We start from the raw sequence: 57,671 nt of genomic DNA on the forward strand, positions 1-57,671 counted from the left end.
TCGGCGAAACCGGCGAAGACGGCCGCGCCGTGGAAGCCGAAATGCGCGAGATCGTGGCCAGCACCGGCATGCGCATCTATGGCCCGAACTGTCCCGGCCTGAACAACATGAATGCGCGCCTGGGCCTGACCTTCTCGCCGGCGTGGCGCATCGACCGCCGTCCCGGCCCGATCGGCGTCGCCACCCAGGGCGGGGGGCTGGGCCGCTCGTTCATCCAGGCGATGGACCGCGGCGTGGGCGTGGGCCTGTGGTGCTCGGGCGGCAACGAGGTGGACCTTGAGGTCAGCGACTACATCCACTACATGGCCGACGCGCCCGACATCGAGGTGATCGTCACCACGCTGGAAGGCGTGCGCAATGGCCCGCGCTTCATGGCGGCAGCCCTGCACGCGGCCCGCCGCGGCAAACCCATCGTGGCAATCAAGGTCGGCAAGTCGGAGTACGGCGCCAAGGCGGCGCAATCGCATACCGCCGCCATCGCCGGCTCGGCCGAGATCAACAGCACGGTGTTCAGCCAGCTCGGCATCATCGAGGTGGACGACATCGACGAGCTGATCGACGTGGCCTCGCTGCTGTCGCGGCGCAAGCCCACCGGCAAGGAACAGCTGGCCGTGTACAGCTTCTCGGGCGGCACTGCGGCGCTGGCCTCCGACATGGTCGGCCTGGCGGGACTGAAACTGTCCGAGTTCGCCCCCGCGACCATCGAGGCCCTGCGCAACGCCCTGCCCGGCTTCGCCGCCTTCAACAACCCGGTGGACGTCACCGCCGAGGTGCTGGTGAACACCGAGGTCAGCTACGCCACGCTCAAGGCCACCGCCGCCGACCCCCACACCGACCTGGTGCTGGTGCCGATCCCGGTGGAATACGGCACGACCACCGCCATGCTGGCCGACAGCATGGTGCGGGTGCAGGCGGAAGAGACCAACACGCCGATCGTGCCGGTCTGGATGAGCGACCGCACCGGCGAAGGCCAGCGCAAGATGATCGATGGCGGGCTGATGCCGATGCGCGCGGTGGGCAACGCCGTGCTCGCCGTCCAGCGCTTCATCGAGTACGGCAAGTGGAAAGCCAGGTTCGAATGCGAATGGCGCCCGCTGGCCGAAGTGAGCAGCGCTGACGCGACCGCCAACCTCTCCGAAGCGCGGACCAAGGCGCTGCTGGAGAAGGCCGGCGTTCCGACGCCGGGAGGCATCGTGGCCCGCTCCCCCGCGGAGGCCGCGCTGGCCTTCCGCAACGTCGGCAACGGCAAGGCGGTCATGAAGATCGTCAGCGCGGCCATCACCCACAAGACGGACATCGGCGGCGTGCGCCTGGGCATTACCTCCGGCGGCGATGCCATGGCCGCGTACGAGGAAATCCATGCCAACGGCGCCAAGGCCTGCGATCCCTCGCAGATCGAAGGCGTGCTGGTCGAGCCGATGCTGCCCTCGCCGTTTGTCGAGGCCGTGGTGGGCATCCACCGCGACCCGGTGTTCGGCCACGTCTGCACCTTCGGCCTGGGCGGCGTCAGCATCGAGCTGTTCAAGGACGTGAGCCGTCGCCTGCTGCCGCTCACCCCGGCCTCGGCGCGCGAGATGATTGCCGAGACGCGCTGCTACGAACTGCTCAAGGGATACCGCGGTCAGCCGGCATTCGACATCGACGCGCTGGTCGACACGCTGGTGAAGCTCTCCGGCTTTGTCGCGAAACACGCGGGCAGCATCGAGGAACTTGAAATCAACCCCCTTGCGGTCCGGCCGCAAGGCCAGGGAGTGGCCGCGCTGGACGCCGTCCTCTCGTACCAGGGCACGGAGCCTTCCACATGGTAAAGACTGAAATCGGCTACACCACCACCGACACCATCATGGTGCGTGGCCTGAACCTCTCCACCGAGATCATCGGCAAGTTCGACTTTGTCGACATGATCTTCCACACCACGCTGTCGCGGCTGCCCACGCCGCGCGAGAAGGTCATGGTCAATGCCTTGCTGGTGACCACGGCCGACCATGGCATCACGCCCAGCTCACTGTCGGCCCGTCTCACCTACATCGGCGCGCCGGAAGCCCTGCAGGGGGCGGTGGCTACCGGCCTGCTCGGCGCGGGCAGCGTGTTCCTCGGCCCCATGCAGAACGCCGCCGAGATGCTTAACGAAGGCGCCAGCGAACTGGCGGACGACGCCACGGACGAACAGGTCCTGGAAGCTGCGCGCGCGCTCGTGCGCCGCTACAAGGAGCGCCGCCAGCAAGTATTCGGCGTGGGCCACCCGATCCACGTCGACGGCGACCCGCGCGTGCCCGCGCTGCGCGACCTGTCGCGCGAGCACGGCTACTACGGCCTGCACTGGCGCCTGATGGAAGCCATCGTTGCGGTGCTCAAGGAGCAGAACCGCAAGTTGCCGATGAACGTGGTGGGCGCGATCGGCGCGATCGTCGCGGCCATGGGCCTCGATCCGCTGATCGCTCGCGGCCTGGCCCTCGTGGGCCGGTCGGCCGGCCTGCTGGCCCATGTGCTCGAAGAGAAGACGCAACCGATGGCGCGCGAGGCATGGCAACTCGTCCTGAAGGACGATCCGCGCAACGAACTGCCGTAAAGACCGGCTCCAGGGCCGTCGAATACCCGAGGAAGAGACGATGCAGAGACTGACCGAAGAGCGGCGCATGATCCAGGAGGCCGCCCGCCAGTTCACGATGGAGCGCGTGCTGCCCATCGCCAACAAGCTGGACCCGGAGAAGGGCCAGATCCCGCGCGAGCTGATCGACGAGATGGCCGAACTCGGCTACTTCGGCATCCTGATTCCCGAGGAATACGGCGGCCTGGGCCTGGGCGCCTACGAGTACTGCCTGGTGGCCGAACAGCTTTCCCGCGGCTGGATGAGCGTAGGCAGCCTGATCGCCCGCGGCAACGGCCTGATCGGCGCGCTGAAGGCGCTGACCCCGGAGAAGAAGGCCGAGTACCTGCCGCGCATGGCGCGTGGCGAGTTCCTGGGCGCGTTCTCGCTGTCGGAGCCCAATGCGGGCTCCGATGTCGCCAATATTTCCTGCCGCGCCGTGCGTGACGGCGACGACTGGGTCATTACCGGCAGCAAGTACTGGTGCACGTTTGCCGACGAGTCGGACTTCATCCTCGTCATTTGCCGCACCGATCCGGTGGTCGACCCCAAGGCACGCCACAAGGGCCTGTCCGCCTTCATGATCGAGAAGCCCCGCGGCGAACTGCCGGAAGGCGTCAAGGGCAGCATTATTCCCAAGATCGGCTACCACGGCTGGACCACGTGGGAGCTGGCCTTCGACGGCTGCCGCGTGCCGCACTCGAAGATGGTCGGCGAGGAAGGCAAGGCGTTCTATCTCGCTACCGCCGGGCTCGAAACCGCCCGCGCCCATACCGCCGCACGTTCGATCGGCCTGGCACAGGGCGCGCTGGAAGACGCGATGCAGTACGCGAAGGACCGCGCCCAGTTCGGCAACCCGATCGGCAATTTCCAGGCCATCCGCTTCAAGATCGCCGACATGGCCACGCAGATCGAGGCGTCGCGCGCCCTGCTCTACACCGTGTGCGAGAAGATCGACGAAGGCGTGCGCGCCGACACCGAAGCGTCGATGGTCAAGCTGTTCGCCAGCGAGATGTGCGAGCGCGTGACCAGCGAAGGCCTGCAGATCCACGGCGGCGCCGGCTACACCACGCACTTCGCGGCCGAACGCTACTGGCGCGACGCACGCCTGACCAAGATCTTCGAAGGCACCTCCGAAATCCAGATGCGGATCATCTCGGACGCCCTCATGGGCAAGGTGACGGCATGACCGCCCGACCGCAGTGCGCGGGCGCGCTGGCCGGCCTGCGCGTGATCGACCTCACGCAGATGCTCGCCGGCCCGTTCTGCACGCAGATCCTGGCCGACCACGGCGCCGACGTCATCAAGGTCGAAACCATGACCGGCGACGGCACGCGCCTCACCGGCCCGTTCTGCGAAGACGACACGCTGCGCGACTACGGCGGCTATTTCCAGAGCGTCAACCGCAACAAGCGTTCGATTGCCGTGGACCTGAAGACGGCCGAGGGCATCAGCATCGTGCGCAAGCTGATCGATGGCGCCGACATCGTCGTCGAGAACTTCCGCGCCGGGGTGATGGAGCGGCTCGGACTGGCTTACGAAACGTTGCGCGAATCGAATCCGCGCCTGGTCTACGGCACCGTGCGCGGCTTCGGCGACCCGCGCTCGGGTGCCAGCCCCTATGCCGGGTGGCCCGCCTATGACGTGGTCTCGCAGGCCATGGGCGGCATGATGGGCATCACCGGGCCGGACCGCAGCACGCCGATGAAGATCGGCCCCGGCGTCGGCGACACGATCCCGGCACTGATGCTCTGCATCGGCATCCTGTCTGCCGTTCACCGCATGAAGGAGACCGGCCAGGGACAGTTCGTCGACGTGGCGATGACGGATGCCGTGCTGGCCATGTGCGAGCGCATCGTCTACCAGGCCTCGTACACGGGCGCGGTGCCCGGTCCGGAAGGCAACCGCCATCCGCTCTTGTGCCCGTTCGGCTTGTTCCGGGCACGCGACGGCTACGTGTCGATTGCCTGCGCGACCGACGCGCTGTGGGAAAAGCTCGCCGATGCCATCGACCGCCCCGAACTCGGCGCCGACCCGGCCTGGGCGACCAATGCGGCGCGTGTCGCCAACATGCAGCAGGTGATCGACGTGCTGGAGGGATTTACGTCGGTCCGCACCAAGGACGAGATCGCTGCCGTGCTTGGCGGCAAGGTGCCGTTTGGCCCGGTTTACACGTCGGCGGATGTGTTTGCCGATCCACACTACGCGGTGCGGGAGATGCTCGTCGAGGTCGAACAGCCCGGCTCCGCCCAGCCAGTGAAGATTGCCGGCGTGCCGGTCAAGCTTAGCGAAACACCCGGCGCGGTGCGCCGGCGCGCGCCGATGCTCGGCGAGCACACGGACGAGGTCCTGAGCGCGGCTGGCTATGCCACGGAAGACATCCATCGTCTGCGCAAGGGCTGCGTCGTGCGATAAAACCACCGGCGGGCTATCGGCAACCTACGAAATTTCGTATAGTTCCGCAGGTAACCGAATAGCTGCCCGCCTACCCATGCCCACCCTGATCCCTGCCGCCGGCCGCGCCATGGCGGTGTTCGAAGTCTTTGCCCGCGAACAGCGCGAACTGTCCAATTCGGACATGGCGCGCCTGCTGTCCCTGCCGGAGAGCAGCACCTCGGACCTGCTGCATACCTTGCAGACGCTCGGCTACCTGATGCGCACCACGCGCAGCCGGCGCTTCTACCCGACCGGGCGGCTGTTCGAGGTCGCCCGCCAGATCGCCGAGAACGATCCGCTCAGCTCCGTCGCGCAGGAAGCCGTGGAACAGGTGGGGGAGAGGACCAACGAAAGCGTCTTCTTCGGCGTACTGGACGCGGCCGCCGTCAAGGTGGTGGCGGTCCAGCCCAGCCGCCAGCCGCTGCGTTACATCATTGAAGTCGGCTCGCGGGCGGCCCTGCATGCCTCCGCGCTTGGCAAGGGCCTGCTGAGCCTGCTGCCGCCCGATGAGGCACGCGCCGCGCTGACGCGGAGCAACCTGCGCGCGCTCACCCCGCACACCATCGTCGACATCGACACGCTGATGGCCCAGATTGCCCGTGGCCACAAGCGCGGCTGGCATGAAGCCCGCGAAGAAGGCAGCGAAGGCGTGTACGGCCTGGCGGTCGTGGGGCTGCTGGGGACGCAACCAGCCGGCATCTCCCTGGCCGGCCCGGCGGAACGCATGAAGAAGAACCACGATGCCTATCTGGCCGCGCTGACCGAGGTGCGTGACGCGCTGATGGAGCCCGCATAAGCGCAGCCCTGCTGCGCCAGGGCACCATGAGGCGATACAGGCGATGTATTGCGCGACATACCGAAAGTATTTTTCACATCGCCCCGCCGTCCGTAGCATCGAATGGAACCCTGCCGGAGTCAGCGCCCCGGCAGGACTGCTTCCGGCCATTCCATTCGAACCCTCATGAACAGCTTCCTGGACCTCAAGCGCGAAGGCGCCGTTGCCCTGATCACCATGAACCGCCCGGAAACGCGCAATGCGATTTCCGACGACGACGCGGTCCAGGCGGTGGTCGAGATGTGCGAAACGCTCAACCACGACACATCGATCCGCGCCGCGATCCTGACCGGCTCGGGCTCGTCGTTCTCCTCTGGCGGCAACCTCAAGACCCTGCGCGACAAGATGGGCGGCGGACTGGGCGAACCCATCCGGTCCCGCCAGGCCTATCGCGACGGCATCCAGCGCGTGCCGCTCGCACTGGGCAGCCTGGAGGTACCGATCATCGCGGCGGTCAATGGCCCCGCCCTTGGCGCCGGCAATGACCTGGCCTGCCTGTGCGACATCCGCATTGCCTCCGAGCGGGCCGTGTTTGCCGCCACCTTCGTCAAGCTGGGCCTGATTCCCGGAGACGGCGGCGCATGGCTGCTGCCACGCGTGGTCGGCATGTCGCGCGCGTGCGAACTGGCGTTCACCGGCGACACCATCGATGCGCGCCAGGCGCTGCAGTGGGGCCTGGTATCGCAAGTAGTGCCGGCGGACGACCTGCTGGCCACGGCGACGGAGCTGGCGCAGCGCATCGCGCGCAACTCCGGCCACGCACTGCGCATGACCAAGCGCCTGCTGCGCGAATCGACCCACTCGCGGATGGACACCATCCTGGAAATGTCAGCCGGCTTCCAGGCACTGGCCCACCACACGGCGGAGCACGAAGCCGCGCTGGACGCATTCCTCGAGCGGCGCAGCTGACGGACGGCACGCCGGCCGCGGCCGGACAAGACAAGCAAAACAGGAGACGACATGGCAATTCCCCCCTTGAAGCGGTACCTGATCGCGACATCACTGGCGCTGGCCTCGATCACGGCCACGGCCCAGTCCGACTATCCGAATCGCGCGGTGAAGGTGATTGTCTCCCTGCCGCCCGGCAGCGGCGCCGATACGACCGCGCGCTTCATCTCCCAGCACCTGGCCGAGAAGTTCCGGCAGCCGTTCGTGGTCGAGAACCGCCCCGGCGCCAACAGCTTCATTGGCGCACGCGCGGTCACCGAAGCCGCGCCTGACGGCTACACGCTGTTCGTCGGCAGCAATTCGTCGATGGTGACCAATGTCGCGGTGTTCAAGAGCCTGCCGTACGACCCGGTCAGGGATTTCGTGCCGGTAGAACGGATCGCGCGCTTTGCCATGGTCGTCGTAGTGCCGGCAAGCTCGCCGTACAAGACCCTCGACAATCTCGTGGATGCCGCGCGCAAGGCGCCCGGCAAGCTCAATTACGCCAGCGGCAGCGCGGGCTACCAGGTGGCGGTGGAACTGCTCCATGAACGCTTCCGCATCAAGGGCAACCCGATCACCTACAAGGGGACGGCACCGGCCATGACCGACGTCGCCGCCGGCAATGTCGATTACTCGATCGGCGAAATCAGCTCGGTCCTGCCGCTGATTCGCGCCGGCCGCCTGCGTGCGCTGGCCGTCACCGACACGCAGCGCCTGAAGGAACTGCCGCAGGTACCCACGGTTGCCGAAAGCGGCGCGCCCGGTTTCGAAGTCTTCGCCTGGACCGGCGTCTTCGCGCCGGCGAAGGTGCCCGAAAAGATCGTCAAGGCACTCTCCGACGCCGTACGCGAAGCCATGCAGCAAAGTGACAGCGTGAAGTTCATCGAGAACCTTGGCGGCAGCGTGTTCACGGGCGGGCCGCAGCAACTCAGGCAGTTCCAGCTCGCGGAAATCCAGCGCACCCGCGAGATCGTCAAGACCGCCGGCATTCCCGTGGAATAACCCCACGCCGACACTACACAACCACCGCAAGAGGAGAACGATGGGCCCCCTCGCAGGCATGAAGATCATCGAACTGGCCGGCATCGGCCCCGGCCCCATGGCGGGCATGCTGCTCGCCGACATGGGTGCCGAGGTGCTGCGCATCGAGCGCCCCGGCGAAGCCGACCTGGGGGTCAGGCGCGAGCGCCGTTTCGACCTGATGCTGCGCAACCGCAAGTCGATCGCGCTCGACCTGAAAGACCCGCAGGCCGTGGCCATCGTGCTGGACCTCGTGGAACAGGCCGACACCCTGATCGAAGGCTTCCGCCCCGGCGTCACGGAACGCATGGGGCTGGGCCCGCAGCACTGCATGGCGCGCAACCCCAAGCTGGTCTACGGCCGCGTCACCGGCTGGGGCCAGACCGGGCCGCTGGCCCATACCGCCGGGCATGATGTGAACTACATCTCGCTCACCGGTGCGCTCAACGCCATCGGCGGACGCGGCCAGCCGCCCGCGATTCCGCCCGCCTACCTCGGCGATTTCGCTGGCGGCGCCATGTTCCTCGTCACAGGTGTCCTCGCGGCCCTGATCGAAGCCGGCAAGTCGGGACAAGGACAGGTCGTCGATGCCGCCATCGTCGACGGCGCCGCGGCGCTGGGCACCGTGTTCTATGGCATGACGGCGGCTGGCCAGTGGCGGCAGGAGCGGGGCACCAATGTGCTCGACTCCGGCGCCCACTACTACAACGTCTACCAGTGCCAGGACGGGCTCTGGATCTCGGTAGGACCAATCGAGGCACGCTTCTACCGCGACCTGCTGGCGCGGATCGGCATCGACGCCGCCAGCCTGGGCGAGCAGCTTGACGCCGGCAACTGGGAAGCCGCGCGCGAACGCCTGGCCGAAGTCTTCCGCACGCGTACCCGCGACGCGTGGTGCCAGTTGCTCGAAGGCACCGACGCCTGCTTCGCGCCCGTCCTGAACTACGAGGAGGCGCCCCGGCACTTCCACTTGAAGGCACGCGAGACCTTCATTGAAGTGGACGGCATTCCCCAGCCCGCCCCTGCCCCGCGCTTCAGCCGCACACCCAGCAGCCTGCCGGCCGCGCCAAGCGCGCCCGATGCGCGCCGCTATGGCGAGGTGCTGTCCGGCTGGCTGCCGCAAGCAAAGATCGACGCGTTGCTGACGCTCGCCGGCACCGGCGCATGAATGGCGCACGGGGCAATGCCGGATTGCGCATTGCCCCGGCTTCGCGCATAGTCGGCCGCGCGGCGATGATGCCGCGACCGACCCGTCTCATCCGCATGGACCTCCGTCAGATCAAGCAGGCGCTGGTGCTGAGCGAAACGCTCAATTTCCACCGCGCCGCCGAGCGGCTGCACATGGCGCAGCCGCCCCTGTCCACCGCCATCCGCAAGCTCGAGGAAGAACTGGGCGTCACGCTGTTCGAGCGGCTGCCTTCCGGCCTGCGCCTGACCCCCGTGGGCGAGACCGTGCTGCGCCAGATGCGCAACACCCTCTTCTTTGCCGACGAGATTCGCCGCGCCGCCAGCGAAGGCGAGCGTGGCGAACAGGGCAAGCTGCGCGTGGGCTTCGTCGGCTCGGCGGTGTACTCGCTGATGCCACGGATGATCCGCGCCTTCCGCCTGCGGTATCCGCGCGTCGACCTGGTGATCGAGGAATCCACCACGGTCGAGTTGCTGCGCCGGCTGGAGGAACACTCGCTCGACGTGGCGCTGGTGCGCTACCCGATCCTGGAGCGCTCCAGCGCCAGCGTCGTGCTGCTGCAGCCCGACCCGATGGTGCTTGCCGTCAGCACCGACTCCGCGCTGGCCGCGCGCGACGCGGTGGACGTGACGGAGCTCGGCGCCACGCCGTTCATCGTGTATTCGCGGACCTTCGTGCCGGCCATGTATTCGATGACGATGATGGCTTTTCATGAAGCCGGCATCCAGCCCCCCATCGCGCAGGAAGCGGTGCAGGTGCCATCCATCCTCGCGCTGGTGGAAAGCGGCCTCGGCGTGGCGCTGGTGCCCGCCACGGCGGCCAGGCAGGCCGGCGACGGGGTGAAGCTCGTTCCCCTGACCGGCATGCCGCAGAGGCTGGACCTTGGTATTGCGCTGGTGACGCTGCCCGAGACCGTCAACGCCACCACGCGCAACTTCGTTGCGCTTGCGCGGGAGATCATGCCCGGGCCGCCCGGCGCGCCTGCGCCGACGGCGTGCTGACGCGATGCATCGCGCGACGCGAGCCGCATTGGAAGGGATTCGGGGCAGCTGGCGGGGCCGTATGTGTGTCGGGGTCAGCATCCCTTGAAAACCGGCGCGCGCTTCTCGGCGAAGGCACGCAATCCCTCTTGCATGTCGTAGGAGCGCTGGTGGTCGCGGAACGCCAGCAGTTCATGACGCAGGGCGTCGGCCACCGTCTTGTCGGCCGCTTCGGCCGCCACGCTTTTCATGCGCGCCAGCACCAGCGGACTGCGTGCCGCCAGCTCTTCGGCCAGGGCCTGGGCGTGACCGGGCAGCTCGCTGTCCGGCACTACCTCGTTGACCAGGCCATGGCGCTCCATCTGCGCCGCCGTGAACGTGCGGCCGGTGAACAGCAGGTAGCGGGCCACGTTGGCCGGCAGCTTGCGCGGCAGCACGGCCGCGCCGCCGGCGCCCGGAAACACGCCGAAGTTGGCATGCGCATCGCCCAGCCGCGCCGACTCGGCCGCCACCACCAGGTCGCAGGCCAGCACCAGTTCCAGCCCGCCCGCCACCGCCAGGCCGTTGACGGCGGCGATCACGGGCTTCGGGAAGTTGCGCAGCGTGGCGAAGAATGCCGCCGCGATGTCGATGAAGTCAGGCTCACCGGGGGCCACCGGTACCGACACTTCCTTGAGGTCCGCGCCGGCGCAGAAGGCGCGGCCATTAGCGGCCAGCACCACCACGCGCACCGCGGGGTCGTCGCGCCACAGCCGCAGCTGCGCGTCGAGTCCGCGCATCAGCTCGCGGCTCAGGCTGTTCATGGCGCCGGGCCGGTCCAGGGTCAGCCAGCCGACGGCGCCGCGTAGTTCATGCAGATGGCTCATGGTCAGGCTCGGTTCAGCACAGCTCGACCGCCACGGCCGTGGCCTCGCCGCCGCCCAGGCACAGGCTGGCCATGCCGCGGCGCAGCTTGCGCTGCCTGAGCGCGTGGATCAGCGTGACCAGCAGCCGCGCGCCGGTGGCCCCCACCGGGTGGCCCAGCGCGCAGGCACCGCCATTGACGTTGAGCCGGTCATGTGAGATGCCCAGTTCCTGCAGCGTGACCAGCGTCACCATGGCAAATGCTTCGTTGACCTCGTAGAGATCCACGTCCTGCGCCGTCCAGCCCGCCTTGTCCAGCAGGCGGCGCATGGCGGCAGCCGGCGCATCGACGAACTGCTGCGGCGCCTGGGCATGCGTGGTGTGGCCGACGATGCGCGCGAGCGGGGCCAGGCCCTGGCGTAGCGCATCGCTTTCGCGCATCAGCACCAGCGCGGCGGCACCGTCGGAGATCGACGACGCATTGCCGGCGGTCACGGTGCCTTCCTTGCGAAACACGGGCTTGAGCTTGGGCAGCTTGGCAGCATCGCACTGGCCGGGTGTTTCGTCGCGGGTCAACAGCGTCTCTTCCCCTTTGCGCTTCAGCACAACCGGGGCGATCTCGTCGTCGAACGTGCCTTCCTGCACGGCGCGCTGCGAGCGCAGCAGGCTTTCGCGGGCGTAGGCGTCCTGCGCTTCGCGGCCAATGCCGCGCTCCTGCGCGGAGAGATCGGCGTAATAGCCCATCAGGTGGCCTTCGTAGGCATCCTCCAGGCCATCGCAGTACATATGGTCCAGGAACTGGCCATGCCCGAGGCGATAGCCATGCCGCCCGCGCGGCACGATGTAGGGGGCATTCGTCATGGACTCCATGCCGCCTGCCACCGCCACCGAACAGGTGCCGGCCAGCAGCAGGTCGTGCGCCAGCATCACGGTCTTCATGCCCGAGCCGCACATCTTGCTCAGCGTGGTGGCGGGCGTTGACACCGGCAGGCTAGCGCCCAGCACGGCCTGGCGCGCCGGTGCCTGGCCCACGCCCGCGAACAGGCAGCAGCCCATGATGGCCTCGTCGACCGAGGCGGGATCGACACCCGCCTCCGCCACGGCAGCGCGGATGGCTACGGCGCCCAGTTCCGGCGCCTTGTATTGCGCCAGCGCGCCGTTGAACGCCCCGATCGGCGTGCGCTTCGCAGCGACGATCACGATGGAATCAGTTTTCCGCATGTCAGGCTCCGCAAATCAAGGGGTCAGGACGCGGCAGGTGCCAGCTGCAGCCGCACGAAGTCCAGGATCTCCTGGCCGGCGCCGGTCGGCTGCGCGAACAGCGCATCGCCAAGCGCGGTGGCGCAGGCGGTTTCCGTGCCCGCGCAGGCACGCCATTCATGCAGCCGTCGCGTGAACAGCCCGAGCGCGAGTTCTTCGGTGATGCCGATGGCACCGTGCACGGCGTGCGCGATGGCGGCGACACGGCTGGCCGCCTCGCTGCAGCGCAGCTTGGCGGTGGCCGCCAGCAGCGGACGCGGCAGGTAGCCGTCGGCGGCGCAGCCCAGGCGCGCGCCGAAGACCGACGCGTTGGCCTGCTCGGCCAGCACGCTCAGTTCCTGCTGCATCGCCTGGAACTGCGAGATCGCGCGGCCGAACTGCTGGCGGTCGTTGACGTAATCGATGCTCATGGCCTGGATGCGCGCCATGGCGCCGGCCATGCCCGCGGCATGCACGGCGTTGCAGATGGCCACCACGTCTTCCACGCCAGCCGGCAGGCGGCGCATGCCCTGTGCCGGCGAATCCCAGCGCAGCGTGGCCGATGCCTGCGGACGGTAGGCGCCGGGCGTGGCATGCGCGAGCTGGCGCGGCATCAGCAGCCACTCGCCGCGCCAGCCCACCAGCACCTGGTGCGCCAGCGCGCCGCCCGGCACTTCGCGGCAGACGATGGTGTCGCCCGGCTGCGCCAGTGCCGGGGCCATGGCGATGCACTCGCCCGCGTGCCCATGCCCGGCGCTTGCCAGGATGGCGCGTGCGACCGCCGTCTCGGCGAACGGATGGCTCAGGCCGGCGCGGCCGGCGGCCAGGAACAGCGCAAAGGCGTCGGTCAGCGACAGGCCTGCCCCGCCCTGCTCCGCGGGCACGAGCGCGTCGGTATAGCCGAGCGTATCGATGGCGGCCCATTGTGCGTCGGCGCCTTCGCCGCTCTCGCTGCGCCGCACTTGTTCGTCCGTGCACAGGCCGGCCAGCGCGCGCTCGAAGCCTTCGATCAGGGAATCAGTCATGATGTGTGTCGTCTCAGCGAAGTCCGAGGGAGCGCGCGATGATGCCGCGCAGGATCTGGCGCGTGCCGCCGCGCAGCGAGAAGCTCGGGCACAGCTGCGTGATATAGGCGTGCGCACGCAGCAGGTCCCCGGACGGCTGGAACGCGGGCATCTGCTCCATCGCCTCGCTGATCCAGCCAGGCACGGTCTGCTCGAACTCCGTGCCGAGGTCCTTGACATAGGACGCGTCGATTTCCGGGTTCTCGCCCTTGTCGAGCCGGTCGGCCACGGCCAGCGACATCGCCCGCAGCACCGCCATGCGGCCCGCGATGCGGCCCGCGATCGCCTTGACCGAATCCGGCACCGGCAGGCCGGATGCCTTCACCTCGGCCAGCCATGTCTCGGCCAGCATCAGGCTGGTCAGGATGCGTTCCGGGCCGCTGCGCTCGAAGGCCAGCTCGGCGGTGACCTGCTTCCAGCCCGAGCCCTCTTCGCCAATCAGTGCATCGGCCGGCAGGTCCACGTCTTCGAACACCACCTCGCAGAAGTGGCCGTCGCCGGCCAGGTCGCGGATCGGGCGCGCGGTGATGCCGGGCAGGCTCAGATCGATCAGTACCTGCGACAGGCCCTTGTGGCGGTCGCCATGCTGGCCCGAGGTGCGCACCAGCGCGCACATGTACTGGGCACGGTGGGCGTTGGTCGTCCAGATCTTGCGGCCATTCAGGCGCCAGCCAGTCTCGGTGCGCACCGCGCGGGTACGCACCGAGGACAGGTCCGAGCCTGTGTCCGGCTCGCTCATGCCGATGCAGATGAAGATCTCGCCGCGGATCAGCCTAGGCAGGAAGAACTGCTTCTGCGCTTCGCTGCCGCAGTGGAGGATCAGCGGCGCGGTCTGGCGGTCGGCAAACCAGTGTGCCGACACCGGCGCCCCGGCGGCGATCAGCTCCTCCACCAGCACGAAGCGTGCAAATGCGCTGCGCCCGGCGCCGCCGTACTGGGGCGGCAGGGCAAGGCCGATCCAGCCCCGCTCGCCAAGGGCGCGGCTGAACTTTGCATCGAAGCCCATCCACGTGCGCGCACGCACGGGTGCCGGCACGTCGCGCAGCGCCGATTGCAGGAATTCGCGGATGGGGGCTCGCAGCGCCTCATCCTCGGACGGGATGCTGACGAGCGGAAAGGAATCGAGGGTCGAGTTCAATGGTGCTTCCGGTATCGGGTATTGGTTCGGTTCATGCGCCGGCGTTGGCGGCAAGGCGCGTGGCGCCCTGCCTGGCCAGCTCGCGGATGTCTTCGTCGGTGTAGCCGGCCTCGGCCAGCACCTGGGCGCTGTGTTCGCCCAGGCGCGGCGCCTGCCGCGTGACCGTTGGCTGCGACTTCGACCATTGCGAGGGGATCGCCATCGAGCGGATCGCCCCTTCGCTCGGGTGTTCGACCACGTCGAAGAAGCCCACTGCGTCGAGGTGCGGATCCGCCATCAGCGAATCCACCGTGTGCAGCTGCATCACCGGCATGTCGGCGGCTTCCAGCACTTCGGTCCATGCCGCCGTGGTGCGCGTCGGCATGATCTCGGCCACCATGCGGTACAGCTCGTGGATATGCTTGTTGCGCTCGACGATGGAGCTGAAGCGCGGATCGCTGTCCATCAGGTCCGGCTGCCCGATCAGCGCCAGGAACTTGCGCCACTGCTTGTCGTTGTAGAGCAGCACGCACAGGTAGCCGTCCTGCGTCCGGTACGGGCGGCGGTGTTCGTTGAGGATGCGCGAATAGCCGCTCGGGCCGATCGGCGGTTCGAAGGTCAGCCCGCCCATGTGGTCGCCCAGGATGAACTGGGCCATGGTCTCGAACATGGGCACGTCGACCGACTGGCCTTCACCCGTACGCTCGCGGTGATAGAGCCCGGCAGTCACTGCATTGACCGCTGCCAGGCCGACGATGCGGTCCGCGATCGCGCTCGGCGCGTAGCGCGGCACGTCGCTGCCGGCCTGCCTGGCCAGCGTGGGAATTGCGACCGCGCCCTGGATCAGGTCGTCGTAGGCGGATTTGGCCGCGTACGGGCCGCCCTGCCCGTAACCGTACAGGCCCACGTACAGGATGCGCGGATTGACCTTCGCCAGGTCCTCGTAGCTCAGGTTCAGCCGCGCCATGGCCTGCGGCCGCACGTTGTAGATCAGCACGTCGGCATCGGCGGCGATACGCAGCAGCGCCTCGCGCCCGGCCGGGGCCTTCAGGTCCAGCACGATGCTGCGCTTGCTGCGGTTGGCATGCAGGAAGATCCCCGACATGCCGGCGTGGCGGCGCGGGCCGACTTCGCGCACGGTGTCGCCGTCAGGCGGCTCGACCTTGATCACATCGGCGCCCAGGTCGCCCAGGATCTGCGTGGCGTAGGGGCCCATCAGCACCGTCGTCATGTCGACGATGCGCACGCCGTGCAACGGGCCGCTCATGCCGGGCTCCCTGCCCGCACCGCGGCAAGAGAGTGCAATGCGGTGGGTGTCATCGTGCCTCCTTGAATCGTGTTGAAGGAGATGCTACGGAAGCACGGACGCCGAGAAAAATACTTTGTGTATGTCGATCAATACATGGCTTGTATCGGCGCCCACCAGTGTGGGGCGCCGATCGGGCGCGGCTCCTGACCGCCCGTACGGGACCGGTGCTGCCCCGCACCGGCGGAAAGATGCGGGGAACCCCGGTCCGGCAGGTTCCCCGCGCGCACTGCGCAACAGCCTGACGGCGTCAGAAGACGTGGCGAATGCCGGTGGTCACGCCGACCATGGCCTTCTGTCCGGCCATCATCGGATAGCCGTAAAGGAACAGCGTCTGCGACGAGTCGAAGTTCAGGCCAGCATTGCGCGAATAGGCCGCCGCCAGGTAAACGTCGGTGCGCTTGGACAGGTTGTAGTCCGCCAGGAACGACACCTGCCACGGATTGGCCGGATTGCTGCCGGATGCGGTCGGCCCCAGGCTCAGGCGCTTGAAGTCCGCGTAGTAGTACGCCAGCGAAAGCCCCAGTGCCTTGGTGGCCTGGTAGTTGACCCCGGCCCAGTAGTAGTCGTCGCGCGCCAGCGTATTGCCGTTGGCAAAATCCACCTTGGCCCAGCGGTAGCCCACCATCGCCTTGAACGGGCCGGTGGCATAGCTGAACGCGGTGCCAACCTTGCGGCTTTCCCCCGGCTGGCCCGAGGTGACGGTCGGATTCCATTCGTCGTAGGCGACGGTGGCGCCGAAGCCATTGCTTAACCAGGTGAGCGATGCGCCATAGCCCTTGTTGTCGCGGAACGCGCCGGGGACTTCGCCGGCACCGCCATTGGCCAGCGCGGTCGAGCCGATCGCCGGTACGCCGACGCCGAACGAGTAGTGGGCAACCGCCTGCAGCGGACCGAACTGGCCGACATACTTGACCACGTTGTCCTCGCGGTAGTTCGTGCCCAGTTGCCATGCCACCGGCTCATACGTCGAGGCAAAGCGCAGCGGGGCGAAGTTGGCCATGCCTTCGAAGAACGAGGTGTACTGCCGACCCAGCATCAGCTTGCCGTAGGGCTTGTTCTGCAGGCCGACAAACGCCTGGCGGCCGAAGATCCGCCCCGACTGGACGGCACCAGTGTCCCAGGCGAAACCGCTTTCCAGCACGAAAATGGCACTGGTGCCGCTGCCCAGGTCCTCCACGCCGCGCAGGCCCCAGCGCGAAGGCGACAGGCCGCCCAGCGTCGGCATCCCGAAGCGTTTGCCGCCATTCGCGGAATGCACCAGCTGGCCATTGACGACGGTCGGCTGCGCCGTCGCGACGCGATTCACATACTCGATGGACCCGTCGACCACCCCGTACAGCGTCACGCTGGAATTTGCCCGGGCCGTCGCGCCAAATCCCCCAAGGGCGCCGAGCGCCGCCAGGGCGAAAATCGTCTTCCTCATTTCTTGTCTTCTCCTTGTCAATCGTCTGCGCCAGACGCAAGCGTGTCGCTTCCCGTCTGGCACGGGCACGCCTCCTCCTGAAGCGCGGCGCACGGCGTTTGCTCCGTGTGCGCGGTGACTAGGAGAACATTGCGCTGGCATCCCGACACCCCCCTGTCGGGAGGCGTTGGCCCTGCCCACACCCCCCCTCAGGTCGAGGGGGGACAAGCGTGGCAAAGCCCTGCTTCGATTTCGTCGGCAAAAAAAACTCCGGCACACGTGCCGGAGCGAGACACCCACCACGTCGAGCCCGTGATGGGCATGGAGACAGCTTGTTCAGCGCTGCGCCAGGGAAGCCACGCCGCTTTATGTCGCGCCATTTGTGCAACAGGCCCGGGATTCAGCAAGGGATCTTTTGGTCTGACCATCAGCCTTGCGGCGGCCCATAGCACACACCGAGCGTGGGCAGGCATATCAGGATTGCGCCTCCCGCTCCCAGTCAAAGCGTGCCGGCTTGCCATGGAGGAAGGCGTCGACTGCCTCGGCGTAATACGGCACGGCCGACGCCAGCGCCTGTGCCTGGCACTCCAGCTCCAGCAGGGTGTCGTAGGAGCTTTCGAACGTGCGGTTGAGCGCGCGCTTCATCAGCGCGAGCGCTTCCTGCGGAGCGGCTACGAAGCGACGCGCAAAGCGCCTCGCTTCCTCGCCCAGGTGCTCAGCGGGATGGATGGCATGCACGATGCCGCAACGCCTGGCATCGATCACTTCGAGCCGCCGTCCGGTGAACATCAGTTCCTTGGCAAGCATCATCCCCACGGCGCGCGGCAGCGCATACAGCGAGCCCATGTCCGGCAGCAGGCCCACCTTGGCGAACGACATGCAGAATGACGCACGCTCCGACGCCAGCACGAAGTCGGCCGCCAGCGCCAGCGAAAACCCCGCGCCGGCCGCAGGCCCGTCCACCGCCGCGATCACCGGGATCTCAAGGTCGCGCAGCCGCCGCAGCCACTTGTGGATGTCCTGCAGGCGGCGGCGCATGGCCTCCGGCGCCCGCGCCGACGGATCGGGGCTGGCGAAGATGTTCTGGATCGACTTCAGGTCGCCGCCCGCGCAGAAGCTGCCGCCCGATCCGGTCAGGATCAGCGCGCGGATGCTACGGTCGCCTTCCACGCAGTCAAGCATGTCGTGGTAGTCCTGGCGCATCTCCAGCGTCAGGGCATTGCGCGACGCCGGGCGCTGGTGGGCGAACTCGGCCACGCCGTCCGCAATGCAAAGGTGGCTGTGGCGCAACGGGATCTGCTGGGGCTGCATCGTCGTCTGTCCTCCGGGAATGGATGTGCGCTCGGCTCGTTCGGCATCGCTGTGCACCGGAAAGCCCGTGGCAGCAGTGTGGCGCGACCCCGTGTGTTGCAGCCCCCCTCATCTCAAGGGGGATCACCCCGGCGTTGCCAATGAATCGGCGCCTAAGCGCGTGAGGCGCCCCCAGTGGTGGGGGGCGTTCGCGGCCATGCTCCCGCTTAATGTGGATGGCATCGGCAATGCAGGCTGGCCAGCCGGCCGCCACCCATCGGAGAGCCTTCATGAACTTTGCACCCGACCCCAATCTCGAAGTGTTCCGTCAGCAGGTACGGGACTTCCTGCGGCAACACCAGCCGGCCGACCTGCCGCCGCGCAAGGACGGGCTGCGTTCGCCGCGGGCCGACGTAGTGCGCTGGCAGCGCATCCTCAATGGCCAGGGCTGGGGCGCCCCTTACTGGGCCTCGGAGCACGGCGGCACCGGGTGGAGCGTGCAGCAGCGCCTGGTGTTCGACGAGGAATGCGCGGCAGCCGGCACGCCTTCGCAGGATTCGTTTGCGCAGAAGCTGGTCGGCCCGGTGCTGAACCAGTTCGCCACGCCCGAGCAGAAGGCCGAACACCTGCCGCCGATCTTCAACGGCGACCGCCTCTGGTGCCAGGGATTTTCAGAGCCCGGCTCCGGTTCCGACCTCGCCTCGCTGCGCACGCGCGCCGAACGCGACGGTGACCACTACGTGATCAATGGCCAGAAGATCTGGACCAGCTATGCGCATCACGCGGACTGGATCTTCCTGCTGGTGCGCACCGACCCGAGCGTCAAGAAGCAGTCGGGCATCAGCTTCCTGCTGGTGGACATGAAAACCCCGGGCATCACCGTGCGGCCGATCATCAGCATCGACGGCTGCCACCACCTCAACGAGACCTTCTTCGACAATGTGCGCGTGCCGGTAAAGAACCTCGTCGGCGCCGAAGGCGAAGGCTGGAAGATCACCAAGTTCCTGCTCAACAACGAGCATGCCTCCACGGCCGACCTGCCCACGCTGCGCCGCCTGCAAGGCCAGATACGGGACCTGTCGCACACGGCACAGGCGGGCAGCGTGTCGCTGTCGGACCGGCACGAGTTCCTGCTGCGCATGTCTCGCTATGACGCCGAACTCAAGGCCATCACCGTCATGGTCCAGCGTGTCGCGGCGATGGAGCAAGACCACAGTCCGGCGGCCCATGCGATGGGCTCGATGCTGAAGATCCGCGGCACCGAACTGCAGCAGCGGATGAGCGAATTCCTCGTGGAAACGCTGGGCGATCACGGTGCCGTGGCGTATCCGGGTGTCCATGCGGAGCGTTCGGCAGACAAGCCGGCATTGCCGCTGGCGGATGTCGCGCAAGGCATGGCATCGGAGATGTTCTTCCGCCGCGCCACCACGATCTACGGTGGCACCAGCGAGGTTCAGCGGTCCATCATTGCGAAGTCGCTGTTCCAGTTCTGATTCTGAGTCTTGCCGAAGCGCTGAAACGAAGTGCCCCCACCGGAATCGTGGGGGCGTTTGCCGCGTGAACCGCGTGTAGCCACGCCCGGTGCAACGGCACCGGTCAGGTCACGTACTTCCAGTAGGCATCCTTCGACAGCAGCTTGCCGTCGGCGACGCGGAACACGTCGAGCCCCATCGCATCGATTGCCCGGCCGTCTTCCGCCTTGCCGCGCACGCGGTAGCGCAGCAGAACCACGTCGCCAAGGATCTCCATGCTGCTGTCGGAGAACCTTACGCCTTGCCCGGCCGCCTGTTCGGCGAACCGCTCGCGCAGGTAGCCGTGCGTGGCCTCCCTGCCCTGCAGGCATTTGCCGCGCGGATCGCCGGTGCCGGCGGGCAGTTGCCAGATGAAGTCATCGGCAAGGCAGGCGGCGGCTGCGTCAGCATCGCCCGCGCGGAATGCGGCGCCGAATGCCGCCATCAGCGCCTTCACTTCGGATTCAGTCATGGGTATCTCCATTCAGGACAGGATCGGGATTCGGAAAGGTCCAGGGCTGCGCTGCCTCAAGCGCGCGCGCGGCGCGCAGCACGAGCGCGTCCGCATGCGCGGGACCGACGATCTGCAGCGCCACGGGCAGGCCGGCGCGCGTGAAGCCGCAAGGCACGCTGGCCGCGGGTTGCTGCGTCAGGTTGAAAGGCAGGCAGAACGGCGCCGACCACGTGGTGCCGACTTCGGGGGCCGGCGCGGCCAGCGTGGGCGTGACAAGCAGGTCGTAGCGCTCATGGAACCGGCCCAGCATGACGCCAAGCTCGCGGCGCCGGTCCATCGCATCCAGGTAAGCGGTGGCGTCGAGCGCGCGGCCGCGTGCGGCGGACTCGTGCAGCGCGGGCTCGAGCAGCGGCAGCCGTTCGGCGGGGATGCCGCGCAGCAGCCGTGCGACACCCGCATCCCACAACGGCCGAAAGACCTCCACAGGATTGCCGAAGCCGGGATCCGCATCCTCGACGCTGGCCCCAAGGGCAGCCAGCCGCCGAACCGCCCGTTCGCAGATCGCGGCCACTTCCGGGTCAACCTGGACGTAGCCGAGCGTGCTGCTGTAGGCCACGCGCAATCCCGTCACGCCATCGTCCAGACCGGTGCACCAGTCCCGATCCTCATGCGGCAAGGCATGCCAGTCGCGCACGTCACGTCCGCCGATGACATTGAGCAGCAATGCGGCGTCCGCGACCGTGCGCGCCATCGGGCCGAGGTGGAAGAGCGTACCGGAATGCGCCGGCGGATGGCATGGCACGCGCCCGAAGCCCGGCTTGAAGCCGAATACGCCGCAGGCCGCCGCCGGGGCGCGAATGGACCCGCCGCCGTCGCTGGCGACATGCAGCACACCCATCCCCAGCGCCGTGGCAGCGGCAGCACCGCCACTGCTGCCACCGGACGTGTGGCCCGTGTGCCATGGATTGCGCGTGACGCCGGCAAGCCGGCTTTCGGTGACGCCCTTCGCGCCAAACTCGGAGGTATTGGTCTTGCCCAGCAGCACGGCCCCGTGCTCGCGCAGGCGTGCCGCCGCAGGACAGTCTTCCGGCTGTGGGGCATCACCGGTGGCAAGGCTTCCCATGCGCGTCGGCCAGCCTTGCACGTGGAGCAGGTCCTTGAAGGTCACCGGCACGCCATCGAGCGCGCCACGCGGACTCCCGCGCGCCCAGCGTGCTTCGGATGCGCGTGCCTGCTCGCGCGCGCCGTCCGCATCCACATGCCGGAAGGCGTTGACGACGGGATCGAGCCGCGCCACGCGGTCGAGCACCGCGTCCAGTACCTCGACGGGTGACAGGTCGCGGCTCGTGTAGCGTTGCAGCAGTCCGGTAGCGGAAAGATCAGCGGGATGGGTCATGATGCTCATGGACTCCGGTCAGAAAAGCCATACCACCCCGCCACCGCAATCAGGCACAGCGAGGTGACCACACGCAACGCCCGTTGGGGCAGCCGCCGCGCCACCATGCGGCCAAGCCAGGCGCCGGCCAGCAAGGCCGCGCCGGTCTGCACCGCCAGCATCACGGGCAACTGCCCGGCCAGCAGATGGGCCGTGCTGGCGGCAACGGCAACGGGAAGCTGGATGGCCATGGCGGCCGCCACCGACGGAACGGGCGGCGCGCGCCACAGCGTCAGCAGGGGGAGCAGGATCACAGGTCCGCCCGTGCCGGACATGGCCGAGGCAAAGCCCACGGCCAGCCCCAGCGCGGCCAGCGTTGCCTGCCCAGGCATCTGGCGCGGCGCGGCACCGGATGCCCAAGCCGCCGACACCAGGCCATAAAGACCGGACGCCGCGGCCAGCAGCGCCAGCCCTGTGCGCGCAGCACCGGCCGGCACGGCGAGAATCGCGAGGCCGCCGGCCAGCGCACCGGCCAGGGCCGCGCCATGCAACGGCCACGTGGCGTCGCCAGCCGGCATTTGCCGGCGCGCGGCGCGCCAGCCGAGCAGTCCGGTAGGCAGGAATGCCATGCTGGCAGCCGCAATGGCCACCGGCTGCGGCACCCCGGCCACCGCCGACAGCACGGGCACGACGAGCACGCCGCCGATCGACGTCGCGCCGATCGCCACGCCGCACAGCAGAAGCAGCCCATCGGCCAGCCAGGTTTCCATGTTGCCTCGCCCGGCTTCAGTCGATTCTCGCGCCGGACGCCCGGATCAGGCGTTCCGTCACGGGCACCGTGGCATCGAAGTCGCGCCGGAACTCGGCGGCGCTGGTGCCGAGCGCGTACATGCCGAAGATCTGGAAGCGCGCCTTCATCGACGTGGTTTGCACGGCGGCGCGCACCTCCTGCTCAAGCCGGGCCAGCACCGCGGGCGGCACGTTCGCAGGCGCGAGCATCGCGGCCCAGCCAACCGGCCTGTACTCCGGCTGCGGGAAGCCGGACTCGGACATGGTCGGCACGTTCGGCAGTTCCGCCGGCCGGCGGTCGCCCAGCACCGCCAGGGGCCGCAGGCGCCCGTTCTGGATGTGCGGTGCCATCACGCCCACCGTACCGATCGCCCAGTCCAGCTGGCCGCCGATCAGGTCCTGGACCATCGGCGACTCTCCCTTGTACGCGACATGCGTCATGTCGAGGCGGTTCGATTCACTGAAGTACGAGCCCATCAGGTGCGCCGCCGATCCCACGCCATACGAGCCGTAGGTCACGCTGCCCTTGTGCTGCTGCGCCCAGGCCATGAACTCCTTCACCGTCTTCGCCGGCACCTTCTGCGGATTGACCGCGAGCACGAGTTGCCCGGTGCAGATCTGCGAGACGAAGGTCAGGTCGCGCCTCACGTCATACGGCACCTTCGCGTACATGAAGGGGGCCGTGAGGACCGGTCCGGATGCGGTCACCAGCACCGTGTAGCCATCGGGCGCGGCGCGGGCGACGTACTGCGTGCCGAGCATGCCCCCGGCGCCGGGCTTGTTGTCGACGATGACGGGCTGGCCCATCTGCCTGCCCACGACTTCGGCCAGCGCGCGCGCAATGGAATCCACGGCGCCGCCCGCCGCGGCCGGCACGACAAAGGTGATCGGCCGGCTCGGATATGAATCGGCCTGTGCGGCCGCGCTGACAGCCAGCGCGACGGCGCCGAGGAGTGCCTTCCATTTCATGACTGCCTCCTTTTATCGTTCGGTTCAGAGCGGACGGTCGCCGATGATGGTCGCGCGCATCATGCGCCGCACGGCCGGGAAGTAATCCTGGATCGCGTAGTGCTGGGTCGAGCGGTTGTCCCAGAACGCGATGGTGTTGGGACGCCAGCGCAGCCGCATCTGGTACTCGAGGATGGCCGGCTGGCGGAAGAGATAGTCGAGCAGGTCCTGCTTTTCGGACTGGGACTCGAACGCGCCGCGTACCGGATTGCGCGCCCGGAAATTGGCGAAGTGGGTCGCGAAGGCGGAATTGATGTAGAGAATCTTCTCGCCGCTCTCGGGGTGGGTCCGTACCACCGGATGCGTGGCGGGCGGGAACTGCCGATGCTGCTCCGGGGTCATCTTGTCGCCGAAGGCGGGGCGGATGTCGTGCACGGCGAACAGCCCCTCGATCTGCTGCTTGCGGTGCTCCGGCAGCCGCTCATAGGCCAGCGCCATGTTGACCCAGACCGTATCGCCGCCTATCGCGGGACATTCGACGCAACGCAGCATCGACGCCATCGACGGAATCTCGCGCCACGATACGTCGCTGTGGTACCCGTTCTCCATGGCGGGGCGCTTGTCGTCGCCGCCGAGCAGGACGAGCTCCGGAAACTCCTGGTGGTGCGGGAAGGTGGGATGGACCTCCAGTTCCCCGAAGCGGCGCGCCAGCCCGACATGCTGCGCCGGCGTAATGTCCTGTTCGCGGAACACCAGTACCTTGTGCTCCACCAGCGCGCTGCGCAGGGCCCCGATGGTCCCGTCATCAAGCGGCGCCGTCAGGTCGATATTGCCGATCTCGGCCCCGAGTGCGGGCGAGATGCGGCTGACCGTGAACGATGATTGCAGGACCGAGGCGTGAACGACTGCGGGGGCGGATTTGGGGGCTTCTGCAGCGTGGACCGTACTCATGGCTTGTCTCCAATTTATAATCGGTATTACATTTTTGGATGACCCCATCGCCCGATGCAAGCGGCAGCGCGGGTGGGCCGGGAAAACCACGACGAGACTTAAGAACCCATTTCAAGCGCGGAAAAGATCATGACAAGACGCAAGCCCCTGTCCGCACTGGAAGGGCAGCCCGGCTTCATCCCCCCGCGCTACAGCCGTGCGGGGCTGACCACAGACGCGCTGCTGCGGGCCGGACGCGACCTGCTGTGCCTGCGCGGCATCGACAGCGTGACCATTCAGGAGGTGTGTGCCGCAGCCTGCGTCACCACGGGCGCGTTCTACGGCCGGTTCGACAGCAAGGAGGCGTTCTTCCGCGCACTGCAGGCAACGGCGGAACAGGACTCGCATCTGTCGATGCAAGCGCGGCTGGCGGCGCTGAAGGAGGAAGGGAACTGGACTCTGGAAACAGGGGTCCACGCGCTGCTGGCGGAGCTGCGGCGCATCGTGCTGCGAAATCAGGGCGTGCTGCGCGCGACGCTGCTCGAAGCACACGGCAGCGCCTGGCCACGCTTCAAGGAGGGGCGGCACGAATTCATTGAAGCGGCGACGCCAGTACTCATGCGGCTGCACGGCGAAGGTGACCCGGCGCTGCTGGAACGGCGCATCCGTATTGCCTTCCAGTTCGCCTTCGGCAGCATCATCAACGCCATGCTCAACAACCCGGGACCGCTGCGGCTGGCGAGCCGGGAATTCGACGACGAACTGGCGCGGGCCTTCTGCGCCTATCTGCGCGCCTGAGCGTTGCGCAGAGAGTGCGGCAGATGCCCCGCATGGCGGTGATCCGCGACGAAGGCAGAGGTGCTCGGGCAAACCACCCGAAACACCTCATTGGCTCACCGGCCGCCTAGACGCACCCCGTCACCGATTTGGCTTCCAGGAACTCGACCAGCCCGTACTCCCCGAATTCCCGCCCGTTGCCCGACTGCTTGTAGCCGCCGAACGGTGCCGTATAGTCCGGCCGGGCACCGTTGATCTGCACCATGCCGGCGTGCAGCCGCCCCGCGACGCGGCGGGCACGCGCGGCGTCGCCCGACCATACGTGCGCGGCCAGCCCGTACGCGGTATCGTTGGCGATCGAGATCCCCTCCTCTTCGGTGTCGTAGGGAATCACCACCAGCACCGGCCCGAAGATTTCCTCGCGGGCAATGCCCATGTCGTTGCTGACGTCGGCAAAGACCGTCGGGCGCGCATAGAAGCCGCGGTCCAGCCCCGCCGGCCGTCCCGGCCCGCCCGCCACCAGGCGCGCGCCTTCGGCGACACCGCGCCCGATCATGGCCTGCACGTGCTCATACTGGCGCCGGTTGGAGATCGGCCCCAGCTTGCTGTCCGGCGACGCCGGATGGCCGACCTGGAGCGCGTTGGCCGTGGCCGCCGCGATGGTCACGGCCTGCTCGTACTGGCTGCGCGGCACCAGCATGCGCGTGGGCGCCACGCAGGTCTGCCCGGAGTTCATCATGCAGCTGATGACTCCGGCCTGGACCGCCGCCGCCAGGTCGGCATCGTCGAGAATCAGGTTCGGCGACTTGCCGCCGAGTTCCTGCGTGACGCGCTTCACGGTCGGTGCCGCGTGGACAGCCACGTCGATGCCGGCCCGGGTGGACCCGGTGATCGACACCATGGCCACGTCCGGATGCGCCGCCAGCGCCCGGCCGACCTGCTGGCCATCGCCATAGACCAGATTGAAGACACCCGGGGGTGTACCGGCCTCGTGCAGGATCTCGGCAAAGATGCGCGCGCTCAGCGGCGCGATCTCCGACGGCTTCAGCACCGTGGCGCAACCGGCCGCGAGCGCCGGCGCCACCTTGGCGACGATCTGGTTGAGCGGCCAGTTCCACGGCGTGATCAGGGCGACCACCCCGACCGGCTCGCGCACGATCTCGGTGGTGCCGCGGCGGGTAACGAAAGCGAAGTCCTTGAGCGCCGCTATGGTCGCATGCAGGTGCGCCAGGCCAGCCGGCACCTGGTACTGGTGCGCCAGCCATGCCGGCGCTCCCATTTCCGTGCTGAGTGCGCGGGCAAGATCGGCGCTGCGCGCCTGGTAGCGATCGACAATGCGGCCAAGCAACGCGAGCCGCGCTTCGCGCCCGGACTGCGACCAATCCGGCAAGGCGGCGCGTGCCGCCGCCACCGCGCGCGCCACGTCGGCGGCCCCGCCCATCGACACCCTGCCGATCACGGCCTCGGTCGCCGGGCAGACAATGTCCGCCTGCGTACCGCCTGCGGACGGGACCCATTCGCCCTGGATATAGAACGCATCGACTAGCTGCATGTCACTTCCTGTTCATCGATATGGAATGGATCGGAGAGGCCGGTGGCCATCACTCCGGCTGCAGTCCGGCCGCGGTGATCAGCCGCTTCCAGGTCTGCTGGTCGACCACCACGGCCTTGCCGAGCTCCGGCCCGGTTCCCGGGTTCGGCTGGCTGCCGCGGCTGGCGTAGTGCGCCATCGCCTCGGGCGAATTGACAAACTCAAGCGCCAGCTTCGCAACCTTCTCGACGATCGGCTTCGGCGTGCCCGCCGGGGCAAACAGGCCGCTCCAGTTGATGCGCGATACGGCTTCCACCACCGTGTTGTTCTGCATGCCGACTTCGGACAACGTTGGTACATCGGGCATCAGCGAGACCCGCTTCGGGCTCAGCACGGCGAGCGCACGCAGCTTGTTCGACTGGATCAGCGGCATTGCCGCCGTAAACTCGACTATGGTGAAGTCCACGTTGCCGCCGATCAGGTCCGGCAGCAGTGTCGCGGTCGCCTTGTAGGGCACGTCCATGGTCTTGATGCCTGCTGCCTCGGTGAACGCGGCGGCCATCAGGCGATAGCCGGTGCTGCTGCTGGCGCCATTGAGCTTGCCCGGCCGGGCGCGCGCGGCGTTGACGAGATCCGACACCGACTTGTAGGGAGAACTCGCCGACACCACCAGCGCGACCGGCAGCGAGGACATGCGCGCCACCGGAACGAAGTCCTTGGCCGGGTTGTACGGCAACTGCCTGAAGAGGTAGGGATTCGCCGACATCGCGCTGGAGGCGGTCAGCAGCAGCGTGTAGCCGTCCGGCGCGGACTTGGCGACATAGTCGCTGGCGATGATCATATTGGCGCCGGGCCGGTTCTCCACCACCACGCTTTGCCCGAGCTTCTGCGCGAGGAACTTCGCCAGCAACCGGGTGTAGTCGTCGATGCCGGTGCCCGGGCTGGCAACGGACACGATCTTGATCACGCGTTCCGGGTAGTTCTGTGCCTGCGCTCCCGCCGGCAGAACCGTGGCCAGTGCGCCGATGGCCGCGGCGGCCAGCAAACGGCGGCGCCGCGGGGAAAGGGCCTCGTGCATAAATGTCTCCTCCTTCTCTGTCCTGCCCTGGTTCGGGCAGCTTGTCTTATGTAGTCCGGCGGCTGCCGGGCGTCGGCTTACGGGAAGCGCCGGATGATCGATTCCGCGACGCAGACCGGCTTGCTGCCCCCCTGCCGCTCGACGGTCATTTCCAGCTTAAGCTGCCCGCCACCGTTGTCCAGCGCGTCGAAGGCCACCAGCTTGAAATGCGCCCGCACCAGGCTGCCCACCGGCACCGGCGCGGGAAAGCGCACCTTGTCCAGGCCGTAGTTCACGCCGGTGCTGCTGTTCTTCACCTTGTAGGCGGTATGGGAAAACGCCGGCAACAGGCTCAGCGTCAGGAAGCCGTGCGCGATCGGCGCACCGAACGGGCCGTCCTTGGCACGCACGGGATCCACGTGGATCCACTGGTGGTCGCCGGTCGCGTCGGCAAACAGGTTGATGCGGTCCTGCTCCACCGTCAGCCAGTCGCTGGTGCCGATGACTTCGCCGACCAGCGGCTGCAGGTCGCTGATGTTTTCGTAGATCTTCATGCTTGCGTTTCCTTTCCGTTCAGGGACGCCTGCAACGCGCGGGCGTTGCAGGCCTCATGCAGGTCGGCGTTGCCGAACAGCGCGTCGGCCACCACGGCACGCTTGAAGTAGTGGCCCACCGTGTACTCCTCCGTCATGCCGATGCCGCCGTGGAGCTGGATGCCCTGCCCGCACACATAGCGGGCAGCGCGGCCGATCAGCGTCTTGGCCTGCGATACCGTGCGGGCCAGGTCCGCTTCACTGTCGTTCTCGATCGACGCCAGCAGCGCAAACAGCATCGAGCGCGCCACCTCCAGCTCGGCGGCCATGTCGGCCATGCGGTGCTGCAGGGCCTGGAAGCTGCCGATGGGAACGCCGAACTGCTTGCGCACCTTGAGATAGTCGGACGTGATCTCGATGGTCTTTTCCATGCCGCCGATCAGTTCGGCGCACAGTGCCGTGATGCCGTGCGTGAGCCCGTGGCGCAATGCGGCCTGTCCCTTGCCGGCGTCGCCAAGCAAGGCGTCGGCGGGGACAAAGGCCTGGTCCAGGGTGACTTCCGCCGCCCAGCTGCCGTCGTGTAGCGGCAGCGCGGTACGCCGCACGCCCGCCGTGTCCGCCGGCACCAGGAACAGGCTGCACAGCGCAGCCTCGTCAGCCTTGCCGGGCAGCATGGCGGAGACAATGAAGGCATCGGCGTCGCAGCCGCCCAGCACCAGCGTCTTGGTGCCGTGCAGGATGTAGCCGCCGGGCGCCGGCTCCGCGCGCGTCGTCACGGGTTCAGGCAGGCCGCGCGACTGCGCTTCGCTGTAGGCCAGCGCAATCCGGCGCGACCCGTCCGCGAGCGCGGGCATCAGCATTTCCAGCTGCGCGGGATTGGCTGCCGCCAGCAGCGTCTGCGCGGCCAGCACGCCGCTGCCGAGATACGGCTCGACTACCAGGCCGCGGCCCAGTTCGGTCGCAATCAGCACCGTGTCGATGATGGAACCACCGAGGCCGCCGGCCGGCTCCGGCAGCGCCGCGGCCAGCCAGCCGTTCTCGGCGAACATGGCCCAGTGCCTGGCGTTGCAGGGCTCGCCGGACTTGATCCGCGCGGTGCGGGATTCGAAATCGTAGTCTTTGTCGACGAAGCGGCGCACGCTGTCCTGAAGCAGGCGCTGTTCGTCAGTCAGGTTGAAATTCATGATCGGTCCGTGCTTCAGAGTTGGAACATTGACTTGGCGATGATGGTGCGCTGCACCTCGCTGGTCCCGCCATAGATGGTCGAGGCACGGCGGAAGAACATCTCGTTGGTGATGCCGCGTGCCACACCCTGCATGGGAAGCGGTGCAGCCGCATCGCCGTCCTGCGGCGTGGGGTATGCCACCGCACCGTAGTCCCCGAGGGTCTCCACCAGGAAGCTGCTCATCTTCTGCAGCAATTCGGTGCCGCGGATCTTCAGGATGGAGCCCATGGCATGCGCCGCGGGGCTGTGGTCTTCCTCCATCGCCGCCACGCGCTGCACCAGCGTGGCGATCGCGGCAAGCTCCGCCTCGAAGCGCGCGAGTTGCAGCGCAAATTCGTGCCGTTCCAGCAGCACGCTGCCGTGCTCGCAGCGGCGCGTCGCCAGCGCATGGATCTGCGCCAGGTAGCGGCGCAGCATCGGCAGGTCGGCAGCTGTCGCATGCTCGTTGTTGAGCAGGAACTTGGTGATCTTCCAGCCTTCGCCCTCGGCGCCAACCAGGTTCTTCACCGGTACGCGCACGTTGTCGAAGAAGGTTTCGTTCAGGTGATGGCAGCCGTCGATGGTGACGATGGGCCGAACCGTGATACCCGGCGTTTTCATGTCCACCAGCAGGAAGCTGATGCCTGCCTGCTTCTTCACCTCGGTGTCGGTGCGCACCAGCAGGAAGATCCAGTCGGCGCGGTGGGCATAGCTGGTCCAGATCTTCTGGCCGTTGACCACGTAGTGGTCGCCGTCGCGCGTGGCACTGGTGCGCAGCGAGGCCAGGTCCGAGCCGGAGCCCGGTTCCGAGAAGCCCTGGCACCACTGGCGCTCGCCGCTGAAGATATGCGGCAGGTGTTCGGCCTTCTGCTCCGGCGACCCGAATGCGTTCAGCACGGGGCCAAGCAGCTTCTGCGCGCCGGTATCCTGCGAAGGCGCGCCGATTGCCGTGCATTCCTCGTCGAACACCAGCCGCTGCATCACGCTCCAGCCGGTCCCGCCGTGCTCCTTCGGCCAGTAGGGCGCACCCCAGCCCTTCTCGTTCAGGATGTTCTGCCAGCGGATAAGCTCCGACCTGGGCGAGCGCGTGCCGATGCGGATACGTCCGCCCAGGTCGGCCGGCAGGTGCTCGCGCAGAAAGGCGCGCACCTGCTCGCGGAAGGCCTCCAGGCCCATGTCACGTTGAAAATCCATGCTTTGTCTCCTCGGACGCTGGCAGCGGGCGCCCCGGGGCGCCCGCTGCCGCGTCGGCGTCAGCCGGTCAGACCGGGTCCCAGCCGAACACGTCGCGCGACAGGTCCAGCTTGTAGAAGGAGTCCTGGAACATCGGGATGGCGCGCTCGATGCAGGACTCGACGGTCCAGCCTTCGCTGTTGTGGGCCGTGCGGATCGGGCGTGGCTGCGAGAACAGGTAAATCTCGTTGTTGCGCACGCCGAAGATCTGGCCGGTGACCTGCCTGGCCTGGTCGGTCAGCAGCGCGAGCGTGAACGGCGCGATCTTGCCGGCCTCCAGCCGCATGTTGATCTTCATGCGTTCGGCCGCTTCCGGCGTGTTGGTCGGAATGCTGCCGACCATGCGCGTGAAGGCGAACGGCGCGATGCAGTTCGAGCGCACGTTGAACTTCTGCATATCGACGGCGATGGACTTCGACAGGCCGACAACGCCGAGCTTGGCCGCCGAGTAGTTGGCCTGGCCGAAGTTGCCGATCAGGCCGGCGGTCGAGGTCATGTGCACGAACGCCCCGCTTTCCTGGGCCTTGAAGTGCGGCGCGACGGCGCGCGAGACATTCCAGCTGCCCTTCAGGTGCACGCGGATCACGGCATCGAAGTCGTCCTCGCTCATCTTGTGGAAGATGATGTCGCGCAGGTTGCCGGCGTTGTTGACCACGCCGTCGACACGGCCGTACAGGTCCAGCGCCTGCTGCACGATCTTCTGCGCGGCGCCCCAGTCGGCCACGCTGTCGGTATTGGCCGCCGCTTCACCGCCTGCCGCCTTGATCTCGTCGACGGTCTGCTGGGCCGGGCCGGCATTGCCGCCGGAGCCGTCGATATTGACGCCCAGGTCATTGACGATCACGCGCGCGCCCTGGCGCGCCGCTTCCTGGGCGATGCCCTTGCCAACCCCGGCACCAGCGCCGGTCACGATGATGACTTTCCCTTCGAGCAAGCTCATGGTTTCGTACTCCTGAATGAATCGGTTGAATCAAGCAATCAGCACCGTGTGCCGCGGCGTACCGCAAGGTGCCGCTGCATGTAGCCGGCCAACCGGTGATCGAGGTGCCGGATTGGACGGAACATGACAGGGCTGTCGACGATGCTGCCTGGGTAACCATGATTGCGGGCGGCATCCGGACGGGCACTCCCCAACCCGGGGGGCGGTCCGGAACGGAGCTTATGGAAGGGGGACGGATGGGACATATGCTGGAAAGCCCCCCGCCCGAAAGATGTCCGGGCGTACCACCACGTGCGAGGGAACGGCCGGCACAACGACAATAAGGGGCCTGGCGTCAGGCCTGTACGGGCGTGGCGCCGCCCAGGTCGCGCAGGCGCGCGGCCGCCCCGCCCCGTCCGCCAACGCCAAGCTTGGCGTAGATATTCTTCAGGTGCCACTTGACCGTCTCGGCCGAGACGTTGAGTACCTTGGCGATCTTCTTGTTCGACATCGCCTGCGCCAGCAGCACCAGGATCTCGCGCTCGCGATCGCTCAGTGTCGCCATCGGCCCGGGGACCACACCGGCGTGCGGCAGACGCTGCCGCGGCGCGATACTGCCCTGTGCGTCCTGCAGGCGCTTGACGTAAAAGGCCAGCACCAGATCCGGCACCGAGTCGCGCCCCAGCGTCGCCAGCGCGTCCGGCGCCCCCTCGAGCGTATCGAGCAACGTCCGCGTCAGCCCGAGCCGATGGCCTTCCCGGACAGAATGCAGGAAGTCCTGGTTCGCTGCCTGGTGCTCGCCGAGCCCCAGGCGCGCAACGGCCAGTTGCAGCCGCAGGCCGACCCCGCCGAGCTCCTGGCCGCTGCCCGCAAGCAGCGGCTGGATACGCTCGATGGCGTTGGCATAGTCCTTGGTGTGCAAGGCCATGTCGACGCCGGCACGCGCCGCGGCCCGCGCGATCTGGCCCGCTCTTTCGGGGCCGGCGCCCGCATAGCGCTCCGCCAGGCCCTGGACGCATTCCAGCACGACATTGGCCCGTTCCATCTCTCCATGCTGCAAATGGCGGCGCAGGCGCAAGACCAGGGCCTCGGCAAGCAGCCGGTCCAGGCCGTAGCGCACCGCATACGCTTCCAGGCGGTCGAGGCAGCCCAGCGCCTGCGCACGGCGGCCCGCCAGCCAGTGCGAACCGGACAGCACCAGGCAAGCGCGCAGCACGATATCCGGCAGCGAGACGCGCTCCAGCACGTCGATGCGCGGCTCGAGCAGCTGGCACGCGGCCTCCGTCTCGTTCAACTCGTAGAGCGTGTCGGCCAGCAGGCCGGCAGCCATGCAGGCCAGGCCTACGTAGGCGGCGCCATGGCGCTCCGCTTCCTCCATCACCTCGCGCACGATCTTGCTGGCCTGCTTGATCTTGCCTTCCCGCGCCAGGCTGATGGCATGGATGCAGCGGCCAAGCTGCCCGCTGCGCGGCGCGCCGGTGCGCAGCTCTGCCTCCTCGAGCATGCGGCGGGCCAGGTCATACTCGCCGCGCGCGGTGAGCATCCATGACAGCACGTTGCCGCGTGCATGCCATGCAAAGTCGTCGACGCCTGCCGGCACGTCCCACAGGCGCGGCAGCATGGCTGCGGCGGCATCGGTATTGTCCAGTTGCAGGGCGAGGCCGGCGCGCAGCAGGCAAAGGTTGTAGCGCTCGCACTCGTCCAGCCTGTCCTGCTGCGACTCCATCTGGTCCAGGCTGCGCTGCAGCTGGTCGAAATCGCGCGAGTAGAGATGCATATAGGCGTTGACGATATGCAGGCCGAAGCGCTGCTCCACCTGCTGCGCCGGCAGCAGGCGCATCAGCCCGGCCACCCGGTGCAGCTCGCCGCGCGACAGCAGCGCCTGCGCGCAGCTTTCGACCATTCCCGCCGCGGCATTGACGTCACCGGCCCTCACGGCATGGAAAACGGCCTCGTCAACATGGCCGCGACTCTCATACCAGCGCCACGCCGCCGTATGCAAGGCGAGCTGTCCGGTCTCGCCGCGCTCTGCCAGGCGGGCAAGCAGCACCTCGCGCAGCAAGGGGTGGACGCGATACCACGTTTCGTGGTCGTGGCTGCCCGCCGGCGCGATGAAGAGGTGGTCAGCCACCATCTTGCCCAGGCGGGACTTGATGTGTGAAATCGCCATCGGCCTGCCCAGCACGTCCGCGCAAAGCGGTGCGCAAAAGCGCTGGCAGATTGACATGCTGACCAGCATCTCCAGATCGTCCGGTGCCAGGCGCACGAGAACCTCGCGCTCGAAGTAGCTGGCTAATCCGCGCGCATCGCGCACGCGCGTCAGCGGAGTCTTGCCGGCCTGCCTGGTACGCAGGTCGATGGCGAAGTGCTGCAGGCCGGCTACCCACCCATCGGTCAGCGTATGCAGGGCGACGGCATCGTCGCGCTCGATCGCGCCGAGCTGCTCGCGCAGGAAGCGTTCCGACTCCTCCGGCGTGAAGCGCAGGTCGTGCATGTCGAATTCGACCAGGGTCCCCTGCAGGCGCAGCCGCTCCATCGAGAGTTCCAGCGCGCTGCGCGAGCTGAACGCCAGGTGCAGGTGCGGCGGTGCGTAATCCAGCAGCCATTGCAGGGCCTGCAGGATGCGCGGGTCGGCGATATGGTGCAGGTCATCGATCATCAGCACCAGTTCGCGCCGGCGCCGGGCCAGCGCCTGTACCAGCGTGATCACCCACAGTTCGATTGCGGCGTCGCCGCAGTCGGCCCCGACCGCTCCCGCGGCTTCCCGGGCGGCGGCAGGATCGGCTTCGCCGATGCTGGCCAGCAGGCAGTCAATGAAACGCGACGGTTCATTGTCTTCGAGCGCCAGCGACAGCCAGCAGACGTCATAGCCCAACGGCAGGATTTCCTTGCGCCAGGCCATCAGGGTGCTGGTCTTGCCGCTGCCTGCCTGTCCCAGGATCACCACGCAGCGCTGCCGGCGCGCCTCCAGCAGGCGGTTCATCAGCGCTTCGCGCGGCATGAGCTGACGTGCGCCGCGCGGGGGCAGCACCTTGGTGCAGGCCATTGGCCACGGTTCCCGCGCACCCCTTGCCGGCTCGTCTTCGGCGCGAACCGGCGGGACCAGCCCTGGTTCGCCACCCGCTGTCCCCTCGGGATCGCTGGAGACTTCCGTAGCGGCCGGCCTGCGCCACGCGTCCGTCGCGGCACGGATCCACCTGTAGGGCACATTCGCGCCCGCCCGGGTGGCGGCTTCGATTTCCGCCAGCAGTTCGGGGATGCCGGCGGGAAATCCGTTTCGCCGCTGCGCCTGCGCATCGCGCAGGAAACGCTGGACCATGCGCAGCCATGCCGCGGGACAGGGGGCCAGTTGCACACGGAAACGCGGATGCTGCTGCAGCCACTGCTGTACTTCCGCGTGATCGTGGCAGGCGTGGCTGACGGCAAGCACCCGCATCCGCCTTCCCGGCGGCGCGGCCGCCTCCACGTCTTGCAGGAAGGCCAGCCAGGCTTCATGGCGGACATGGCCGGACGCGGTGCCGGCCACGCCGGCTTCGAGCATCGTCAGTGCGGTCATCAGCGAGGCAGCCAGGCTGCGCTGGTGGGCCGGCAGTGTACGCATGTTGCAGGCGGCGTTGTCCGGCGGCAGCGCGTATGCGTCGGCCTCGGCCGGATCCTCGATGGAAAGCGCGAGCGCATGCACGGGCGGGGACGCGTACAGCGCCGCGATATCCACCGCGCCGGCGGCAGGATTCGCCGCCGGCGTGCCACGCACGTGGCGGCTGGCGCCGGGCCTCAGTCCGGCCGCACGCCAGTGGCGCGAAACGCTGGCCGCGCTCACCCCGAGTTCGGCGGCGAGGCTGCGTGTGCTCCAGTTGCGCGGCGTCTCCGTGCCGTCGCAACTGGTCAGCAAGGCCAGGCGCGCCACGTCGACCTTCACCGGCGGCGCTCCGCGCGGCAAGTCCTGCAGGATGCCGCCCAGGCCCGACAACGCATAGCGTTCGCGCCAGCGCGCCACCTGCGCGCGGCCAATGCCCAGCAGCGGCGCGATGGTCTTGTTCTGTTCGCCTTCGGCGGCGAGCAGGATGATGCGCGCACGCTGCGCCAGCCGTGCCGGCGCATCGGTCGCCTGGGTCAGTGCCTCGAGTTCGGCACGTTCCTGTTCGGTCAGGTGGATTGGGGGTGCAACACGCATAGACAGCCTCTGCGGATTGGCGGTGGCGGGACGCCACAACAATGCAATGGCGGCACGGGCATCCGCGCCGCCCGTACGACAGATCAGCCCAGCGAAGCGACGGCGTCGGCCGCCGGATCCTGGTACAGCGTTTCAATCAGTGACTTGCGGCGCTCGCGCGTGGTGGCCTGGTTGATGTAGCCCTTGTCAGCCATTTCGTTGGCATCGATCGACGGCGGCTCCGCCATCAGCAGCACCCGGCGCACCTGCTGGCTGGCGCTGGCCCCGCCGCCGCTGCGCAGCTTTTGCGCCAAGGCCTGCACCACCACCGGATGCGACACCAGCGCCTCGGCGCCCAGACCGGCCAGTTCGGGCGCCAGTGCCTGGCAGGCCACCACGTTGGGCCACGCCAGCGCGGCCACGAAATCGCGGTCATGGCCGCAGATCACGGCATCGGTCAGCAGCGGCGCGCATTGTTCGAGCAAGCCCACGCGTACGGCACCGGTTCGCACCCAGGTGCCGCTGATCAGCTTGAAATCCTCGACACACCGGCCGGCATAGCGCAGGCCTTCGGCGGGCGCATCGGGCTCGGCCAGGCGCACGGCATCGCCCATGCAGTAGAAGCCCTCTTCGTCAAAGGCACTGGCAGTCAGGTCCGGACGGCCGAGGTAGCCCGCGAACAGGTTGCGGCCGCGCATGCGGATCTCATAGCGGCCGTCGCCGCCGTCCAGCGGCACCAGCTTGATCTCCACGCCGGGTGCCGGCATGCCCAGGTTGCCGGTCTCTTCGGCCGGACGGCTGAAGTTCAGGCCCATGGCGGTGGTTTCGGTCGAGCCGAAGCCGCTCGTGAACAGGATGCGTTCGCCGACGGTGTGCTCGGCCAGGCGCTGGAAGCGCGCGTAGACATCGGCCGGCAGGCTCGCGCCGCCGAAGCTGACGAACATCAGCCGCGCAAAGAACGCGCGGGCCAGCGCCTCGTCGCGCTCCAGTTCGGTCACCAGCATGGCCCACGCCGCGGGCACGGTGGCGAACATCGTGGGCGATACCTCGCGCAGGTTCTGCAGCGTGCGCGCAAACTGCCCGGCAACCGGACGGCCGTCGTCGATGTAGTAGGAAGCGCCCAGCACGAAGGCTCGCCCCACGTTGCCGACGCCGCCAAACACGTGGCTCCACGGCAGCCAGTCCAGCACCACCGCCCCCTGGTACACCGGGTCGGCATGGGCAAAGAGAAACTGGCCGATCAGGGCCTGGATGCTGGCATAGGAAATCTCCACGCCCTTGGGCACGCCCGTGGACCCGGAGGTAAAGAAGATGCGCGCGGTATGCTCGGCGCGGACGGCGGCGTGCGCCGCCTCGACCTGCGCCAGGCGTTGCGGGGTCAGCGCCGTGGTCAGCAGCGATGCCCACGGCATCTGGCCATCCGCTGCACCTTCGACGGCGATGACCGCCTGCGCCGGCATGGCCAGTGCCTCCAGCGCGCGGGCAAAGGCGGTTGCCGACTGCACGAATGCCGCGGCTGGCGCCAGCAGGCCGTGGATATCCTTCAGCCGGGCGAAATCCTTGCTCTGCAGGGAATACGCCGCTGATGTCGCGGCACACGGGATGCCCACGTATTCGGCCGCCGCCGCCAGCAGTGCATGCTCGATCGAGTTGCCGGACAGGATCATCAGCGGACGCCCGCGCGACAGGCCCATTTCCAGCAATCCGGCCGCCACCGCCAGCATCTGCCGGTGGAAGTCCTCCCAGGTCACCGTGCGCCAATCGCCGGCGCTGTCACGCTGCGCCAGCGCGACTTGCGTGGCACGCTGCCGTGCCCAGCCTTCGACGAAGCCGCTGAAACCCAGGTGCGGCGCGGGCACCGGCGCAATGCCGGCGCGCAGCAGCAGCGTGCCGTCGGCGCGCGCTTCATGGATGGCTTTCGCCGTGCGCAGCGCAGCGTCGCGATACCTGGGCGACGCACCGGGCTGGCCAGATGTCGGAGGCTTGGATCCCGGAACGTGGGCGGAATGGTGCAACATTGTCTTCAATCTCCTCTGCTTGTTCCCGGCCAGCGGTCTGCGCCGGGGGCGATCCTGGTCAGTCGATGGTGGCGCCCGAGCGTTGGATGGTGTCCTTCCACTTGCTGCGCTCGGCCTGCACGAAGCTGCCGAACTTCTGACCGGACAAGGGCAATGGCACGCCGCCCATCTTCTGGATGGCGTCGATGACCGCCGGATCCTGCAGGATCCGGCCGATATCGGCCTGCCACCGGGTCACGATGGCGGCCGACGTGCGCGCCGGGAAAAACAAGCCGATCCACGACGTGGATTCCGCGCCGGCGTAGCCGGCCTCGGCGATGGTGGGCACCTGGGGCAACGCGGGCAGTCGCGTGGTGCCGGTCACAGCGAGCGCGCGCAGCTTGCCGGCCTGGATCTGCGCCAGCGTGGAGACGGGATAGTCGAACGTCATGTCGACCTGCCCTGCAAGCAGGTCATTGATCGACGGCGCGCTGCCCTTGTACGGGATATGCACCAGCCTGACGCCCGACTGCGCCTGGAACAGTTCCGCGGCGAGGTGCGTGCCGGTGCCATTGCCCGCGGAAGATACGGTCAGCTTGCCCGGATTCGCCTTCGCGAACGCCACCAGGTCCTTGACCGACTGGTACGGCAGGCGGCTGTTCACCACCAGCACATTGGGGATGGAAACCAGCCCTTGTGCCGCGACGAAATCCTTTGCCGGATCAAAGCGCAGCGACTTGTACAGGAACTGGTTGCTCGCCATGGTCCCCTGCGTTCCCATGAGCACCGTATAGCCGTCGGGATCGGCGCGCGCGACGAGGTCTGTCGCCAGGTTGCCGCCCGCGCCGGGACGGTTGTCGACGATGACGCGGATACCGGCGCCGCTCGTCATCCGGGCCGCAATCAGGCGTCCGAGCTGATCGGTGATGCCTCCGGGTGGTCCCGGCACCACCAGCGTGACTGGCTTGGCGGGGTAGCCTGCCTCCGCCAGCGCAGCCGGCGCGGCCAACGTCAGGGCCGCCAGGCCCAGTACTGCCGCCCATCGTGGTGCCAGCGCCTTCACACACCAGTCCAAGCCCCGCTTCACGAGCTGTCTCTGCATTGCCACTGTCTCCTGTCGTGCCGGATGCCCCGGCGGATTGTCACGTTCGTCTTTCGCAACTTTTGTTCTCTACGATATGCCGTAGAACTTATCGCAATGTCGTATGAATCTATACTACGCTATTTCGTAATTACCTACCAGATTTCGTAGCAATGAGGGATATGGTGCACATCGGGCTCGATCCGCCCGTTGCGCCACCCCCTGTCACGCGGATAACCGGGCTTATGAAGCTACATGGCTCTTACGACCCGCCTGCCCCCCTTGGTCGAGTGGGGCGATTCCCGGGCCGGCGCGTGACACTTGCCTGCAGAACCCGCAGCCCTGTTCAAACGAAACCGGCTGCCCCGGAGACAAGCTGATGCAGTGCCACCCATACCGGACGCCTACGGCGTCATCCCAGGCCCCTCACCGACCATCCGCATCCAACCAGCCGCCGCAGGCGGTCGCGCCCATGGAGCGGCTCATGGATCTGCTCCAGGAGGTCCGCCAGTTCAGCCGCCATCTGCAGCGCAGTGCCAGGCAAGCCGCGGGATGCGCCGATGAGTCGTCCTACGAGGTCGCGCTGCACGCCATGCTCAGCGACCGCATGTGCCGCGGCGACGAGCGCACGCGCATCCTTTGCTACGCGTCGGCGGCAGAACTGGGCGTGCCGGTGGAATTGCAGGCGGAACACTGCCGGCAAGCCATGAGTGGTGGCCTCGGGTTTCCCTTGCGGGTGCTGTTCTGGGCTGCCCACCGGCGCATGCACGCCGGCAGGCGGCCGCGCGCTGCCGTGCTGACCTGGAACTGACTACCGATCGACTTGCGGCCGGCTGCCGTGCGCAGCCATGGCATGGAGCCCGCTCATGACCCCGAATACGACTGAACGCACCGCCATTCACACCCGCCAGGTGACCTGCCATGGCTACGAACGCAGCGACGGCCTGGTCGATATCGAGGCCGAGATGCGGGACATCAGTCCCACCGGTACCGATCTGCTGTTCAAGCAGGTGTTGCCGGGTGGCGCCATCCACCACATGCGCATCGTGGTGACGGTGGACCGGTCCCTGGTCATCCATGACGTGAAGGCGCTGATCGAAACCGGCCCGACCGGGCACTGCACTGCCATCGAATCCGCTTACGCCGGCCTGAAGGGGCTGCAGATCCGTGGCGGATTCCGCCAGCAGGCAAAAGCGATCATCGGTGGCGTGCGCGGCTGCACGCATCTGACGGAACTGCTCGGCCCGCTGGCCACCACCGCCATGCAGACCGTCATGGCAATCGGCCGCCGCGAGCGCAATGGCCGCTGGCCCGGCGAAGGCACGGGGCTCATGCCGAAGCCCGTGCTGATCGGCAGTTGCCATACCTACCACGAGGACGGCGAGGCGGCAAAGCTGCTGTGGCCCTTGCACCGGCGCGCGCCTGATGCGCCGGTCGCCTGAATGCCGGCGCCGGCAGCGCAGCACGGCTGCCGGCACCGCTTCGCGCGCATACCGCGCGACCACCTGTCCGGCACGCCCTGCTCGCAGCCGGCAAGACGATCACCACGGAGGAGACATGAGCTGTTTTGCAGAACGGGCCCGCGGGCCCTTGCGTGCGTTGCTGGCCCTGCTCTGCCTGCCGGCGCTGGCATTGCCGGCCGCCGCGCAGACCTACCCGGAGCGCCCCGTGCGCATCGTATCGATCACCAGTGCCGGCACGGGCGCCGACGACTACACGCGCCTGCTGGCCAAACACCTCGGGCAGAAGCTGGGGCAGAGCTTCGTGGTCGAGAACAGGCCCGGCGCCAACATGATCCTGGCCAGCGACTATGTCGCCAAGGCTGCGCCCGACGGCTACACCCTGCTGCTTTCCGCGTCCGGCGCCATGGCGGCCAACCCGTTCCTGTTCAAGCGCCTGCCTTATGACCCGCTGAAGGACTTCGTGCCGATCGCCCGCATGTCGGTGATCCCGGTCGCGCTGGTGGTGCCGGGCACGTCGCCGTACCGCACCGTCGCGGACCTGGTCGCCGCGGCCAGGGCCAGGCCGGGCGCGCTCAATTTCGGCACGTCGAGCACGGGCTACCGCACCATCATCACCGCCTTCAACGATGCCGCGAAGATCCAGACGGTGAGCGTCCCCTACAAGGCCATGAGCACGCTGCTGCCCGACCTGATGAGCGGGGTGGTGGACTACGGCGTCGTCGAGGTATCGGCCGCCGTGCCTCATGTGCAGTCGGGCAAGCTGCGCGCGCTGGCGGTCACGGCGGGCGCGCGCATGCCGCAGCTCAAGGACGTCCCGACCATGGCCGAGGCAGGCATGCCTGCGGCGGCGATCAGCAGCTGGACCGGCCTGTTCGCGCCGGCAGGCACCCCGCCGGCCATCGTCGACAAGCTTGCGCAGGCCACGCTCGAGTTCGTGAATTCGCCGGATGCCACGGCGCACTACGGCGCGCGCGGCAGCATGCCTTATCCCGCCGGCGGCGCCGAACTGCGCAAGACCATCGTCGCCGACCAGCAGATGTGGAAGCGGCTGATCACGCTGGCCGGCATCGAACCGGAATAAGCGGAGCAGACGCCCACCCGATTGCATCCCGGGCAGGCGGTGCCTGCCCTCCCCGTCACTGACCAACAGGAAACCAAGATGAGCATCAAAGGCAAGGCCTATATCGTCGGCGCCTATGAGCACCCGACCCGCAAGGCACCGGACAAGACCGTCGCCCAGCTGCATGCCGAATGCGCGAAAGGCGCACTGGAAGACGCCGGCCTGACGCTGGCGGACGTCGACGGCTATTTCTGCGCGGGCGACGCGCCGGGCCTGGGCGTGCTGAACATGGTCGACTACCTCGGCCTGAAGGTCCGCCACGTCGACTCCACGGAAACCGGCGGCTCCTCCTACCTGGCGCATGTGTCGCATGCCGCGCAGGCGATCGCCATGGGCAAGTGCAACGTCGCGCTGATCACGCTGGCGGGCCGGCCGCGCTCCGAAGGCTCCAGCGGCACCAAGGCCCGCAACTGGGGCGCCGACCTGCCTGACCTGCCCTTCGAGGCCCCCTACAGTCCGCTGACCGTCAACTCGTACGCCATGGTGGCCATGCGCCATATGCACGAGTACGGCACCACGCCCGGGCAGCTGGCCTGGATCAAGGTGGCCGCCTCGCACCACGCGCAACACAACCCGCACGCGATGCTGCGCGACGTGGTGACCGTGGAAGACGTGCTGAACTCGCCGATGATCTCGGACCCGCTGCACAAGCTGGACTGCTGCGTGGTGTCCGACGGCGGCGGCGCGCTGATCGTGGCACGGCCGGAAATCGCCGCGAAGCTGAACCGCCCGAAGGTCAGGATCCTTGGCGCCGGCGAGCATGTGAAGGGGCAACTGGGCGGCGAGGTCGACCTCGCCTGGTCCGCCGCTAAGGTATCCGGCGCGGCAGCCTTTGCCGAAGCCGGCATCACGCCCGCCGACATCCAGTACGCGTCGATCTACGACAGCTTCACCATCACCGTGCTGATGCAGCTGGAAGACCTGGGCTTCTGCAAGAAGGGCGAAGGCGGCAAGTTCGTGGCCGACGGCAACCTGATCTCCGGCGTGGGCAAGCTGCCCTTCAACACGGACGGCGGCGGCCTGTGCAACAACCACCCGGCCAACCGCGGCGGCATCACCAAGGTGATCGAGGCCGTGCGCCAGCTGCGCGGCGAAGCCCATCCCGCGGTGCAGGTCAGGAACTGCGGACTGGCCCTGGCACAGGGCACCGGCGGCCTGCTCGGCAGCCGCCACGGCAGCGCCACCCTCATCCTGGAACGCGAATAACGCCTGACAGCAGGCATCGAGCTCAGCCATGACGACCCCCTACACCCCTACCCCTTTCAAAGCGCCCGCCGAACACCCCGACAACACCGAGTTCTGGGCCGCCGCGCGCGAAGGCCGCCTGCTGGTGCGGCACTGCGACAGCTGCGGCAAGCCGCACTGGTACCCGCGCACGCTGTGCCCGTTCTGCCTGGGCACGACCCACTGGAAGCAGTCCAGCGGCCGCGGCACGATCTACTCGTACAGCGTCACGCGGCGCGCCGGCCCGACGCCCTTCTGCATGGCCTACGTCACGCTGGACGAAGGCGTCACCATGATGACGCAGATCGTCGATTGCGATCTCGATTCGGTACGCATCGGCCAAAAGGTGCAGCTGCGCTTCTCGCCCTCTGACGGCGGCGCACCGCTGCCGACCTTCACGCTCGCCTGAAGCCGGGCCGCGCGCGCCCCGCCATCCACCCAATGCAAGCCTGATCCATGAACACGACTGCATCCCTGGAAAGACTGTTGAATCCGCGTTCGGTCGCCATCATCGGCGCCTCGGACGACCCCGCGCGCATCGGCGGCCGGCCGATCGCCTCCATGCGCCGGCTTGGCTACGCAGGCCGCATCCTGCCGGTCAACCCGAATCGCCGTGAAGTGCAGGGCCTGCAGGCCTGGCCTTCGGTCGACGCCTTGCCGGAAGTGCCCGACGTCGCCATTGTGGCCGTCCCCTCCAGCCAGGTGCTGGACGTGGTGAAGGCGCTGGGCGAACGCGGCGTTCCCGGCGCCATCCTGTTCAGCGCAGGCTTCGCGGAAGTGGGCGGAGCCGGCGTCGCCTTGCAGGCCGAACTGGTGGCCACCGCGCGGCGCACCGGCATGCGCCTGCTGGGCCCGAACTCGCTTGGCCTGGTGAACCTGCACACCGGCTTTGTCGGCAGCTTTTCGTCGCTGGCGGGCATTGACAATGTGAGCGCCGGCCGCGTCGGCGTGGTCAGCCAGTCCGGTGCGTACGGCAGCCACCTGGTGTCCACCCTGGTGGATTCCGACGTCGGGCTGTCGAACATCGTCATGACCGGCAACGAGGCCGACCTGACGCTCGGCGAGATCGTCAGGCTGATGGTGGACGATCCAAACACCGACGTGATCGCCCTCTACTCCGAAGGCATCAACGACGGCGACAGGCTCGTCGAAGCGCTGAAGGCCGCGCGCGCCGCGCGCAAGCCGGTGGTGATGATGAAGGTCGGCCGCAGCGAGGTGGGCGGCGCGGCGGCGCAGTCGCACACCGCGTCGATCGCCGGCAACGACGCGGTCGTCGACGCCGTGCTGGAAGAACTCGGCGTGGTGCGCGCCTACACCACCGAAGCCATGGTCGACGTGGTGCGCCTGGCCACGCGCGGCGTGTTCCCGGCCGACAACACGCTCGGCGTGATCACCGTCAGTGGCGGCGCGGGCGTGATCGTCTCCGACGCGGCCGAGGAATACGGCGTGCCGATGCCCGAGATGCCCACGTCGGCCCAGGCACGGATGCTCAAGATGCTGCCGATCTGCGCGCCGCGCAATCCAGTCGACACCACCGCGCAGTTCATCAACGACCCGACGCTGGTGAAGCCGTTCATGGAGATGATGCTGACCGAAGGCGGCTATCGCTCCGTGCTGGGCTTCTTCAGCTACGCCGGCACCACCGCCGAGGTGGCGCCCGTGCTGCGCGAGCAGCTGGCGGCCATGCGTGCCGCCTATCCGGACCGGCTCTATGTGCTGGTGCTGCGTGGCCCGCGCGAAGTGATCCGCAGCTACGAGGCCGAAGGCTTCAGCGTCTTCGAGGACCCGAGCCGGGCCGTGGCCGCCATTGCCGCCATGGGCCGCTTCGGCCGCGCCTTCGCCATGCTGCCGCTGGCCGGGGCGCCGCAGTTCGGCGCGGTCACGCTGCCGGCGCAGACGCCGAGCGAAGCGCAGAGCAAGGCGCTGCTGGCCGAAGCCGGCATTCCCAGCGCACCGGAGCGCGCCTGCAGTTCGGTGGAAACGGCGGTGCTAGCCGCGCGCGGGATCGGCTACCCGGTGGTGCTGAAGATCCTGTCGCCGGACATCCTGCATAAGTCGGAAATCGGCGGCGTGCTGCTGGACGTGCGCGACGAGACGGCGGTCCGCAGCGGCTTCGCCACGCTGATGGAGCGTGCCGGCAAGGCCGCGCCCGATGCGCGCATCGAAGGCGTGCTGGTGGCCAGGCAGTTGAGTGGCGGTGTGGAATGCATCATGGGTATCAACCGCGACCCAGTCTTTGGCCCGATCGCCATGTTCGGCCTGGGCGGCGTGTTCGTCGAGGTGCTCAAGGACGTGGTATTCCACCGTTGCCCGTTCGGCGAGGACGTGGCCGAGACCATGATCCGTTCGATCAAGGGCGCACCGTTGCTGCTGGGCGCGCGCGGCCGGCCGGTGGCGGATATCCCCGCGCTGGCGCGTACGCTGTCGCGGCTGTCGGCATTCGCCGTGGCGGCGGGGCACCGCCTCCAGTCGATCGACCTGAACCCGGTGTTTGCCATGCCGCTGGGTGAAGGCGCGTACGCCGCTGACGCGGTCATCGAAATCAACGCGGACGCCGTCTGATCCATGCGGGATGGGCCGGCTTGCCGGCTCACTCCCTTTTCCTCGTCCGGCATATTCCTGCTGCTGTTCAGCGTCGCCTCTAGTACTTGTTCACTACCCTCCGATGGATCGCATTTCAAGCTGTCGCTCGCGCGTTGGCCCGCGCCGAAGAAGTATGTGTCGGGAGTCGCGCTGCAGCTGCTCCGTACACGTAGGGCACGTTTCGCACGCCTCAGTGTGGCGTAAGCCGGGCGGGGGAGAGGCCGCCCCAGTGGTGGGCGCATGTCGGTGTTCAGGGCGGTGTGACGCCGCCAGACGTAGAACAAAGGAAAGTCGTCACCGACCCCGAAGTAATGTCGTCAATCCGCATGACAACGGTGCCGCAACCGGACGTACCATCATAAGAATCAATGACTTACGCTACGCGAACTAAAATCGTCACCGGCTTTTGGTCGCGAAGTGTCAATTGAGGGCATGCGAACGCCTGCACGGACCCAAAATGCTGCGCCATCTCCATTTGGCGACCCAAGATCGGAGACCTGAAACAGGTCAACCTGACCGCCTTGTGGCAGCGGCTCGCGCTATGCAGATCGAACCCGCGAAACCTCTACCCGCGGCTCCTGCATCCGAGGCCATGCTCAAAGTACGAGCGCGCGAACGCCTTGCGGTGGTCCGGCCTCATCGGCTGAAGACGGTCGGGTAGCCACCCCCGGTGGCCATAGAATGCATGGCAATGCGGACAACGGTATGGTGCCTCGAGTAGCTGCACGTTCAGGTAATACGGCGCTTCATGTCCGCACCGTCTACATGTCGACTCCACGGGGCAACGATGCGCAGGACATCGACTCGCGGTCTCTAATTGGTGCAAGAGAGAGTGGTAGCCACGCACCATGCAGAAATGGCGGTAGCGAAACACTTCGCTATAGCGTCGCCGATTGGTTTCCTCGATGAGTGCCATGTGCAGCGATTTTGTTGGCAAGCCCAGCGCTTCGTTCAGCCGAACGATATCGACGAATCCCCTCGTCGGCGGAAGGCTCTCGTAGGGATCGATGTCCAACCTCATCAACCGCATCACAGCGACACCGGACAAGGCATTCGCCACTTTGAGTTTCCAGAGGATCGAGACGAGCGATTCCCGTGGATCGATCCACTTCTTGTCGAACACGTAGCCCAGCGCCGGAGTGAGCTTCGCCTAGGCCCTCACAAGGCAGCGGAGACGAGCACACGACCGATTGCATGGCGTGACTGGACATAACCGGAATGCCGTACCGCGTGCGCCCATAGCGCTGGCTCGGGACAGTAGCCCGGGCAATCCCTGAGCTCGCTATCCTTTAGCAGGATCTCTACGGCACGGACAAACGACTCCATTGGAATCTCGAGAGCCCCAGGCAAGCTGGCCTTGTGGTGCGCCGTCTCGAACGCGTCCCACAGCGCGTCGGCATCGTTGACCAGTCGATAGCCAGCGTCAAAGGCTTGCGGAACGTAAAATCGGGTAAAGCTCCATTCGCTACGCTCAGGATAAGCCGTCTCGTCATAGCCGCTCAGACACGTCGCCACCACGTCCTTCGCATTTCGAATGCCGTAGAAGGCCAATTCCTCGACCATCAGCCGCGCGACAATCTGAGTTTCCCCGGCCAACTGCATGGCCGTTTTCTGAGCGAGCAATTCCTGTTGCCCGACGAGGAAGGTGAACAACTTGATCTGCTGTCGATCCAGCGCATCGTGAACGTCACGCAGCCATTCGTATTCATTGTCGTTGTAGCGCTGCGCCTCATCACAGAAAAGCAGAACCGTCCCACTGCCTGCCCGAGCGGCGGCCTCACGAATCCTCAGTGCGAGGCGCATACGTTTGGCCGGGTTGGCGACAGCGTTAGGATCCGGGTCGCCAACCGCTTCAAGCAGGTTGGCGAAGAACGGTCCCTCCGCATGCCTCGGCTTGTGTTCGCATCGTGCGTGGTAGCTGGTCATCCGTGGGTGTTCGCGTGCCAACAGCAATCGCACGTACTCGATTGCCCGCGTCTTACCGATGCGCGACGGGCCGTAGATCAGGGCGCCCATAATTCTGTAGCGCAGACATCGAGTGACCAGTTCGTAGAGTTCTTCGATGGCCGGCGTGGCGATACGATAGTTGCCGGTGACCAAGGGGTGCAGCGATGGATCGATCGGACGCGGTATCTGAAGCGACATGATGACTCTCTCGCGGATGACAGGGTTAATGGACTTGGCCGGTACCGATAGACAGCTTCTTGGGTCGCGTCGGTGTTTTTTTCTGCTCGGAAGCCTTGTCTGCTTTCTGTTCTGACTCGGCGTTCGTTGCGGTCTGGGCGGCGGATGCTCCCCGCCCCATCGCAGTTCGCGCCGTCGGCGCGGATGACAGAATCCGCTTTGCTTCCGCCAGTTCGGATGCCGCCTTCCGTGACTTCTTTGCCTGCGCCATCTTTCCGTCGACGTAGTCTCCGATGGGATCCGCATCCACTGGCCCACGCGACCGCTTCTTGTCTTTCTTCTCCTGATTGATTTGCTGGCGTAGTTTCAGGTTATGCCGTATCACGCCCCAAGCCCCCTGCGCCTCCAAGACCCCAAACTCCGCGCCGTCTGGTTGGAACGCGCGGGCACAGCGAAGATCATCGGCATTCAGGTAGATAAGCAAGCTCTTGCCGATCAAATCCGTGCTGCACGCAAGGACGCTGCTTGTGTTGCGCACCATACAAGTTGATGTGCGGTCGAATCGGGACTGTACTTTGGCCCTGCGTCTGCGCAACAGCCAACGAACTCGCACAACGCGTCGAGCGTCTCCTTGGCGAGATTCGCCTTCGCATTGTCCAGCTTCATCCATTCCCAGGTTGTATACGCCAGCTCTGGGAGGCGCTGTGAGGGAAAGCCGTCGTGCGGACCGTAGGCCAAACCAGGAATCGTGAAGTCGCGCAGTCGATGCGGCTCCAGGGCCGACTCGATGGTCTTGATGACGTCGTAGCGACTATACTCGCGGCAAATCGCAAGATGAAAGCCTAGCACCGCACGCGTGCAGACGTCGATGATTGCAGGCAGCCAAACGCGTTCGATCTCGAATTCATGTTCAAAGCCCAATGCATCGCGTACGACCACCTTCAGCCGGATATCGAGTCGGTGGCCGTCGAACTCCACGACCTGGTAGGGGCGCATGGCCGGCCGACTTTCCGCCTTATCGTAAGAGCGCTTTGTCGCCAGTCCAAAGCCGCTTTCAGTCATCGAGCGAGAGTTCTCGAAAGGCGACCCAGTGCTTGTGGGCGCCGCCATCTTCAATCTGCTGCATACCGGTCGCGTGCATGCTGAGGAACTGCGAACCGACGAGAAAGCTATCCGGCGCTGGCAGGATGGCTGCTCCTAAAAATAAAGCAGCGCCGCGTGTTGCTCAAACAGGTGCATACCAATGGACGACTTCATGTGTGGAAGCCCTTTCAGGTGAGTGGCGCCAGCCGCCCGTGCGGCGTGTTCGGCCGCGTCGACCAACCGGACATTGACCGCATCAGCGTTCAACTCGAGGCCCTCCTTCGCTTCTTCATCGATCACTGGATCCGGCAGGAGGATCAACTCTTGACGATCGGAGTACGAGACCAGGAAGTCTGCTAAGTGCCGCCTCTCTCGAAACTGAATGAACCCGGGGCGCTCGCAAAAGTGGCTGATTGCCGGATCGGATTCGATCAAGACCCATTGATCGAACGCACAGCGTCGGTGGAAAGTCAGCCGCCGCTTCAGCTTTGGACTGAAGACTTCGAAGCGGTGCGCACCGCGCGGGCGGACGAGCGCAACCGGCTCCGCTATACGCAGAGAATCTTCCATGAGATCAATGCCTTACGAGCGGGGGCTTCGAAGTCTAGGACGCCAATTGACGAAATTAATCGGGACTAATGCGAATTGAGGATTTTGCTTCGCGAGGAGTGCAAGCAATAGTGTCAATTCACCGGCCGGGTTTCTATATTCGACGCGGGTTCCAGCCGGATTCCGGAGTGACAGACTTGCTCCGTTCTACGCGTGTGGCAACGATACACGGCAACATGCGCTGCCAGTTGTCTACCCAGGTACGCGAGGCCGCCAGCTCCGCGGCGTGGACCAACCGGACGTTTCTGTCGCCGGCATCAAGATTCGCGAGTGGCTTCGCATCGCCTCCAACTATCGGATCGGGGAGGATAACGAGTTCTTGCCGATCAGGGTATGTCACCAGGAAGTCGGCGAGGCTACGCTTACCTCGGAACTGAATGTAGCCAGGACGCTCGCAAAACTCGCGAACTTTCGGATCTGACTCAATCGTGATCCATAGGTGGAACGCCTGCTTTCGGTACAACATGAGCCGCCGATTTAGCTTTGGACTAAATGGCGCCGCCAAAGAGCTAACGCGAAATCCCGGTCCAGCCCTCAACCCACCCGCTGCGCCTGCGCCCAAGCCAGTTCGGCCACACGCGCAAAGCGTTCGCCCATGGCATGCGCGTCGGCATTGGACGCCGTGCCGCGCGCAACTCTGCCCTTGATACCATGCAGGATCGCGGCGAAGCGGAACATGTTGAAGGCGATGTAGAAATCGAGGTTCGGGATACCATCGCGGCCTGTACGCCTGCAATAGGCGTCGACATACGCAGCCTCGTCCGGCAATTCCAAGCCTGCCAAATCCAGCCCCGAGATGCCACCCAGGATATCAGGCGGCATGCGGAACATCATTACATGGTAGGCAAAGTCGGCAAGTGGATCACCGAGGGTCGACAGTTCCCAGTCCAGCACCGCCAGCACCCGGGGCTCGGTGGGATGAAAAATCACGTTGTCGGCCCGGAAGTCGCCATGGCCAATGGCAACCTCATCGGCGGCTGGCAGATGCCGAGGCAACCAGTTGGTGAGCAGATCCATCGCGGGATGCCGACCGGCCACTTCGTCGCTCAGGTACTGGGCCGACCAGCGCGCCACCTGGCGAGCCACGTAACCGCCAGGCTTGCCGTAATCGCTTAGACCGATCGAAGCGGGATCTATTGTATGCAACCGGGCCAGCGTCGCGTTCATCGCGTCCATGTACGCCGCCCGGTCATGCCGTGACACATCGGAAAAGCTGGCATCCCAGAAGATCCGTCCTTCGATCATATCCATGACGAAGAACCAGCTGCCAACTACCGACTCGTCGGTGCAAAGCCCGTGAATATACGGCACCGGAAAATCCGCTTGGCCGAGCGCCGCCATCACGCGCGCTTCGCGCTCCACCGCATGGGCGCCCTTCAGCAAGGGGCCGCGCGGTTTGCGCCGCAGCACATAGCTGCGGCCAGGCGTGGTCAGGCGGTATGTGGGGTTAGACTGCCCACCCTTGAACTGGTCGATCGTGAGCAGCCCCGCATAGCCCGCCACATTCTGTTCCATCCAGCGCTCCAGGGCCGTCTGGTCGAACTGATGCTGCTCGCGCACCGGCACCGTGCCGGCGAAATCATGCCTGTTGGTCATGTTTGTCCTCGGCGTCGAAAGCGTTACGCTTCATCATCTTCGCTAGCGTCCGTTTGTTAACAGCGATCGACCCGTCATAGATTCGAAGGCATACGGCCACTCCCGACCATATGCCTCTACTCAGGGTCTAAACATCTTGCGTGCCGAGACCAGCGCCCTTATCTCAGAACTTGTGCCGAATCCCCAGCGCAACCCCGGTTTGGTTGGTTTTCCCCGGTGCGAGCGTCTGCAGCGAAGCGAAGTTGAGCGCAGAGTTTTTTGCGTAGGCGGCCACGCCATAGACGTCGGTGCGCTTGGATAACGAGTAGATTCCCTGCAACACGTACTGTTGCGGATTGGCCGGGTTGGCGACGCCTGCCTTCGACTTGATGTCGTCGTAGTAGTATGCGAGCGTCAGCCCAAATGGCGTGGCGATCTGATAGCCGATGCCGGCCCAATACATATTGTCGCGCGACGAGGTAGCACCATTTGCGGCGACGTCCTTGCCCCAGCGGTAGCCGGCCGTGAGCCGGATCGGTCCCTGCGTGTAGGTGCCGGCCACTGCTGCCTTGCGCGACTTGGCGATGCCGGCGGCGGTGTCGGGGCCATTGCCCTGGTCATAGATCACCGAGACCGCAAACGGCCCCGACCCATAGCTGACGCCGCCGCCCCAGGATGCGCTGGCCTGAATCGAGCCAGGCTGTTCGCCGAACGCGTAGTGAGCCTGCGCCGTCAGCGCGCCGAGGGCGATGCGGTACTTGACCGCGTTATCGACGCGCAAGGGCCCGAGCAGCACCGAGAACGGTTCGTAGGTGCCCGAGTAGTAGAGCGGCGTAAAGTTGGCCAGGATGTCAAAAAACGTCGTGTATTGCCTGCCAAACGTTAACCGTCCATAGGGCGATTCCATGCCGACAAAGGATTGCCGGTTAAACAAGCGCGAGGTGTCGGCCATCGTACCGGTGTCGATATTGAAGCCGCTCTCCAGCACGAACAGGGCCTTCATGCCGCCACCCAGATCTTCCACGCCGCGCAAGCCCCAACGCGGGCCGGACAAGCCGGCAGAGGTGAGCTTGACCGCCGACTTGGCGCTGTTATCTCCCGCAATTGCAGAACGATTGTTGCTGCTGTACTCCAGATAGGTATCGGCCACGCCGTAAATCGTAACACTGGATTGCGCGAAGACGACCTGCGCCGACATACCCGTTGCACCCATCGCCATAACCGATGCCAGAAACCGAACCCGTCCAATCTTGTTCAAAACACTCCTCCTTATCGATGTGATGCACACCCTGCGGGAATTCCCCATTTCCCAGCGGCAATTTATTCTTCCTGCCTGCCTGCTCATCAGAAGAACATTTCTGATGATTCAATTCAGAACTATGAGATAACGCGCCGCCCCTCCTTACGCAGTGTTAGCCCGGGCCCATACCGAGGCAAATAATGGGCCGCCCTTTTCGAAGGCTCAGTCCAGCCGAATGTCGGCCGCCTTGATCAAGGCGGACCAGCGTGCCTGATCGGCGCGGACATCGGCGGCGAATTCCGGCTGCGGCTTTCCCCCGGGCTCGTAGCCCAGGTCGGCAAATTTCCTGACGACGTCCGGATTGCGCGTCACCGCCGAAATCTCGGTCTGCAAGCGCTTGACCACCTCCGGGGGCGTTCCCGCGGGGGCGAAGAAGGCGCCCCAGCCGAGCGCTTCGAAACCCGGCAAGCCAAGTTCCGACAGCGTGGGGACATCGGGCGTCAGGCGGCTTCGCTTGGCGCCAGAGGAGGCGATGATGCGCACCTTCCCGGATGCGACATAGGGGCGCACAGACGGGTAATCGGTCCACATCGCGGCGACCTCCCCGTTCGCCAGCGCTTGCACCGCGGCACTGCCGCCTTTGTAGGGGACGTGGAGCATGCCCGCACTTAGCGCCTGGTTCAATGCGTGGCCGTACAAGTGCGACGACGAGGCGTTGCCGAACGACGAGTATTCCCACTTTTTGGTGGTGGCTTTCGCCTCGCTGGTGAATGCTGTGAAATCGGTGGCCTTTACGCGGCTGGTGCTGACTGCCAGCCACAGCGGCGCGCTAACCAGGGTGGTCACGGGAACGAAATCGCGCAGCGGGTCATACGGGATCTTCGGCATCGCGCTGGCAGTCTGCAGCAGGATCGGAATCGTGAACAGTAACGTATAGCCGTCAGGCTGGGCCTTGGCGACATAGTCGCTGCCGATCACGCCGCTTGCGCCGGGCCGGTTGTCGACCACAATGGCCTGCTTCATATTGACCTGCAGCGCCGAACCGGCGATGCGCGCGACCACATCGGTACCGCCACCGGCGGGGAACGGCACTACGACCCGCACTGGCTTGTCGGGGTACGATTGGGCCGCAACCGGTCCGCACAGCAGAACCAGCATCGCCATCAGGGCACGCCGGCGGGGGAATGAAATCCACGTCATTGGATCACCTCGACAAATTCGGAAGAAAAAAAGGGGGCTCTGCGCGTACGCGCAGTGGCAAATGTCACGGCATTTTTACGACTGAACGGCCCCACCGGGACCGGCAGCGGCAGATCAGTCCGGTTGAATCCCGGCCTTCCCAATCAGCTCGGCCCAACGCACTTTTTCGGCGCCGACTCCCCTGGCGAACGATTCCTGGGACTGCCCGCCGGGCATGTAGCCAAGGCTGCCCAGGCGTGATACGACATCAGGCTGATGGAGAACCTTCACGGTCGCCGCGTGCAGCTTGCTGACGATCTCTGGCGAGGTCTTGCTGGGGACGAACAGCCCGGCCCACGTCGGCAGATCGAAGCCCGGATAGCCTTGCTCAGCCAGCGTCGGCACCTCGGGCGTCAATGGCGACCGCTTGCCGCCAGTGACCGCCAGAAGGCGGATCTTGCCCGATGCCAGTTGCGGCTTCAGCGTGACGATATCCAGAATCGTGAGCGACACCTCGCCCGCGACCAGCGCCACGCTCGCCGGGGCAGAGCCTTTGTAGGGCACGTGGATCATGTCCAGCCCGGCCACCGCGTTGAACTGCGAGCCGAGCACATGTGCGGAGGAGCCGTTGCCGAGCGAGGCGAAGCTATGCTTGCCCGGATGCGCCTTGACCTCCGCCACGAACTCCTTGACGGTGCGCGCTGAGGTCCGCGAGGTACTGACCGCCACCCATAGCGGCGAGGTGACCACGTCAATGACCGGCGTCAAGTCTGCGATCGGGTCATATGGCAGCTTCTTGAACAGCGATGGCGTCTGCACCAACAGCGGCACCGTCAGCAGGATCGTATTGCCATCCGGCGCCGACTTGGCCACCACGTCGGTGGCAATCGTGGCGCTGCCTCCCGGCCGGTTCTCGACGATGACGGTCTGCCCCAGCTCGACGGAAAGCTTCTCCGCCAGCAGGCGGCCCAGCACGTCGCCGCCGCCGCCGGGCGCGAACGGGACGACGATCCGCGCCACCGGCTTTGACTGAGCCCACACAGGGTTGCCCAGCGAAGCGAGGCACGCGGCCTGGGCAGCGAACGCGAGAAACGATCGGCGGGTTTTCGTGGACATGCTCTTGTCTCCTGTAGACGGCTGTCATGGCCGCCTTTCTTATGGTCTGGAATGGTGGGGCCCGCAGTGCCAGCCTTCCTTCATGGCAGAATTAGAGCGCACAACGCAGGCGGTGGAAAATAGCTTCGAAAGAACAGCTCACATCGTGGGATTTTCCTCGTCGGCGTGGAGGGCAGCGGACCTCAAGGGCATTCCGCGCCACCTTGCTCTGCTCGCGCGTTAAAATCGTGGCGGCCGCACGGGACCAACTGATCGGCATTCATAACGGACTCACCAGATGGCCGACATCCACTGCCAGCGTCGTCCCGGTCATTGCCGCGCCAGCATCCGATGCCAGCAGCAGAAGTGGCCCGTCCAGATCGGTCAGCTGGCAAAAACGCCGGCCGGGAATGCGCAGGCGCAGTTTTTCGCCGGCCTCGCTGCGCAGGAAACCCTCATTCATCTCGGTCATCACGTAGCCGGGCAGAAGCGCATTGACCCGGATCCGGTGCCGCGCCAGTTCCAGCGCCAGTGCCCTGGTCGCCTGGATCACGCCCGCCTTCGAGATGGCGTACGGTGCAACGCCCGCGGTCACCCTGGCGCCAAGAATCGAGGCGACATTTACAATGCTGCCGCCGCCGGCATTTATCATGCGCCGCCCTGCTTCGCAGGCGATCAGCCAGCACCCTTTCAAGTTGGTGTCGACCACCGCATCGAAATCCGCCTCGGTGTGCTCCAGCGCCGGCTTGGTCAGCGCGACCCCAGCATTGTTGATGACCACCTGCGGAGGTCCCCACGGTATCGCGTCGAAGCAGGCCTGGATGCTTTTCGCGTCAGTCACATCGAGCGCCAATGCGCACGCCGTTCCGCCCGCCTGGGAAATCGCTTCGACGATCGGTTGCAGCTTGTCCACGCGACGCGCGGCGAGCGCGACACGCGCGCCGGCCTCCGCCAGCACCGATGCAAAGTGCTTGCCGAGTCCGCTCGATGCGCCCGTGACCAGCACCACGCGCCCATCCAGCCGGAAGCGCTGCGATGGCGCGACGGCTGCAGCGCTGTGTGTGTCCTGCAATTCACTGTTCATGTTGTCGCCCGACTCTTTTACCGAGCGGAACAGCAGTCCGCTCGATCCGATTGATGTCAGCCAAAGTTAGCCTGCCTCTTCTGCAGCATCGCCGTCACGCCTTCGGCGAAGTCCGCGCTCGCGGCACATAGCGCGAAGCTCTCGACCTCGGCGCGCAGCTGGGCCGCCAGATCGCGCTGGCCGGCATCGAGCAGCAAGCGCCGGGTCAGCGCCAGCGCCAGCGGCGGACCGGCTGCCAAGCGACGCGCGATCCCCTCGGCCTCAGCCATCAGCTCCGCCGGTGCCACCACGCGGTTGATCAGGCCGGCAGCGCGTGCGTCTGCCGCGGACAGCGGCTCGCACAACAGCGCAAACTCCAGGGCACGACGCAGCCCCACGGCGCGCGGCAGGCGCCAGGTCGTGCCGCACTCGGGGCTCGCGCCGACCAGCGCGGCGGCGACATTGAAGCGCGTATCCGCCGCGGCGACGATCAGGTCCGCGGCCAGCATCACGCCGATGGCACCGCCCGCCACCGCGCCGTGTACGGCGGCTACCTTCGGGAATTCGAGACGCTCCATCACGGCAAGCGCGCCGTGCATTTCGTCGACAATCTCGGCCGGGCTGCCATGCGCCGAGGTCATCGCCTGCAGATCGCCGCCGGACAGGAAGGCACGCCCTTCGCCGCTCAGGATCAGTGCGCGCACATCGGTGGCGGCCGCGAGGTCTTCGCAGGCGAGGCGGAAGGCCCGCGCCAGCGCAAGGTCGACGGCGTTGCGCGCCACCGGCCGGTTGAAGCGGATATGCGCAAGGCTCCCATCCCGCCATGCCAGCACCGGCATGGTGGCCTCCGTATCGGCACCGATCTCAGTGAGCGGCATCATGCTTCCCCGTCCCGCTCCACCACAAAGCTGGCCACAGTGGCGCACGACCCACCGATATTCAGCGTCTGGAGCCGTTTTGCGCCCTCGATTTGCGCCTCCCCTGCCGTGCCGGTCACCTGGCGCGCGGCATCCAGCAACATGCGCGCGCCTGTGGCGCCCACCGGGTGCCCACACCCAATCAAACCGCCGCTCATATTGACGGGGCACCGTCCGCCCGGTTCGATGCTACCGTCTTCCACGGCTTGCCAGCTCTGCCCCGGCGGCGTCAGGCCGAGGTGGTCCAGCGCCACGTACTCGGTGGTGGTGAAGCAGTCATGGGTCTCGACCCCGTCGATCGCTTCAATACCCGTCACATCGGCTCGTCGCCAGGCATCCTCGATGGCGTGGCGCAGGTGCGGGAATACATAAGCCTGGTCACGGCTGCGCTCCAACTTGTCCTGCAAGCGCAGGCCGGCGGTGCGGTGTCCCCACCCTGCGATACGCGGCAGTTGGTCGACCGATGTGCCGCGCCGCCGCGCATACTCCTGCGCGAAGCGCGGCGAGGCCAGTACAATGCCGCAGCCGCCGTCGGTCACCTGGCCGCAGTCCTGGCGGCGCGTGCCCGGCTCGATCAGCGGGTTGGCTTCGTCGTTGTCGGTGAAACTGTCGGCGCTGAACTGCCAGTTGCGGGTCTGCGCCAATGGATTGCGGCGAGCATTACCGTAGTTAATCTCGGCAATGCGATTCAGGTATTTGCGGTCCAGTCCGAAGCGGCGCTCATACTCCTGCGCGATGCGCCCAAATGCCGCAGGCCACATGAAGGTGCATTCGATCTCTTCGCGGCCTTGCCACGCGGCGGAATTCTGATTTTTTGAGGCCTCGTGGCCCGAGATGTTTTTAAACTCCTCGGCGCCCACCACCAGCACGCAATCATAGCGCCCGGCTTCGAGCTCCGCCATCGCCGTCAGTACGGCCAGCGATGACGACGCGCAGGCGCCCTCATGGCGCATGGCCGGTACGCCCCACAGTTCCGGCACCACTTGCGCCACCATCGCGCCGAGATGCGCCTGCTGGCGCTGCAGTTCACCGAACGCGTTGCCGACGTGGATGCTCTCGATCTGCGCTGCATCGAGCGCGCAGGCGTCGAGGGTACCGAGCGTGGTGTCGCGGATGATGTCGGAGATGTCCTGTCCATGGCGGGACCAGACCCTGGCGAAGTCGGTCTGGTAGCCGCCGAGGATGTATGCGGATTGGCTCATGTCAATGGCTCGGTTGGGGGTTCACAGCAAGCCAGCCCAATCGGACTGGATGTCCCTCGCGTCGGCCCAGCACGCATGCGTGCCGCTGCTGATGCGATGGGGAAGGAAAATGCGCGCGACCGGCCCTGCGGCGAGATCGCGGGCGTCCAGCACCAGGCATTCGGAACGCTCGGTGTTCATGTCGGTGACGAAACTGACCACATAGCCATCGTCCTCACCCTGCGCGTCGTGGCACGGCGCCATCGGCGATTCGCTGCCGAAGCGGCCTTCGCCGAACAGATACTGTTGCGACTCGCCGGTGATGTGGTCATAGCGCAGGATGCCGTCGAACAGGAATGCTCCGGGGTGCGCAAGCATGTTGTACGAGTAGCGATACGGCTTGCCCCAGTACTCCATGTTGACCATGCCGAACTCGAGATAGCGCTCGTCCAGGCGGCGTTCGCGCGTAGCGCCGGTGCGCAGGT

The 57,671-nt window shown here is 66.7% G+C and carries 48 protein-coding genes and 1 pseudogene (2 of these 49 cut by a window edge); 17 read left to right on the forward strand and 32 right to left on the reverse strand.

Annotated features, from left to right (window positions below):
- The 9 genes from IPF36_RS15945 to IPF36_RS15985 all read left to right on the forward strand — a co-directional run.
- Window positions 1-1,808, forward strand: partial view of an acetate--CoA ligase family protein gene (locus IPF36_RS15945; RefSeq protein ID WP_195428734.1) — the 3' portion only. The gene continues 328 nt to the left of window position 1, outside the view; 1,808 of the gene's 2,136 nt are visible here — the last part of the coding sequence; its start codon lies off the left edge, out of view; its stop codon occupies window positions 1,806-1,808.
- Window positions 1,802-2,569: a citryl-CoA lyase gene (locus tag IPF36_RS15950; RefSeq protein ID WP_195428735.1), complete on the forward strand. Its 768-nt coding sequence runs from the start codon at window positions 1,802-1,804 to the stop codon at window positions 2,567-2,569. The genes IPF36_RS15945 and IPF36_RS15950 overlap by 7 nt, the downstream gene beginning before the upstream one ends.
- A gap of 40 nt (window positions 2,570-2,609) precedes the next feature.
- Window positions 2,610-3,776 carry an acyl-CoA dehydrogenase family protein gene (locus tag IPF36_RS15955; RefSeq protein WP_133092635.1) on the forward strand — a complete coding sequence of 389 codons (1,167 nt, stop codon included), beginning with the start codon at window positions 2,610-2,612 and terminating at the stop codon, window positions 3,774-3,776.
- A complete protein-coding gene (locus IPF36_RS15960) occupies window positions 3,773-5,002 on the forward strand; it encodes a CaiB/BaiF CoA-transferase family protein (protein WP_133092636.1) in 1,230 nt (409 codons plus the stop codon). The genes IPF36_RS15955 and IPF36_RS15960 overlap by 4 nt, the downstream gene beginning before the upstream one ends.
- A gap of 76 nt (window positions 5,003-5,078) precedes the next feature.
- Window positions 5,079-5,819: an IclR family transcriptional regulator gene (locus tag IPF36_RS15965; protein ID WP_133092637.1), complete on the forward strand. Its 741-nt coding sequence runs from the start codon at window positions 5,079-5,081 to the stop codon at window positions 5,817-5,819.
- A 165-nt stretch (window positions 5,820-5,984) separates the two neighbouring features.
- On the forward strand, window positions 5,985-6,767 hold the full coding sequence (locus tag IPF36_RS15970; RefSeq protein WP_133092638.1) for a crotonase/enoyl-CoA hydratase family protein: 783 nt from the start codon (window positions 5,985-5,987) through the stop codon (window positions 6,765-6,767).
- 51 nt (window positions 6,768-6,818) lie between these two features.
- The gene (locus IPF36_RS15975) at window positions 6,819-7,790 is read left to right on the forward strand and encodes a tripartite tricarboxylate transporter substrate binding protein (RefSeq protein ID WP_133092639.1); all 972 of its coding nucleotides are present in this window, start codon (window positions 6,819-6,821) and stop codon (window positions 7,788-7,790) included.
- A 40-nt stretch (window positions 7,791-7,830) separates the two neighbouring features.
- Window positions 7,831-8,976 carry a CaiB/BaiF CoA-transferase family protein gene (locus IPF36_RS15980; RefSeq protein WP_133092640.1) on the forward strand — a complete coding sequence of 382 codons (1,146 nt, stop codon included), beginning with the start codon at window positions 7,831-7,833 and terminating at the stop codon, window positions 8,974-8,976.
- A gap of 95 nt (window positions 8,977-9,071) precedes the next feature.
- Window positions 9,072-9,995: a LysR family transcriptional regulator gene (locus IPF36_RS15985; RefSeq protein WP_195428736.1), complete on the forward strand. Its 924-nt coding sequence runs from the start codon at window positions 9,072-9,074 to the stop codon at window positions 9,993-9,995.
- A gap of 74 nt (window positions 9,996-10,069) precedes the next feature.
- On the opposite strand, the gene IPF36_RS15990 is transcribed toward IPF36_RS15985, so the two are convergent.
- The 7 genes from IPF36_RS15990 to IPF36_RS16020 all read right to left on the reverse strand — a co-directional run bounded on the left by IPF36_RS15990 (window position 10,070) and on the right by IPF36_RS16020 (window position 18,259).
- Window positions 10,070-10,840 (reverse strand): enoyl-CoA hydratase/isomerase family protein, encoded by a 771-nt coding sequence (locus IPF36_RS15990; RefSeq protein WP_133092642.1) that lies wholly within the window; start codon window positions 10,838-10,840, stop codon window positions 10,070-10,072.
- Window positions 10,841-10,853: 13 nt separating this feature from the next.
- Window positions 10,854-12,038: an acetyl-CoA C-acyltransferase gene (locus IPF36_RS15995; protein WP_133092643.1), complete on the reverse strand. Its 1,185-nt coding sequence runs from the start codon at window positions 12,036-12,038 to the stop codon at window positions 10,854-10,856.
- Window positions 12,039-12,061: 23 nt separating this feature from the next.
- Window positions 12,062-13,081 carry an acyl-CoA dehydrogenase family protein gene (locus tag IPF36_RS16000; RefSeq protein WP_195428737.1) on the reverse strand — a complete coding sequence of 340 codons (1,020 nt, stop codon included), beginning with the start codon at window positions 13,079-13,081 and terminating at the stop codon, window positions 12,062-12,064.
- A gap of 13 nt (window positions 13,082-13,094) precedes the next feature.
- Window positions 13,095-14,258: an acyl-CoA dehydrogenase family protein gene (locus tag IPF36_RS16005; protein WP_195428738.1), complete on the reverse strand. Its 1,164-nt coding sequence runs from the start codon at window positions 14,256-14,258 to the stop codon at window positions 13,095-13,097.
- A gap of 31 nt (window positions 14,259-14,289) precedes the next feature.
- Window positions 14,290-15,504 carry a CaiB/BaiF CoA-transferase family protein gene (locus IPF36_RS16010; protein ID WP_133092646.1) on the reverse strand — a complete coding sequence of 405 codons (1,215 nt, stop codon included), beginning with the start codon at window positions 15,502-15,504 and terminating at the stop codon, window positions 14,290-14,292.
- A 289-nt stretch (window positions 15,505-15,793) separates the two neighbouring features.
- Window positions 15,794-16,969, reverse strand: a complete 1,176-nt coding sequence (locus IPF36_RS16015; protein WP_133092647.1) for a porin — start codon at window positions 16,967-16,969, stop codon at window positions 15,794-15,796.
- Window positions 16,970-17,422: 453 nt separating this feature from the next.
- On the reverse strand, window positions 17,423-18,259 hold the full coding sequence (locus IPF36_RS16020) for an enoyl-CoA hydratase/isomerase family protein (protein WP_195428739.1): 837 nt from the start codon (window positions 18,257-18,259) through the stop codon (window positions 17,423-17,425).
- Between the two features lie 269 nt (window positions 18,260-18,528).
- Between IPF36_RS16020 and IPF36_RS16025 the strand changes: the two genes are divergently transcribed.
- Window positions 18,529-19,731 (forward strand): acyl-CoA dehydrogenase, encoded by a 1,203-nt coding sequence (locus tag IPF36_RS16025; RefSeq protein WP_195428740.1) that lies wholly within the window; start codon window positions 18,529-18,531, stop codon window positions 19,729-19,731.
- Window positions 19,732-19,834: 103 nt separating this feature from the next.
- Here IPF36_RS16025 and IPF36_RS16030 read toward each other — a convergent pair whose 3' ends face one another.
- Genes IPF36_RS16030 through IPF36_RS16050 form a run of 5 tightly spaced genes read right to left on the reverse strand, consistent with a single transcriptional unit; the run spans window position 19,835 to window position 24,266 of the window.
- On the reverse strand, window positions 19,835-20,221 hold the full coding sequence (locus IPF36_RS16030; RefSeq protein ID WP_195428741.1) for a nuclear transport factor 2 family protein: 387 nt from the start codon (window positions 20,219-20,221) through the stop codon (window positions 19,835-19,837).
- Entirely contained in the window at window positions 20,214-21,608 is a 1,395-nt protein-coding gene (locus tag IPF36_RS16035; RefSeq protein WP_218959598.1) for an amidase, read from the reverse strand. The genes IPF36_RS16030 and IPF36_RS16035 overlap by 8 nt, the downstream gene beginning before the upstream one ends.
- On the reverse strand, window positions 21,605-22,348 hold the full coding sequence (locus IPF36_RS16040; protein ID WP_133092651.1) for a sulfite exporter TauE/SafE family protein: 744 nt from the start codon (window positions 22,346-22,348) through the stop codon (window positions 21,605-21,607). Before IPF36_RS16040 ends, IPF36_RS16035 begins: the two co-directional genes overlap by 4 nt.
- A 16-nt stretch (window positions 22,349-22,364) precedes the next feature.
- Window positions 22,365-23,336: a tripartite tricarboxylate transporter substrate binding protein gene (locus tag IPF36_RS16045; protein ID WP_133092652.1), complete on the reverse strand. Its 972-nt coding sequence runs from the start codon at window positions 23,334-23,336 to the stop codon at window positions 22,365-22,367.
- 24 nt (window positions 23,337-23,360) lie between these two features.
- Window positions 23,361-24,266 carry a TauD/TfdA family dioxygenase gene (locus tag IPF36_RS16050; RefSeq protein WP_195428742.1) on the reverse strand — a complete coding sequence of 302 codons (906 nt, stop codon included), beginning with the start codon at window positions 24,264-24,266 and terminating at the stop codon, window positions 23,361-23,363.
- 129 nt (window positions 24,267-24,395) lie between these two features.
- On the opposite strand from IPF36_RS16050, the gene IPF36_RS16055 reads away from it, so the two are divergent.
- Window positions 24,396-25,043: a TetR/AcrR family transcriptional regulator gene (locus tag IPF36_RS16055; protein WP_133092654.1), complete on the forward strand. Its 648-nt coding sequence runs from the start codon at window positions 24,396-24,398 to the stop codon at window positions 25,041-25,043.
- A gap of 106 nt (window positions 25,044-25,149) precedes the next feature.
- Here IPF36_RS16055 and IPF36_RS16060 read toward each other — a convergent pair whose 3' ends face one another.
- From IPF36_RS16060 to IPF36_RS16100, 9 genes are all read right to left on the reverse strand, one after another.
- Complete coding sequence (locus IPF36_RS16060; protein ID WP_195428743.1) at window positions 25,150-26,574, reverse strand: aldehyde dehydrogenase family protein; 1,425 nt, start codon at window positions 26,572-26,574, stop codon at window positions 25,150-25,152.
- A gap of 49 nt (window positions 26,575-26,623) precedes the next feature.
- Complete coding sequence (locus IPF36_RS16065; protein WP_195428744.1) at window positions 26,624-27,631, reverse strand: tripartite tricarboxylate transporter substrate binding protein; 1,008 nt, start codon at window positions 27,629-27,631, stop codon at window positions 26,624-26,626.
- Window positions 27,632-27,708: 77 nt separating this feature from the next.
- On the reverse strand, window positions 27,709-28,164 hold the full coding sequence (locus tag IPF36_RS16070) for a MaoC family dehydratase (RefSeq protein ID WP_133092657.1): 456 nt from the start codon (window positions 28,162-28,164) through the stop codon (window positions 27,709-27,711).
- Window positions 28,161-29,327 (reverse strand): acyl-CoA dehydrogenase family protein, encoded by a 1,167-nt coding sequence (locus IPF36_RS16075; protein ID WP_195428745.1) that lies wholly within the window; start codon window positions 29,325-29,327, stop codon window positions 28,161-28,163. The genes IPF36_RS16070 and IPF36_RS16075 overlap by 4 nt, the downstream gene beginning before the upstream one ends.
- Before the next feature lie 14 nt (window positions 29,328-29,341).
- On the reverse strand, window positions 29,342-30,541 hold the full coding sequence (locus tag IPF36_RS16080) for an acyl-CoA dehydrogenase (protein ID WP_195428746.1): 1,200 nt from the start codon (window positions 30,539-30,541) through the stop codon (window positions 29,342-29,344).
- 67 nt (window positions 30,542-30,608) lie between these two features.
- Window positions 30,609-31,520 (reverse strand): SDR family NAD(P)-dependent oxidoreductase, encoded by a 912-nt coding sequence (locus IPF36_RS16085; protein ID WP_195428749.1) that lies wholly within the window; start codon window positions 31,518-31,520, stop codon window positions 30,609-30,611.
- Window positions 31,521-31,854: 334 nt separating this feature from the next.
- The gene (locus IPF36_RS16090) at window positions 31,855-35,673 is read right to left on the reverse strand and encodes a LuxR C-terminal-related transcriptional regulator (protein WP_195428751.1); all 3,819 of its coding nucleotides are present in this window, start codon (window positions 35,671-35,673) and stop codon (window positions 31,855-31,857) included.
- Window positions 35,674-35,756: 83 nt separating this feature from the next.
- A complete protein-coding gene (locus IPF36_RS16095; protein ID WP_133092662.1) occupies window positions 35,757-37,670 on the reverse strand; it encodes an AMP-binding protein in 1,914 nt (637 codons plus the stop codon).
- A gap of 58 nt (window positions 37,671-37,728) precedes the next feature.
- Window positions 37,729-38,751, reverse strand: a complete 1,023-nt coding sequence (locus tag IPF36_RS16100) for a tripartite tricarboxylate transporter substrate binding protein (RefSeq protein WP_133092663.1) — start codon at window positions 38,749-38,751, stop codon at window positions 37,729-37,731.
- 463 nt (window positions 38,752-39,214) lie between these two features.
- On the opposite strand from IPF36_RS16100, the gene IPF36_RS16105 reads away from it, so the two are divergent.
- From IPF36_RS16105 to IPF36_RS16130, 6 genes are all read left to right on the forward strand, one after another.
- Window positions 39,215-39,541, forward strand: a complete 327-nt coding sequence (locus IPF36_RS16105; RefSeq protein WP_243736748.1) for a hypothetical protein — start codon at window positions 39,215-39,217, stop codon at window positions 39,539-39,541.
- Between the two features lie 55 nt (window positions 39,542-39,596).
- Window positions 39,597-40,172 carry a DUF2889 domain-containing protein gene (locus IPF36_RS16110; RefSeq protein WP_195428754.1) on the forward strand — a complete coding sequence of 192 codons (576 nt, stop codon included), beginning with the start codon at window positions 39,597-39,599 and terminating at the stop codon, window positions 40,170-40,172.
- Window positions 40,173-40,287: 115 nt separating this feature from the next.
- The gene (locus IPF36_RS16115) at window positions 40,288-41,274 is read left to right on the forward strand and encodes a tripartite tricarboxylate transporter substrate binding protein (protein ID WP_133092666.1); all 987 of its coding nucleotides are present in this window, start codon (window positions 40,288-40,290) and stop codon (window positions 41,272-41,274) included.
- Between the two features lie 78 nt (window positions 41,275-41,352).
- Window positions 41,353-42,519, forward strand: a complete 1,167-nt coding sequence (locus IPF36_RS16120) for a thiolase domain-containing protein (protein WP_195428756.1) — start codon at window positions 41,353-41,355, stop codon at window positions 42,517-42,519.
- Between the two features lie 28 nt (window positions 42,520-42,547).
- Window positions 42,548-42,946: a Zn-ribbon domain-containing OB-fold protein gene (locus IPF36_RS16125; protein ID WP_133092668.1), complete on the forward strand. Its 399-nt coding sequence runs from the start codon at window positions 42,548-42,550 to the stop codon at window positions 42,944-42,946.
- Window positions 42,947-43,023: 77 nt separating this feature from the next.
- Window positions 43,024-45,099 carry an acetate--CoA ligase family protein gene (locus IPF36_RS16130; RefSeq protein ID WP_255519799.1) on the forward strand — a complete coding sequence of 692 codons (2,076 nt, stop codon included), beginning with the start codon at window positions 43,024-43,026 and terminating at the stop codon, window positions 45,097-45,099.
- Window positions 45,100-46,278: 1,179 nt separating this feature from the next.
- Here the strand turns inward: IPF36_RS16130 and IPF36_RS16135 are convergent.
- The 11 genes and pseudogenes from IPF36_RS16135 to IPF36_RS16185 form a co-directional block, all read right to left on the reverse strand.
- Window positions 46,279-47,265 (reverse strand): ATP-binding protein, encoded by a 987-nt coding sequence (locus IPF36_RS16135; RefSeq protein ID WP_195428761.1) that lies wholly within the window; start codon window positions 47,263-47,265, stop codon window positions 46,279-46,281.
- A gap of 25 nt (window positions 47,266-47,290) precedes the next feature.
- Window positions 47,291-48,237, reverse strand: a pseudogene (locus IPF36_RS16140) (integrase); the annotation flags it as partial.
- A gap of 204 nt (window positions 48,238-48,441) precedes the next feature.
- Window positions 48,442-48,897, reverse strand: coding sequence for a hypothetical protein (locus IPF36_RS16145; protein WP_195428762.1), 456 nt, complete (start codon window positions 48,895-48,897; stop codon window positions 48,442-48,444).
- Window positions 48,898-49,470: 573 nt separating this feature from the next.
- Entirely contained in the window at window positions 49,471-50,532 is a 1,062-nt protein-coding gene (locus IPF36_RS16150; RefSeq protein ID WP_195428765.1) for a phosphotransferase family protein, read from the reverse strand.
- 163 nt (window positions 50,533-50,695) lie between these two features.
- Window positions 50,696-51,769: a porin gene (locus IPF36_RS16155; protein WP_133092672.1), complete on the reverse strand. Its 1,074-nt coding sequence runs from the start codon at window positions 51,767-51,769 to the stop codon at window positions 50,696-50,698.
- Window positions 51,770-51,973: 204 nt separating this feature from the next.
- Window positions 51,974-52,813, reverse strand: coding sequence for a Bug family tripartite tricarboxylate transporter substrate binding protein (locus IPF36_RS16160; RefSeq protein ID WP_368671158.1), 840 nt, complete (start codon window positions 52,811-52,813; stop codon window positions 51,974-51,976).
- Window positions 52,814-53,065: 252 nt separating this feature from the next.
- The gene (locus IPF36_RS16165) at window positions 53,066-54,046 is read right to left on the reverse strand and encodes a tripartite tricarboxylate transporter substrate binding protein (protein WP_133092674.1); all 981 of its coding nucleotides are present in this window, start codon (window positions 54,044-54,046) and stop codon (window positions 53,066-53,068) included.
- A 259-nt stretch (window positions 54,047-54,305) separates the two neighbouring features.
- On the reverse strand, window positions 54,306-55,109 hold the full coding sequence (locus IPF36_RS16170; RefSeq protein WP_195428769.1) for an SDR family NAD(P)-dependent oxidoreductase: 804 nt from the start codon (window positions 55,107-55,109) through the stop codon (window positions 54,306-54,308).
- Between the two features lie 56 nt (window positions 55,110-55,165).
- Window positions 55,166-55,969, reverse strand: a complete 804-nt coding sequence (locus IPF36_RS16175) for an enoyl-CoA hydratase/isomerase family protein (protein WP_195428771.1) — start codon at window positions 55,967-55,969, stop codon at window positions 55,166-55,168.
- Complete coding sequence (locus tag IPF36_RS16180) at window positions 55,966-57,207, reverse strand: acetyl-CoA acetyltransferase (protein ID WP_133092676.1); 1,242 nt, start codon at window positions 57,205-57,207, stop codon at window positions 55,966-55,968. The genes IPF36_RS16175 and IPF36_RS16180 overlap by 4 nt, the downstream gene beginning before the upstream one ends.
- 21 nt (window positions 57,208-57,228) lie before the next feature.
- A protein-coding gene (locus IPF36_RS16185; protein ID WP_133092677.1) for a carotenoid oxygenase family protein crosses the window boundary here: on the reverse strand, window positions 57,229-57,671 show its final stretch. The gene runs 1,033 nt beyond the window's last position; the window shows 443 of its 1,476 coding nt (coding positions 1,034-1,476); the start codon falls outside the window, past its right edge; the stop codon is at window positions 57,229-57,231.

The organism is Cupriavidus sp. IK-TO18 (assembly GCF_015549295.1).
In the GTDB taxonomy this organism is placed as follows: Bacteria; Pseudomonadota; Gammaproteobacteria; order Burkholderiales; family Burkholderiaceae; genus Cupriavidus; species Cupriavidus oxalaticus_A.

Excerpts from the sequence above, each read along its gene's own strand:
- IPF36_RS15950 (WP_195428735.1), top strand. The coding sequence starts at position 1,802 with ATGGTAAAGACTGAAATCGGCTACACCACCACCGACACCATCATGGTG.
- IPF36_RS15955 (WP_133092635.1), top strand. The coding sequence starts at position 2,610 with ATGCAGAGACTGACCGAAGAGCGGCGCATGATCCAGGAGGCCGCCCGC.
- IPF36_RS15960 (WP_133092636.1), top strand. The coding sequence starts at position 3,773 with ATGACCGCCCGACCGCAGTGCGCGGGCGCGCTGGCCGGCCTGCGCGTG.
- IPF36_RS15965 (WP_133092637.1), top strand. The coding sequence starts at position 5,079 with ATGCCCACCCTGATCCCTGCCGCCGGCCGCGCCATGGCGGTGTTCGAA.
- IPF36_RS15970 (WP_133092638.1), top strand. The coding sequence starts at position 5,985 with ATGAACAGCTTCCTGGACCTCAAGCGCGAAGGCGCCGTTGCCCTGATC.
- IPF36_RS15975 (WP_133092639.1), top strand. The coding sequence starts at position 6,819 with ATGGCAATTCCCCCCTTGAAGCGGTACCTGATCGCGACATCACTGGCG.
- IPF36_RS15980 (WP_133092640.1), top strand. The coding sequence starts at position 7,831 with ATGGGCCCCCTCGCAGGCATGAAGATCATCGAACTGGCCGGCATCGGC.
- IPF36_RS15985 (WP_195428736.1), top strand. The coding sequence starts at position 9,072 with ATGGACCTCCGTCAGATCAAGCAGGCGCTGGTGCTGAGCGAAACGCTC.
- IPF36_RS15990 (WP_133092642.1), bottom strand. The coding sequence starts at position 10,840 with ATGAGCCATCTGCATGAACTACGCGGCGCCGTCGGCTGGCTGACCCTG.
- IPF36_RS15995 (WP_133092643.1), bottom strand. The coding sequence starts at position 12,038 with ATGCGGAAAACTGATTCCATCGTGATCGTCGCTGCGAAGCGCACGCCG.
- IPF36_RS16000 (WP_195428737.1), bottom strand. The coding sequence starts at position 13,081 with ATGACTGATTCCCTGATCGAAGGCTTCGAGCGCGCGCTGGCCGGCCTG.
- IPF36_RS16010 (WP_133092646.1), bottom strand. The coding sequence starts at position 15,504 with ATGAGCGGCCCGTTGCACGGCGTGCGCATCGTCGACATGACGACGGTG.
- IPF36_RS16015 (WP_133092647.1), bottom strand. The coding sequence starts at position 16,969 with ATGAGGAAGACGATTTTCGCCCTGGCGGCGCTCGGCGCCCTTGGGGGA.
- IPF36_RS16020 (WP_195428739.1), bottom strand. The coding sequence starts at position 18,259 with ATGCAGCCCCAGCAGATCCCGTTGCGCCACAGCCACCTTTGCATTGCG.
- IPF36_RS16025 (WP_195428740.1), top strand. The coding sequence starts at position 18,529 with ATGAACTTTGCACCCGACCCCAATCTCGAAGTGTTCCGTCAGCAGGTA.
- IPF36_RS16030 (WP_195428741.1), bottom strand. The coding sequence starts at position 20,221 with ATGACTGAATCCGAAGTGAAGGCGCTGATGGCGGCATTCGGCGCCGCA.
- IPF36_RS16035 (WP_218959598.1), bottom strand. The coding sequence starts at position 21,608 with ATGAGCATCATGACCCATCCCGCTGATCTTTCCGCTACCGGACTGCTG.
- IPF36_RS16040 (WP_133092651.1), bottom strand. The coding sequence starts at position 22,348 with ATGGAAACCTGGCTGGCCGATGGGCTGCTTCTGCTGTGCGGCGTGGCG.
- IPF36_RS16045 (WP_133092652.1), bottom strand. The coding sequence starts at position 23,336 with ATGAAATGGAAGGCACTCCTCGGCGCCGTCGCGCTGGCTGTCAGCGCG.
- IPF36_RS16050 (WP_195428742.1), bottom strand. The coding sequence starts at position 24,266 with ATGAGTACGGTCCACGCTGCAGAAGCCCCCAAATCCGCCCCCGCAGTC.
- IPF36_RS16055 (WP_133092654.1), top strand. The coding sequence starts at position 24,396 with ATGACAAGACGCAAGCCCCTGTCCGCACTGGAAGGGCAGCCCGGCTTC.
- IPF36_RS16060 (WP_195428743.1), bottom strand. The coding sequence starts at position 26,574 with ATGCAGCTAGTCGATGCGTTCTATATCCAGGGCGAATGGGTCCCGTCC.
- IPF36_RS16065 (WP_195428744.1), bottom strand. The coding sequence starts at position 27,631 with ATGCACGAGGCCCTTTCCCCGCGGCGCCGCCGTTTGCTGGCCGCCGCG.
- IPF36_RS16070 (WP_133092657.1), bottom strand. The coding sequence starts at position 28,164 with ATGAAGATCTACGAAAACATCAGCGACCTGCAGCCGCTGGTCGGCGAA.
- IPF36_RS16075 (WP_195428745.1), bottom strand. The coding sequence starts at position 29,327 with ATGAATTTCAACCTGACTGACGAACAGCGCCTGCTTCAGGACAGCGTG.
- IPF36_RS16080 (WP_195428746.1), bottom strand. The coding sequence starts at position 30,541 with ATGGATTTTCAACGTGACATGGGCCTGGAGGCCTTCCGCGAGCAGGTG.
- IPF36_RS16085 (WP_195428749.1), bottom strand. The coding sequence starts at position 31,520 with ATGAGCTTGCTCGAAGGGAAAGTCATCATCGTGACCGGCGCTGGTGCC.
- IPF36_RS16090 (WP_195428751.1), bottom strand. The coding sequence starts at position 35,673 with ATGCGTGTTGCACCCCCAATCCACCTGACCGAACAGGAACGTGCCGAA.
- IPF36_RS16095 (WP_133092662.1), bottom strand. The coding sequence starts at position 37,670 with ATGTTGCACCATTCCGCCCACGTTCCGGGATCCAAGCCTCCGACATCT.
- IPF36_RS16100 (WP_133092663.1), bottom strand. The coding sequence starts at position 38,751 with ATGCAGAGACAGCTCGTGAAGCGGGGCTTGGACTGGTGTGTGAAGGCG.
- IPF36_RS16105 (WP_243736748.1), top strand. The coding sequence starts at position 39,215 with ATGGATCTGCTCCAGGAGGTCCGCCAGTTCAGCCGCCATCTGCAGCGC.
- IPF36_RS16110 (WP_195428754.1), top strand. The coding sequence starts at position 39,597 with ATGACCCCGAATACGACTGAACGCACCGCCATTCACACCCGCCAGGTG.
- IPF36_RS16115 (WP_133092666.1), top strand. The coding sequence starts at position 40,288 with ATGAGCTGTTTTGCAGAACGGGCCCGCGGGCCCTTGCGTGCGTTGCTG.
- IPF36_RS16120 (WP_195428756.1), top strand. The coding sequence starts at position 41,353 with ATGAGCATCAAAGGCAAGGCCTATATCGTCGGCGCCTATGAGCACCCG.
- IPF36_RS16125 (WP_133092668.1), top strand. The coding sequence starts at position 42,548 with ATGACGACCCCCTACACCCCTACCCCTTTCAAAGCGCCCGCCGAACAC.
- IPF36_RS16135 (WP_195428761.1), bottom strand. The coding sequence starts at position 47,265 with ATGTCGCTTCAGATACCGCGTCCGATCGATCCATCGCTGCACCCCTTG.
- IPF36_RS16145 (WP_195428762.1), bottom strand. The coding sequence starts at position 48,897 with ATGGAAGATTCTCTGCGTATAGCGGAGCCGGTTGCGCTCGTCCGCCCG.
- IPF36_RS16150 (WP_195428765.1), bottom strand. The coding sequence starts at position 50,532 with ATGACCAACAGGCATGATTTCGCCGGCACGGTGCCGGTGCGCGAGCAG.
- IPF36_RS16165 (WP_133092674.1), bottom strand. The coding sequence starts at position 54,046 with ATGTCCACGAAAACCCGCCGATCGTTTCTCGCGTTCGCTGCCCAGGCC.
- IPF36_RS16170 (WP_195428769.1), bottom strand. The coding sequence starts at position 55,109 with ATGAACAGTGAATTGCAGGACACACACAGCGCTGCAGCCGTCGCGCCA.
- IPF36_RS16175 (WP_195428771.1), bottom strand. The coding sequence starts at position 55,969 with ATGATGCCGCTCACTGAGATCGGTGCCGATACGGAGGCCACCATGCCG.
- IPF36_RS16180 (WP_133092676.1), bottom strand. The coding sequence starts at position 57,207 with ATGAGCCAATCCGCATACATCCTCGGCGGCTACCAGACCGACTTCGCC.